Source organism: Cytobacillus gottheilii (genome assembly GCF_900166665.1).
In the GTDB taxonomy this organism is placed as follows: domain Bacteria; phylum Bacillota; class Bacilli; order Bacillales; family Cytobacillaceae; genus Cytobacillus; species Cytobacillus gottheilii_A.
Genome location: NZ_LT800494.1, coordinates 3,740,545 through 3,798,215 on the forward strand (window position 1 = coordinate 3,740,545; position 57,671 = coordinate 3,798,215).

56 protein-coding genes are annotated in these 57,671 nt (G+C 39.9%); 21 read left to right on the forward strand and 35 right to left on the reverse strand.

The genetic code is table 11. The features are described from left to right. Positions 1 to 245: 245 nt before the first annotated feature. From B7E07_RS18460 to B7E07_RS18470, 3 genes are all read left to right on the forward strand, one after another. Positions 246 to 1,469, forward strand: a complete 1,224-nt coding sequence (locus B7E07_RS18460) for an IS110 family RNA-guided transposase (RefSeq protein ID WP_080848294.1) — start codon at positions 246 to 248, stop codon at positions 1,467 to 1,469. An 897-nt stretch (positions 1,470 to 2,366) separates the two neighbouring features. After that, positions 2,367 to 3,458: an FUSC family protein gene (locus B7E07_RS18465; RefSeq protein WP_080848295.1), complete on the forward strand. Its 1,092-nt coding sequence runs from the start codon at positions 2,367 to 2,369 to the stop codon at positions 3,456 to 3,458. Between the two features lie 403 nt (positions 3,459 to 3,861). Next, entirely contained in the window at positions 3,862 to 4,128 is a 267-nt protein-coding gene (locus tag B7E07_RS18470; protein ID WP_080848296.1) for a hypothetical protein, read from the forward strand. A 38-nt stretch (positions 4,129 to 4,166) separates the two neighbouring features. On the opposite strand, the gene B7E07_RS18475 is transcribed toward B7E07_RS18470, so the two are convergent. Together B7E07_RS18475 and ntdP are read right to left on the reverse strand one after the other, a co-directional pair. After that, positions 4,167 to 5,912 carry an ABC transporter ATP-binding protein gene (locus B7E07_RS18475; protein ID WP_080848297.1) on the reverse strand — a complete coding sequence of 582 codons (1,746 nt, stop codon included), beginning with the start codon at positions 5,910 to 5,912 and terminating at the stop codon, positions 4,167 to 4,169. Positions 5,913 to 6,162: 250 nt separating this feature from the next. Then, entirely contained in the window at positions 6,163 to 6,693 is a 531-nt protein-coding gene (gene ntdP / locus B7E07_RS18480; protein ID WP_066449191.1) for a nucleoside tri-diphosphate phosphatase, read from the reverse strand. On the opposite strand from ntdP, the gene B7E07_RS23830 reads away from it, so the two are divergent. Continuing rightward, on the forward strand, positions 6,680 to 6,817 hold the full coding sequence (locus tag B7E07_RS23830; RefSeq protein ID WP_176215245.1) for a hypothetical protein: 138 nt from the start codon (positions 6,680 to 6,682) through the stop codon (positions 6,815 to 6,817). The genes ntdP and B7E07_RS23830 overlap by 14 nt on opposite strands. Positions 6,818 to 7,031: 214 nt before the next feature. Here the strand turns inward: B7E07_RS23830 and B7E07_RS18485 are convergent, their stop codons facing one another. Further along, complete coding sequence (locus tag B7E07_RS18485) at positions 7,032 to 7,283, reverse strand: YgaB family protein (protein ID WP_139785746.1); 252 nt, start codon at positions 7,281 to 7,283, stop codon at positions 7,032 to 7,034. Positions 7,284 to 7,563: 280 nt separating this feature from the next. Between B7E07_RS18485 and B7E07_RS18490 the strand changes: the two genes are divergently transcribed. After that, positions 7,564 to 7,905, forward strand: coding sequence for a hypothetical protein (locus B7E07_RS18490; protein WP_257391495.1), 342 nt, complete (start codon positions 7,564 to 7,566; stop codon positions 7,903 to 7,905). A gap of 392 nt (positions 7,906 to 8,297) precedes the next feature. On the opposite strand, the gene B7E07_RS18495 is transcribed toward B7E07_RS18490, so the two are convergent. From B7E07_RS18495 to nikC, 4 genes are read right to left on the reverse strand one after another with little or no spacing between them, the layout of a single operon-like run. After that, on the reverse strand, positions 8,298 to 9,296 hold the full coding sequence (locus B7E07_RS18495; protein WP_080848299.1) for an ABC transporter ATP-binding protein: 999 nt from the start codon (positions 9,294 to 9,296) through the stop codon (positions 8,298 to 8,300). Beyond that, positions 9,289 to 10,314 (reverse strand): ABC transporter ATP-binding protein, encoded by a 1,026-nt coding sequence (locus B7E07_RS18500; protein WP_080848300.1) that lies wholly within the window; start codon positions 10,312 to 10,314, stop codon positions 9,289 to 9,291. The genes B7E07_RS18495 and B7E07_RS18500 overlap by 8 nt, the downstream gene beginning before the upstream one ends. 15 nt (positions 10,315 to 10,329) lie before the next feature. After that, positions 10,330 to 11,253, reverse strand: a complete 924-nt coding sequence (locus B7E07_RS18505; protein WP_066449199.1) for an ABC transporter permease — start codon at positions 11,251 to 11,253, stop codon at positions 10,330 to 10,332. Between the two features lie 18 nt (positions 11,254 to 11,271). Beyond that, positions 11,272 to 12,171, reverse strand: a complete 900-nt coding sequence (gene nikC / locus B7E07_RS18510; RefSeq protein WP_080848301.1) for a nickel transporter permease — start codon at positions 12,169 to 12,171, stop codon at positions 11,272 to 11,274. A 289-nt stretch (positions 12,172 to 12,460) separates the two neighbouring features. On the opposite strand from nikC, the gene B7E07_RS18515 reads away from it, so the two are divergent. Next, entirely contained in the window at positions 12,461 to 14,053 is a 1,593-nt protein-coding gene (locus B7E07_RS18515; RefSeq protein WP_080848302.1) for a glutathione ABC transporter substrate-binding protein, read from the forward strand. A 104-nt stretch (positions 14,054 to 14,157) separates the two neighbouring features. On the opposite strand, the gene B7E07_RS18520 is transcribed toward B7E07_RS18515, so the two are convergent. Together B7E07_RS18520 and fabL are read right to left on the reverse strand one after the other, a co-directional pair. After that, positions 14,158 to 14,346 carry a gamma-type small acid-soluble spore protein gene (locus B7E07_RS18520; protein WP_080849269.1) on the reverse strand — a complete coding sequence of 63 codons (189 nt, stop codon included), beginning with the start codon at positions 14,344 to 14,346 and terminating at the stop codon, positions 14,158 to 14,160. A 125-nt stretch (positions 14,347 to 14,471) separates the two neighbouring features. Beyond that, on the reverse strand, positions 14,472 to 15,221 hold the full coding sequence (gene fabL, locus B7E07_RS18525; protein ID WP_080848303.1) for an enoyl-[acyl-carrier-protein] reductase FabL: 750 nt from the start codon (positions 15,219 to 15,221) through the stop codon (positions 14,472 to 14,474). A gap of 122 nt (positions 15,222 to 15,343) precedes the next feature. Here fabL and B7E07_RS18530 point away from each other — a divergent pair, with 122 nt between their 5' ends. Next, the gene (locus tag B7E07_RS18530; protein ID WP_080848304.1) at positions 15,344 to 15,568 is read left to right on the forward strand and encodes a hypothetical protein; all 225 of its coding nucleotides are present in this window, start codon (positions 15,344 to 15,346) and stop codon (positions 15,566 to 15,568) included. A gap of 174 nt (positions 15,569 to 15,742) precedes the next feature. Here B7E07_RS18530 and mutY read toward each other — a convergent pair whose 3' ends face one another. Beyond that, positions 15,743 to 16,846 (reverse strand): A/G-specific adenine glycosylase, encoded by a 1,104-nt coding sequence (mutY, locus tag B7E07_RS18535; protein ID WP_257391496.1) that lies wholly within the window; start codon positions 16,844 to 16,846, stop codon positions 15,743 to 15,745. Between the two features lie 308 nt (positions 16,847 to 17,154). Between mutY and B7E07_RS18540 the strand changes: the two genes are divergently transcribed. Further along, positions 17,155 to 18,135: a metal-dependent hydrolase gene (locus B7E07_RS18540; RefSeq protein WP_080848306.1), complete on the forward strand. Its 981-nt coding sequence runs from the start codon at positions 17,155 to 17,157 to the stop codon at positions 18,133 to 18,135. Positions 18,136 to 18,165: 30 nt separating this feature from the next. On the opposite strand, the gene B7E07_RS18545 is transcribed toward B7E07_RS18540, so the two are convergent. Then, entirely contained in the window at positions 18,166 to 18,435 is a 270-nt protein-coding gene (locus B7E07_RS18545; RefSeq protein WP_080848307.1) for a YfhJ family protein, read from the reverse strand. A gap of 111 nt (positions 18,436 to 18,546) precedes the next feature. On the opposite strand from B7E07_RS18545, the gene B7E07_RS18550 reads away from it, so the two are divergent. Beyond that, positions 18,547 to 18,717: a small, acid-soluble spore protein K gene (locus tag B7E07_RS18550; protein WP_080848308.1), complete on the forward strand. Its 171-nt coding sequence runs from the start codon at positions 18,547 to 18,549 to the stop codon at positions 18,715 to 18,717. 121 nt (positions 18,718 to 18,838) lie between these two features. Here B7E07_RS18550 and B7E07_RS18555 read toward each other — a convergent pair whose 3' ends face one another. Next, complete coding sequence (locus B7E07_RS18555) at positions 18,839 to 19,168, reverse strand: YfhH family protein (RefSeq protein ID WP_080848309.1); 330 nt, start codon at positions 19,166 to 19,168, stop codon at positions 18,839 to 18,841. A 110-nt stretch (positions 19,169 to 19,278) separates the two neighbouring features. Further along, positions 19,279 to 20,082: a recombination regulator RecX gene (gene recX / locus B7E07_RS18560; protein WP_080848310.1), complete on the reverse strand. Its 804-nt coding sequence runs from the start codon at positions 20,080 to 20,082 to the stop codon at positions 19,279 to 19,281. Positions 20,083 to 20,194: 112 nt separating this feature from the next. On the opposite strand from recX, the gene B7E07_RS18565 reads away from it, so the two are divergent. From B7E07_RS18565 to B7E07_RS18575, 3 genes are all read left to right on the forward strand, one after another. Then, complete coding sequence (locus B7E07_RS18565) at positions 20,195 to 21,097, forward strand: TIGR01777 family oxidoreductase (RefSeq protein ID WP_080848311.1); 903 nt, start codon at positions 20,195 to 20,197, stop codon at positions 21,095 to 21,097. Between the two features lie 75 nt (positions 21,098 to 21,172). After that, the gene (locus B7E07_RS18570; protein WP_080848312.1) at positions 21,173 to 21,301 is read left to right on the forward strand and encodes a YfhE family protein; all 129 of its coding nucleotides are present in this window, start codon (positions 21,173 to 21,175) and stop codon (positions 21,299 to 21,301) included. Between the two features lie 333 nt (positions 21,302 to 21,634). Beyond that, a complete protein-coding gene (locus B7E07_RS18575; RefSeq protein ID WP_066449234.1) occupies positions 21,635 to 21,817 on the forward strand; it encodes a YfhD family protein in 183 nt (60 codons plus the stop codon). 69 nt (positions 21,818 to 21,886) lie between these two features. Here the strand turns inward: B7E07_RS18575 and B7E07_RS18580 are convergent, their stop codons facing one another. Together B7E07_RS18580 and B7E07_RS18585 are read right to left on the reverse strand one after the other, a co-directional pair. Continuing rightward, positions 21,887 to 23,764 carry an ABC transporter ATP-binding protein gene (locus B7E07_RS18580; RefSeq protein ID WP_257391497.1) on the reverse strand — a complete coding sequence of 626 codons (1,878 nt, stop codon included), beginning with the start codon at positions 23,762 to 23,764 and terminating at the stop codon, positions 21,887 to 21,889. Next, positions 23,724 to 25,454, reverse strand: a complete 1,731-nt coding sequence (locus B7E07_RS18585) for an ABC transporter ATP-binding protein (protein ID WP_080848314.1) — start codon at positions 25,452 to 25,454, stop codon at positions 23,724 to 23,726. The genes B7E07_RS18580 and B7E07_RS18585 overlap by 41 nt, the downstream gene beginning before the upstream one ends. Positions 25,455 to 26,538: 1,084 nt before the next feature. On the opposite strand from B7E07_RS18585, the gene B7E07_RS18590 reads away from it, so the two are divergent. Further along, positions 26,539 to 27,387: a squalene/phytoene synthase family protein gene (locus tag B7E07_RS18590; RefSeq protein WP_080848315.1), complete on the forward strand. Its 849-nt coding sequence runs from the start codon at positions 26,539 to 26,541 to the stop codon at positions 27,385 to 27,387. A 48-nt stretch (positions 27,388 to 27,435) separates the two neighbouring features. On the opposite strand, the gene B7E07_RS18595 is transcribed toward B7E07_RS18590, so the two are convergent. Next, positions 27,436 to 27,903: a hypothetical protein gene (locus tag B7E07_RS18595; RefSeq protein ID WP_139785662.1), complete on the reverse strand. Its 468-nt coding sequence runs from the start codon at positions 27,901 to 27,903 to the stop codon at positions 27,436 to 27,438. Between the two features lie 208 nt (positions 27,904 to 28,111). On the opposite strand from B7E07_RS18595, the gene putP reads away from it, so the two are divergent. Both putP and B7E07_RS18605 read left to right on the forward strand, forming a co-directional pair. Then, positions 28,112 to 29,575, forward strand: coding sequence for a sodium/proline symporter PutP (gene putP / locus B7E07_RS18600; RefSeq protein ID WP_080848317.1), 1,464 nt, complete (start codon positions 28,112 to 28,114; stop codon positions 29,573 to 29,575). A gap of 380 nt (positions 29,576 to 29,955) precedes the next feature. Continuing rightward, positions 29,956 to 30,540 carry a hypothetical protein gene (locus B7E07_RS18605; protein WP_139785663.1) on the forward strand — a complete coding sequence of 195 codons (585 nt, stop codon included), beginning with the start codon at positions 29,956 to 29,958 and terminating at the stop codon, positions 30,538 to 30,540. 214 nt (positions 30,541 to 30,754) lie between these two features. Here the strand turns inward: B7E07_RS18605 and B7E07_RS18610 are convergent, their stop codons facing one another. Both B7E07_RS18610 and B7E07_RS18615 read right to left on the reverse strand, forming a co-directional pair. Next, a complete protein-coding gene (locus tag B7E07_RS18610) occupies positions 30,755 to 32,416 on the reverse strand; it encodes a glycoside hydrolase family 13 protein (RefSeq protein ID WP_080848319.1) in 1,662 nt (553 codons plus the stop codon). 101 nt (positions 32,417 to 32,517) lie between these two features. Then, positions 32,518 to 33,657, reverse strand: a complete 1,140-nt coding sequence (locus B7E07_RS18615) for a DUF2515 family protein (protein WP_080848320.1) — start codon at positions 33,655 to 33,657, stop codon at positions 32,518 to 32,520. Between the two features lie 83 nt (positions 33,658 to 33,740). On the opposite strand from B7E07_RS18615, the gene B7E07_RS18620 reads away from it, so the two are divergent. Next, positions 33,741 to 35,618: a terpene cyclase/mutase family protein gene (locus tag B7E07_RS18620; RefSeq protein ID WP_080848321.1), complete on the forward strand. Its 1,878-nt coding sequence runs from the start codon at positions 33,741 to 33,743 to the stop codon at positions 35,616 to 35,618. 115 nt (positions 35,619 to 35,733) lie between these two features. Beyond that, a complete protein-coding gene (locus B7E07_RS18625; protein WP_080848322.1) occupies positions 35,734 to 36,249 on the forward strand; it encodes a CBO0543 family protein in 516 nt (171 codons plus the stop codon). A 22-nt stretch (positions 36,250 to 36,271) separates the two neighbouring features. Here B7E07_RS18625 and purU read toward each other — a convergent pair whose 3' ends face one another. Next, entirely contained in the window at positions 36,272 to 37,171 is a 900-nt protein-coding gene (gene purU / locus B7E07_RS18630) for a formyltetrahydrofolate deformylase (RefSeq protein ID WP_080848323.1), read from the reverse strand. Positions 37,172 to 37,728: 557 nt separating this feature from the next. Between purU and B7E07_RS18635 the strand changes: the two genes are divergently transcribed. Both B7E07_RS18635 and B7E07_RS18640 read left to right on the forward strand, forming a co-directional pair. Continuing rightward, complete coding sequence (locus B7E07_RS18635) at positions 37,729 to 38,106, forward strand: hypothetical protein (protein ID WP_080848324.1); 378 nt, start codon at positions 37,729 to 37,731, stop codon at positions 38,104 to 38,106. Next, positions 38,103 to 38,606, forward strand: coding sequence for a hypothetical protein (locus tag B7E07_RS18640; RefSeq protein ID WP_080848325.1), 504 nt, complete (start codon positions 38,103 to 38,105; stop codon positions 38,604 to 38,606). The genes B7E07_RS18635 and B7E07_RS18640 overlap by 4 nt, the downstream gene beginning before the upstream one ends. A 58-nt stretch (positions 38,607 to 38,664) precedes the next feature. On the opposite strand, the gene B7E07_RS18645 is transcribed toward B7E07_RS18640, so the two are convergent. Together B7E07_RS18645 and hemG are read right to left on the reverse strand one after the other, a co-directional pair. Further along, positions 38,665 to 39,114 carry an NUDIX domain-containing protein gene (locus B7E07_RS18645; protein WP_080848326.1) on the reverse strand — a complete coding sequence of 150 codons (450 nt, stop codon included), beginning with the start codon at positions 39,112 to 39,114 and terminating at the stop codon, positions 38,665 to 38,667. A gap of 375 nt (positions 39,115 to 39,489) precedes the next feature. After that, positions 39,490 to 40,878: a protoporphyrinogen oxidase gene (gene hemG, locus B7E07_RS18650; protein WP_080848327.1), complete on the reverse strand. Its 1,389-nt coding sequence runs from the start codon at positions 40,876 to 40,878 to the stop codon at positions 39,490 to 39,492. Between the two features lie 242 nt (positions 40,879 to 41,120). Here hemG and B7E07_RS18655 point away from each other — a divergent pair, with 242 nt between their 5' ends. After that, complete coding sequence (locus B7E07_RS18655) at positions 41,121 to 41,597, forward strand: glutathione peroxidase (RefSeq protein WP_080848328.1); 477 nt, start codon at positions 41,121 to 41,123, stop codon at positions 41,595 to 41,597. 279 nt (positions 41,598 to 41,876) lie between these two features. On the opposite strand, the gene B7E07_RS18660 is transcribed toward B7E07_RS18655, so the two are convergent. The 14 genes from B7E07_RS18660 to kduI all read right to left on the reverse strand — a co-directional run bounded on the left by B7E07_RS18660 (position 41,877) and on the right by kduI (position 56,291). Next, a complete protein-coding gene (locus tag B7E07_RS18660; protein WP_080848329.1) occupies positions 41,877 to 42,869 on the reverse strand; it encodes a bile acid:sodium symporter family protein in 993 nt (330 codons plus the stop codon). A 294-nt stretch (positions 42,870 to 43,163) separates the two neighbouring features. After that, positions 43,164 to 44,141, reverse strand: a complete 978-nt coding sequence (locus B7E07_RS18665) for a proline dehydrogenase family protein (protein WP_080848330.1) — start codon at positions 44,139 to 44,141, stop codon at positions 43,164 to 43,166. Positions 44,142 to 44,931: 790 nt separating this feature from the next. After that, positions 44,932 to 46,554 (reverse strand): BCCT family transporter, encoded by a 1,623-nt coding sequence (locus B7E07_RS18675; RefSeq protein ID WP_080848332.1) that lies wholly within the window; start codon positions 46,552 to 46,554, stop codon positions 44,932 to 44,934. 492 nt (positions 46,555 to 47,046) lie between these two features. Beyond that, positions 47,047 to 47,235, reverse strand: coding sequence for a hypothetical protein (locus tag B7E07_RS18680; RefSeq protein WP_080848333.1), 189 nt, complete (start codon positions 47,233 to 47,235; stop codon positions 47,047 to 47,049). Positions 47,236 to 47,605: 370 nt separating this feature from the next. After that, positions 47,606 to 47,980: a permease gene (locus B7E07_RS18685; protein ID WP_080848334.1), complete on the reverse strand. Its 375-nt coding sequence runs from the start codon at positions 47,978 to 47,980 to the stop codon at positions 47,606 to 47,608. Next, positions 47,980 to 48,198 (reverse strand): helix-turn-helix transcriptional regulator, encoded by a 219-nt coding sequence (locus B7E07_RS18690; protein ID WP_080848335.1) that lies wholly within the window; start codon positions 48,196 to 48,198, stop codon positions 47,980 to 47,982. The genes B7E07_RS18685 and B7E07_RS18690 overlap by 1 nt, the downstream gene beginning before the upstream one ends. A gap of 418 nt (positions 48,199 to 48,616) precedes the next feature. Next, complete coding sequence (gene kduD, locus B7E07_RS18695; RefSeq protein ID WP_080848336.1) at positions 48,617 to 49,381, reverse strand: 2-dehydro-3-deoxy-D-gluconate 5-dehydrogenase KduD; 765 nt, start codon at positions 49,379 to 49,381, stop codon at positions 48,617 to 48,619. 222 nt (positions 49,382 to 49,603) lie between these two features. After that, positions 49,604 to 50,359, reverse strand: a complete 756-nt coding sequence (gene kduD, locus B7E07_RS18700; RefSeq protein WP_080848337.1) for a 2-dehydro-3-deoxy-D-gluconate 5-dehydrogenase KduD — start codon at positions 50,357 to 50,359, stop codon at positions 49,604 to 49,606. Between the two features lie 69 nt (positions 50,360 to 50,428). Next, positions 50,429 to 51,430 carry a zinc-dependent alcohol dehydrogenase gene (locus B7E07_RS18705; RefSeq protein ID WP_080848338.1) on the reverse strand — a complete coding sequence of 334 codons (1,002 nt, stop codon included), beginning with the start codon at positions 51,428 to 51,430 and terminating at the stop codon, positions 50,429 to 50,431. Positions 51,431 to 51,545: 115 nt separating this feature from the next. Next, positions 51,546 to 52,850 carry a TRAP transporter large permease gene (locus tag B7E07_RS18710; protein WP_373886078.1) on the reverse strand — a complete coding sequence of 435 codons (1,305 nt, stop codon included), beginning with the start codon at positions 52,848 to 52,850 and terminating at the stop codon, positions 51,546 to 51,548. Positions 52,851 to 52,881: 31 nt separating this feature from the next. Beyond that, positions 52,882 to 53,364: a TRAP transporter small permease gene (locus B7E07_RS18715; protein WP_080848340.1), complete on the reverse strand. Its 483-nt coding sequence runs from the start codon at positions 53,362 to 53,364 to the stop codon at positions 52,882 to 52,884. 16 nt (positions 53,365 to 53,380) lie between these two features. Continuing rightward, positions 53,381 to 54,418, reverse strand: a complete 1,038-nt coding sequence (locus B7E07_RS18720) for a TRAP transporter substrate-binding protein (protein ID WP_080848341.1) — start codon at positions 54,416 to 54,418, stop codon at positions 53,381 to 53,383. 11 nt (positions 54,419 to 54,429) lie between these two features. Continuing rightward, complete coding sequence (locus B7E07_RS18725; protein ID WP_080848342.1) at positions 54,430 to 55,413, reverse strand: C-terminal binding protein; 984 nt, start codon at positions 55,411 to 55,413, stop codon at positions 54,430 to 54,432. Between the two features lie 47 nt (positions 55,414 to 55,460). Next, positions 55,461 to 56,291, reverse strand: a complete 831-nt coding sequence (kduI, locus tag B7E07_RS18730; protein WP_080848343.1) for a 5-dehydro-4-deoxy-D-glucuronate isomerase — start codon at positions 56,289 to 56,291, stop codon at positions 55,461 to 55,463. A 338-nt stretch (positions 56,292 to 56,629) separates the two neighbouring features. Here kduI and B7E07_RS18735 point away from each other — a divergent pair, with 338 nt between their 5' ends. Beyond that, positions 56,630 to 57,391 carry an IclR family transcriptional regulator gene (locus tag B7E07_RS18735; RefSeq protein ID WP_080848344.1) on the forward strand — a complete coding sequence of 254 codons (762 nt, stop codon included), beginning with the start codon at positions 56,630 to 56,632 and terminating at the stop codon, positions 57,389 to 57,391. Positions 57,392 to 57,671: the final 280 nt, after the last annotated feature.

The window sequence follows — 57,671 nt, forward strand, 5'->3', positions numbered from 1 at the left end:
AAACATACTAAGATTAGTAGCACAGACCAAGGCCATGGTTTGTGCTACTATTTTTATATAGTAGAAGTGAAGGAAGGTCGAACAGCCTCTGGGGCCACATAAGAGTCCGTATTAAAAACAGACCAACTTCACACCCTTATTTGAATCAGTTTAGTATGTTGGGTCCATAGAGATCGTGTATAAGAAAATGGAATCGGTAAGGCAATGTGAAGACTTCTATGATTGGCTAAAAAGGAGAAGGTTTTATGCAACATGTCATCGCTTTAGATATAAGTAAAGGCAAAAGTCATTTTGTCATTTACAACCGTTATAAGCGCTGTGAATTTGAAGGAGAAATACATCATACACGTGCTGATTTTGAACGCCTTCAAAGTCGTATTGAGGAGCTATCTTCTCTCGATGGGGAACAACCTGAAATCGTGTTTGAAGCAACAGGCGTGTATTCAAAACCGATAGAAAAGTTCCTTTGTGATTACGGTTATACCTATTACCGAATGAATCCACTAGAAGCGAACTTACAAATGGCTACAATGCGTCGCCATAAAACAGATATCAATGATGCACACGAACTTGCCAAATCACATTTTAAAATGGAACGCGAGAAAACCTATACGCAAGATGAGTATTATGAACAAATGCGTGCAATAACACGGTATTATGATGAAACAGCTGAAGAGATGACCTACTTACGCAGCCGAATGCATGCAATTTTACAATTATCATTTCCAGAATTGGAACGGCTAATTACACCTAAATCAGCTCTGTTTTTAAATTTTGTCCAGCTGTACCCACATCCGGCATTATTGTTGGCCCATTCAAAAACAGTCATCAAAAATAACTTAAAGAGGAATACACAAAAGAACTTATCTGCAGAACGTGCTGAGAAAAAAGCCATTGTTTTACTTGAAGCTGCACAACGTTCGTATCCGGCAATTGAATCCAGTGACATTCGCTGTGAGCAGGTAAGAGATTACGCACGTCGGATTGCGGATTTAAAGGACAAAAAGGAACAGCTCATTAGACAAATGGCTGAGCTATCTATGAAAAGAAAGGAGTTTAAGATTTTACGTTCTATTCCTGGAATTGGTGACGCAACGGCATGCCGATTAATTGGGGAGCTAGGTGATATTAGACGCTTTAAAAACTCGAAGCAAATAAACGCTTATGTTGGGATCGATATCATGCGGTATCAATCTGGGAATACACATTATCAAGATCGTATCAATAAGCGAGGGAATAAGAAATTAAGAAAGATTCTTTTCTTTATGATGAAAACAATGCTTATGAGAAAAAAAGTGCCTAATCATCTCGTTGACTATTACTACAAACTAAAAAAGCAACCTCAAGGTAAGCCCCATAAGGTTGCGATTGTAGCGTGTATGAATAAGTTTTTGAAAGTCGCATTTCATCTTATTACACACGGCATATTATACGACTATGAGTCCGCACTACCAGCTCAAAAATCGTAAGTAAGGATAATTAAACTATAGCACAATGGCCTTGCGAAAAAAAGTAAACTCGTTAGGTCTTTTTGTCATACACATGATTTATTTACTAGAGGGCTGTCCCCCTGCTAGACAAAAAACATAACCTCGAGCAAATAATTTTTAAAAAAACTATTGACTGGAGGTAAGAAAGAGGCTGGGACATAAGTATTTAATACAACCACTAAACAAAACAAAACCGAATGATTAGGAAGTGAATCTTTCTAATCATTCGGTTTTTTTATTTGTTTAACATTTAATTTTTCTAAACATGAGTGAAATGAAGCGGAGGACCCTCGACTCCTGTGGGCAATAGAGGAAAAGTTGAGACCCCGCAGGAGCTTGCTCCGAGGAGGCTCAGCTTCCTCCCCACGGAAAGCGAGGGGCTGGAGCGCAATGGAACGGGCTTGTGGAAACACGCAAACCTTGAAAATGAACATTCGTGTTTTACAAATAGTATTTTCTTTTTGTCCCACCCTCTTTTTGTTGCCTCTAGTAGTTATGCTGTGATTGTGACTACAATATCGCCCCCTTCCTCCTTCTCATGTTTAAACTTTATCCCACTGCATATAAATCCCTTAAATAACAACATCTACCCCAACCAATCCCCAGTCACCTAATTAAACCGCTTCCATTAAAAAGGAAATAAATCTTTCGAAATTTAGGCTGTTTTTCTTTCAAAAGTTACTTGAACTTCGTGTATAATCCCTGTATAGTACATTATTGTTTAATAACCTGGAAAAACGTTTAAAGTAGATAATATGGACATACTTCCTCATTTTTAGAAGTATATATTGGTTAGAGTGAAACATTTTTTGATGTTATTACGTCAAACAATAGGTATTCATTAAGACTCCTGTATAAGAAAGGAACACATTTTGTATGAAACTTGGCGCCCGCATTTTAAAAACGGGAATCGCAATTATTTTGGCTTTATTTTTATCCGAATTATTACAGCTGCCTAACCCTGTATTTGCCGGGATCGCAGCCATTTTTGCTCTGCAGCCTACCATTTACAGATCGTATTTATCCATCATTGAGCAAATTCAAGGTAACTCGATTGGCGCTTTTATCGCCGTCATTTTTGTTTTATTATTCGGCAATGATATTTTTATTATCGGTTTAGGCGCAATTATTCTCATAACGATTAACTTAAAGCTTCGAATTGAAAATACAATTGCACTATCGCTGGTTACGCTGCTTGCCATTATGGAATCACCAGGTGATGATTTTATTCAATTTGCTCTCATCCGTTTTTCTACCATAATGCTTGGTGTCTTTTCAGCCTTTATCATTAATCTTGTATTTTTACCTCCTAAATATGAAAATAAGCTATATAACCGCATCTCAAACGTTACGGAGGATGTGACTAAGTGGCTTCGACTGACCGTTCGCCGTGCCTCTGAGCATCACACCTTAAAGTCTGATATTGAAAAAATGCAGGATTCTATCAGCAAATTGGACATGCTCTATGGTATGTATAAAGAAGAAAGAAACTATTTTAAAAATAATGCTCTTGCGAAGTCACGAAAGCTGGTTATATACAGACAAATGATATCAACCACAAAACGAGCTTTAGAGACACTTAAGAAGCTCCACCGTTTTGATAATGATATGGCTGATATTACAGAGGAATTTCAGTATACTCTGCAGCAGCAGCTGGATTGTCTCATTCACTATCATGAACATGTGATGCTGAAGTTTATCGGCAAAGTACGTCCACAGGTTTCTTTTGAAGAAGGAGAAGTCACGTTAAACAGACGCGAGCTCTTCCAGGTCTTCATTCAGCAGCAGCGGCAAATGGACACTGATCGCGATATTGAAGAATCCATGCTTCCACATACCATGCAGATCGTTTCTGCGTTCATGGATTATCTTGAGCAAGTCGAACATCTTGATATGCTGATTTCAAGCTTTCAAGCTTATCATAAAGAAGATAACGAAGTATCGATTGAGGAAACAGCAGAAAACTAATTTGAGGCTGGGAGATAAGTATTTAACAGACCCATGGAACCGAATGGTTAGGAAGTCATCTTTCTAATCATTCGGTTTTTTATTTATGATTATAAAATACATTTTATTAACATGAGTGAAATGGAGCGAAGGACACTCGACTCCTCTGGGCACAATAGAGGAAAAGCTGAGACCCCGCAGGAGCTTGCTCCGAGGAGGCTCAGCTTTTGATCCCACGAAAAAACAGGGTCTGCAGCGCAGGTGGAACGGACTTGTTTAAATACCCAAACCAAGATATATTGAATATTCGTGTTTTAGAAGATTAATTTTATTTTGTCCCCTCCTCTTTTTTTGAATCAAAAAAGGACTTTTTCAAATATTTATAGAAATTATGAAATATGCCTTTAAACTAAGGAGTCTACCTATGACAAAACAAATCAATATTTGGTCTTTTATATTTTCACTCTGCTTTGTTATTCTCTTTTTTATGATGCCTGGAACTGAATCTATTCTTGGTTTACATCCGCTCTATCTTCTTTTCTTTATTACGATATTCACTTTTATATTAAGCTTAATCGGATTTTTAGGGATTCAAAATTGGAAAGGTGCCGTACGGAGTATTGTCTCTGTGGTGTTAACACTGGGATTGATAGCTATTCTTATTTTCATATTATTTTTTGGAAGCTTATAGAAAACGCCTGGAAAACATGATTGTTTCCAGGCGTTTTTTTAATTCTCCAGCTGCTGCACTTGAAAGAGCTTATAATAACTTCCTTGTTTTTTCATGAGCTCATCGTGAGAGCCTTCTTCCATGATTTGGCCATGCTCAATTAAAATAATTCGGTCTGCATGGGTAATGGTAGAAAGGCGGTGTGCCACAATGAAGGTGGTTCGATCTTTTGCCAGGTCCTCTAAAGACTCCTGAATGAGGTGCTCACTTTCTAGGTCCAATGCAGATGTGGCTTCGTCTAAAATTAGAATCGGCGGGTTTTTCAGGAAGATTCGCGCGATCGCAATCCGCTGTTTTTGTCCTCCTGACAGCTTCACTCCCCGTTCGCCAACTTTCGTGTCATAGCCTTCTGGAAGACTCATAATAAAATCATGCGCATTGGCTGCTTTAGCGGCCTGAATGACTTCTTCATCTGTTCCCTCTGGTTTCCCTAGCAGGATATTGGTTTTGACCGATTCGCTGAATAAAATATTATCCTGCAAAACCATGCCAATCTTATCTCTTAAACTTCGTACTTTGAAAGAACGTATATCTGCCCCATCAAGAAGGATTGTTCCATCTGAAACATCGTAAAAACGCGGAATCAAGCCCACTAAGGATGACTTTCCGCCTCCGCTCATGCCGACAAGGGCGACTGTTTCTCCCTTTTGAATATCAAGGTTGATATGTTTTAATACATCTTCCTCATTTTCATTATATTTAAAGCTGACATCCTTGAACTGAATATGGCCGTTTACTTCCTTGCATTCCACTGCATTTGGCGCATCATCAATATCATATTTTTCATCAAGGAGCTCAAATACACGGTCCATTGAAGCAATTGACTGTGTCAGTGTAGTCGATGAATTAACAAGTCTTCGCAGTGGTGCGTATAAACGATCAATATAAGCAATGAACGCCATCATAACACCAAGTGAAATATTTCCTTGAATTACCTGGTAGCCTGCATAGCCAATGACGAGCAGCGGCGAAATGTCGGTAATTGTGTTCACAACGGCAAAGGCTTTTGCGTTCCATTTTGTATGGTCGATCGCTTTTTGCAGAAAGTTGCTGTTCTGCCGATCAAAATTCCCTTGCTCATAATCCTCTGTCGCAAAGCTTTTAATGACAGCCATCCCTTGTACCCGCTCATGCAGATAGCCTTGCACCTCGGCGAGTGCCTGGGAACGTACGCGTGTTAATTTTCGCAGATTGCCGAAAAAGTATTTAACCGAAAAAGCGTAAAATGGAAATAAGATCAATGACACGATGGTTAATGTGATATCCATATTAAACATAATAATGACAGCAATAATGATCGTAGACACATCAAGCCAAAGATTCATTAATCCTGTGACAACAAAGGTTTTCGTCTGCTCCACATCATTGATAACCCTAGAGATGACTTCCCCCGCCCGTGTATTTGCATAATACTTAAAGCTTAGCTTTTGAATATGTACAAACAAGCGGTCACGGATATCGTATAGTATTTTACTGGATACCCATTGCGCAAAATATTGGCGATAATATTCAATTGGCGGCCTTGCCACAACAAAGATGACAATCATAGCGCCCATCAGCCAAAAAAGTGTACTTGTTTTTTCCGAATCCGCTGCATCACCGCCAATAATATCATCGACGACATATTTGATTAGAAGCGGAATCATTAAAGGAATGGCAAATTTAATAATTCCAATGATAATCGTTCCGATAATCTGAAGCCGATATGGCTTTACAAATTGCATATATCTTTTAATACTGTTCAAGTAGCCTCCACCCTTTCAAGGCCTAAAAAATGCATTAATGCTGCACTAATTTTAAAATGACCTGTTCCTCTTGCTTTCATACCTAATGTTTCTTCCCTTCAGTGCAAAAAGAAAACTTGCCACATTGGCAAGCAGGGAAGACAAGCATTAGGCTTCACGTATATTTCTATGCTGCTACATCCTTTAAAAAGGCTAAAACCTGTTGACGATCCGTTCAACAGGCAACTCTTAGGCATTTTACTCTAAAATCCTAGCGTCTGTACGTTAAATAGCGCTCATACCAAATGTCGATAAAATCCGGTGCAAATGGACCTTTGCGCTGGCGGATCCATTGAATGAGCTTGTCCACATTGGACCACAGTATTTGATCAATCGGAGCAGGGTAATTCATTTCTTGACGATGACGTTCATATTCGTCTTCATCCAACAAGTTAAAGGTCATATCTGGAAACACCTTAATATCAAGATCATAATCGATATATTTTAATGCTTCCTCGTCATATATAAACGGCGAGCTGATATTGCAATAGTAATATACGCCGTCCTCTCTGATCATTCCGATAATATTAAACCAGTATTGGGAATGAAAATAACAGATTGCCGGTTCTCTCGTTACCCATGTTCTGCCGTCCGATTCTGTTACAATGGTCCGATCATTGCCGCCGATGACAAGATTTTGCGTACCTTTTAATACCGTTGTTTCCTCCCAGACGCGATGGATGTGCCCATTATGTTTATAGCTGTGTATTTGTATTGGAGATCCTTCTATGGGTACGGCCATTTTTTCCCCTTCTTTCATTTCTGGAAGCTTTGAAACCTATAGTCCTCTAGAAGCAAGCAAAACGGCTGCTTTTCTTTTAGACATTGAAGTACCTTATATGAAAATGGAGCAGCACATCTGCTAAACCGCTGTTCAAATAAAGATATCCGATCTGATCCTTTGAAAAGAATTTTTAATCATTTAAAAATTCTTCTTCACTCCAAACGACGAAAGGCTTGCAAAGAACGATTCCTATTTCTTCTTATTATAACGGTTATACGCTCATTTTAAAACAAAAGAACCATTGAAAAGGCTCAATGGTTTAAATAATGCGTCTATTTAGCTGTAGATCCTGTCCTTTATACAGGAACATTCATGTCCTGATAAGACCGGATTACCTCTTCTGTCTGTGTTTCGAATATCCTATGAATGGCCTTCAATTCATTTTTCATAATTTTAATTTCATGCTGGATGCTTTCAAGTTCTGTCTCCTGCTGAATCAGCTGCAGCTGCGCCTCAATCTCCTCACAACGCTCCAGCTCCCCTTGTAGAAACAATAGCTTATCCATCGTTTTCATCTGTTCTGATACTAAAAGGTTAAACTCACGCACCATTTGCCACCATCCCTTTTGTGATCTCTTTATACAAATTCGCGGCAGAACCCCTTTTCCCTTTGACTGATAATGTAGACTTAATGGAAGTTTTGTCGAGGCGTAGCCGAGAGGCTGTGGGGACTCTTCTTAAAAAATTTAATATCCTAAGCAATTCGCATATGATAAACTCAAAATATCAAAATTTCCCACTAAATGAAGTTGGAAACAAGATAAATACAAATGAACTACAAAGCGTTGGATATATTGAAGAAAGTATATTACTTTTAAGGAGGAGAGAATGATCCGAACGAAATTTATAACTATTTTTCTTGTGACTTTTGTTGTAGAAGCGGCTTTAACATTTTTCATTGCCACAACATTCTCTGTAAGATTTATTGAGGTCATGTTCTTCACTGGCATAGCTTTTGCTGCGATAAGCTTTTACTTTTCAAGCAGCGGCGGAATTATTTCAGATTATAGCTCCTCGCAAGCGAGTGCACAAACAGGGTTCATCCAAAAGAGGGAACCTTTCGTTTTTAGAAGGGGACCTATTTTCACTTCTTCAATTATTTTTTTCTTCATAGGATTAATATTGTTCATTCTGCTCACTTCAGGGATTATTCCACCTGTTCAAAATTGATACCAAATATAGAAGAGGCTGAGACAGAAGAAAATTAATTAATATTCATTATCTTGGTTTGGGTATTTAAACAAGCCCGTCCACCCTGTGCTGCGGATCCTCATTTTCCGTAAGGAGGAAGCTGAGCCTCCTCGTCGCGCGCCGCTCCTGCGGGTTCTCACCTTTTCCTCTATTGCCCGCAGAAGTCGATTGTCCTCCGTTCCATTTCACTCATGGTTAGATAAAAATTTTAAAATAACAAATAAAAAACCGGATGATTAGAAAGAGTCGCTTCCTAATCATCCGGTTCAAGATTGTGTTAAATATTTATGTCTCAGCCTCTTGTAGACCAATACTTAATTTATATTTAATCCTCCTAAAAGGAACCCATAAGGGACCGCTCCCCCTGGTTTCTACGAATAGTCATAAGGTCCATCTTCAAGCAGATGGCATGCCGCTTTATGTTCGACCTCATTAAGCGGATGCAGCTTAGGCTCTTCCACCGCACATCGGTCCATGGCATATGGGCAGCGGGTGTGGAAGCGGCAGCCAGCTGGCGGGTCAATCGGTGATGGCACATCTCCTTTTAAGATGATTCTCTCTTTCTTTTTCTCTCCCACATTAATGCTTGGGATCGCAGATAAAAGCGCTCTTGTATAGGGATGCTGAGAGTTTTCGAACAGAGAATCCTTATCCCCAATCTCCACTATTTTACCGAGATACATGACAATGATGCGGTCGGATATATGGCGGACCACACCTAAGTCATGCGAGATAAATAAATATGTTAGCTGGAATTTTTGCTGAAGCTCTTTTAATAGGTTTAAGACCTGGGCTTGGATCGATACATCCAGCGCTGACACGGCCTCATCGCAAATCACCAATTTCGGATCGACTGATAAGGCTCGGGCAATTCCAATCCGCTGCCGCTGCCCGCCGCTAAATTCATGTGGATAACGATCCATTTGATGCGCTCCAATGCCGACGGTTTGCAGGAGATCCTCGACCTTCTGGCGTCTCTCTTTTCTGGGAACCACATTTTGAATCTCAAGCGCCTCCTCCAGGATTTGCCTCACTGTTTGCCTTGGATTTAAAGAGGCATACGGGTCCTGGAAGATAATTTGCAGATCCTTGCGTTTTTTCCTCATCTTCGCCTTGTTTAAATTCAATAAATTTTCTCCATCGAATAAAATATCACCTGAAGTGGGATCATCTAAACGGAGGATCGCTCTTCCCGTTGTCGATTTCCCACAGCCGGATTCTCCAACCACACTGACTGTTTCTCCTTCATACACGACAAAGCTAATATCATCCACAGCCTTAACGTGGTTCACTGTGCCGCCAAACACGCCGCCTTTGATCGGGAAATATTGCTTTAAATGATTGACTTCTAATAGCGCCTTCTTACTCATGAGTTGACACCGCCTCTGCTTGCTTTTCCCATTTATCGGTATGAATCCAGCAGCGAACTTGATTTCCATCTTCTTTCGTTTCCAATGCTGGCAGGTCGCTATGGCAAATCTCTCTTGCATGAGGACATCTCGTCACGAATCTGCAGCCAGCCGGCAATTCAAATGGACTTGGCACAGAACCTTTGATAACAGACAGGTCGCCTTCCACTTTTAGGTCATGCCTTGGAACTGAATTCAGGAGGCCAATGGTATAAGGATGCTTTGGGTCTGTAAAAATGGTTTTGACATCTGCATACTCAACCACTTTTCCACAATACATAACAGCGACACGATCACACATTTCAGCCACTACACCAAGATCATGGGTAATAATCATTAAAGAAGTTCCCAATTCTTCCTGCAGCTTTTTAATTAATTCTAGTATTTGTGCTTGGATGGTTACATCAAGTGCGGTTGTCGGTTCGTCTGCGATTAATAGCTCAGGATTACAGGCAAGGGCAATCGCGATCATAACACGCTGGCGCATTCCGCCAGATAGTTCAAACGGATACTGCTTAACCCTTTTTTCTGGAGATGGAATTCCTACTAATTTCAGCATCTCCACTGCTTTCACCCGTGCTTCTTTGCGGTTAAGCTTTTGATGAATCCGAAGCGACTCTGCAATTTGCTCTCCGCATGTTAAGGTAGGATTTAAGGAAGTCATAGGCTCCTGAAAGATCATAGATATTTTATTTCCCCTGATATCACGCATTTCTTTCTTTGTTTTATCTAAAAGATTTTCTCCTTTAAAGACAATCTCACCATTGACGATTTTTCCAGCAGGCTCTTGAACCAGGCGCATAATGGATAAGGAGGTAATACTTTTTCCTGAACCGGATTCTCCTACGATGCCAATGGTTTTTCCTTTTTCAATTGAAAAATCTACTCCATCAACGGCTTTTACTTCTCCTTCATCTGTGAAGAAGGAGGTGCAGAGGTTTCGAACTTCCAGGATATTCTCTTGATTTGATATAGTCATCCTTCTCACCTTCCTTTAATTCAGCTCAATTCGTTTATTAATTAAACGATATGTGATATCAACGATAAAGTTCACGACGACAAACAAGACGGCACATACGAGAATCGTTCCTTGAACCATTGGAAAGTCACGCATCCGGATTGAATCGACAACTAAGCGGCCCAGCCCATTAATAGCAAAAACCGTTTCCGTGATAACCGCTCCGCCTAGTAATGTGCCAAACTGCAAACCTACGATTGTGACAACTGGAACGAGCGCATTTCTCAAAGCATGTTTGTAAATGACTACTCTGTCATGCACGCCTTTCGCATAGGCTGTGCGGATATAATCATTGTCAAGGACCTCAAGCATACTTGAACGTGTCATCCTTGCAATAATGGCTGCTCCGCCTGTACCGATCGTTAACACAGGAAGCACCATATGTTTCCATGATTCCCAGCCAATCGTTGGGAACCAGCCTAAATTAACAGAGAAGAAATAGATTAGCATAATTCCGAGCCAGAAATTCGGCATCGACATCCCGAAAAGGGCGACGATCATGAGGGATACATCCGAAAATGAATATTTTCTCGTAGCAGAAATAATCCCAGCGATTAATCCTAAAATAACCGCTAAAACCGTTCCATACAACGCTAACTCAAATGTAATCCATATACGATTTGTAAATATCTCTTCAGTTACGGCCCGATCTGTCCGGATAGAGGTACCTAAGTCACCTTGAATAGCGTTTCCGACATAGCGAAAATATTGCTGATAGAGCGGGTCGTTTAAGCCTAAATTCTCCCGCATTTGTTCTAATTGGGCTTCATCAGCTCTCTCCCCTGCCATTATTTGCGCAGGATCTCCCGGAATCAAATGCATCATAAGAAATACAGCTAACGTCACACCGATCATGACAGGAATTGTTTGAAATAGTCTTCTAATAATAAAAACAAACATAGCTCTCACCTTCCTTCTTTATTTTTTTGTTTTAGGATCTAATGCATCTCGCAATCCGTCTCCGAATAAATTAAAGCCAACTACGACTACTAAAATAATTAGACCAGGAAATAAACTAATATGTGGTGCTTGAGCCATAAATGAACGGCCTTGAGCCAGCATCGTTCCCCATTCAGGAGTTGGCGGCTGTGTTCCGAGTCCCAGGAATGATAATGCACTTGCAGTAATGATAGCTGATGCTATGTATAAGGTTGATTGAACTATGATAGGTGAGGTAATATTCGGTAAGATATGTTTGAAAATAATTCTAAAATCACTAGCTCCCATGGCGCGAATGGCATCGACATACTCCAGTTTTTTTACACTGAGAGTAGAACCGCGCACAATCCTCGCAAAAGTTGGTACAGCAAAAAAGGCAACGGCAATAATTACATTTGTAGTGCTTGGACCTAGAATACTCACAATGGCCAGCGCCAAAAGAATTCCAGGAAACGCCAGAAGAACATCACATATTCTCATAATCAATGAATCTACCCATTTTCCGTAATATCCGGAAACGATTCCTAATATGACGCCTACAACTGCTCCTAGCATGGTCGATAGAATTCCCACTGTTAAAGAAATACGAGAACCATATAAAATCCTGCTAAGTATATCCCGCCCTTTGTCATCATTACCAAACCAGTGGTCCGCAGACGGCGGCGCTAATCTTTTACTCATATCCATTGCAGTAGGATCATAAGGAGAGATTAGTGGTGCGAGCACTGCCAATATCGCAAAGATCAGTACAACAATCGCCCCTGCAAGAGCTGCTTTATTCTTTGCTAATTTTTTGTAAAACGATGCCCAAGGAGATGTACTTTTATTGTTTGTTTTAAGAGGAATACTTGTAGATTCTTGTAATTGGGGATGACTCATTCATTTCATTCCTTTCCGTTTATTATTCTTTCAATTCAGTCTTTTTAATAATATATACTATTCCTAATTATTACAATAGTTTTATTATTTTGATTTTATGGTTTTTATATCATATGTTTGCAGTGATTTAAATAGAAAGCCTTTTAGAAAACTTTCTTATATTCAAATAATATTCAAATAATTCTATATTTTTGTTAAATTTATAGTTGTACTTATTGAATTTTTAGACTATTATAAAAATGCACATGCCAAGTGTGTGTAAACTTTAACTATTTTTAGGGGGAGTCAAATGAGAATCAAAAAAAATGCCTTTCTAATCTTATTGCTATCACTTTTTCTCATGTTAGCGGCATGCAGTACAGGAAGTAACACAGAACCTGAAGACAATAATGATAGTGATGATGAAAATGCTACTGAGAACGAAGAGCCTAGTACAGATGGCGGCGAATTAGTATTCGTTACCCCATCTGATGCCCCAACTCTAGATCCTCATGGTGTTAATGACACTGCATCCAATACTGCTACTACACAAATTTTAGAAAGACTAGTTGATTATAGTGAAGATGGCTCAATCGTTCCATTGCTGGCAACAGAATACGAAGCGATTGATGATACGACTTGGGAATTTAAATTGCGCGAAGGCGTAAAATTCCATGACGGAACAGACTTCAATGCTGAAGCTGTAAAAATGAATATTGAGAGAATTACCAACCCTGACTTTGCTTCTCCGAAAGCATTCATTTTGAATGTTATTGAAGAGGTTGTCATTGTAGATGATTACACAGTTCAATTCAAAACAAGTGCGCCTTTTGCTCCACTTCCGGCTCACTTAGCTCATAATGCTGGTTCAATCATTGCTCCATCAGCAATCGAAGAAGAAAACAGCGGCGGTAAAAAAGTGGATGAAAATCCAATCGGTACAGGTCCATTCAAGCTTTCAAATTGGAACCGCGGTGCTGAAATCGTATTTGAAAAGAACGAAGATTATTGGGGCGAGCCTGCAAAAATCGATACCCTTAAATTCGTAGTAGTACCTGAACAAGCAACTCGTGTTGCGATGATTGAGACTGGTGAAGCACATGCCATGCTTTTAGGTGCATCTGACGTTTCCCGTGTAGAAGCAATGGAAAACATTGAAATCGATCGGGTAAAAGGTACACGTATGGACTATGTTGGCTTCAACGTCACAAAAGAACCGTTTAATGATGTTAGAGTTCGTCAGGCAATCAGCATGGCGATTAACAAAGATGATATTGTAAATGGAATTTTAGATGGTCAGGGGATTCCTGCAGTTGGACCTCTTGCTCCAACAGTTGTAGGAAACTACCAGGATTTAGAGCCGCTGGGTTATGATGTGGAAGCAGCAAAAGCATTATTAGCTGAAGCTGGATTTGAAGATGGATTTGAAACAACTCTCTATGTTAACGACGGAAGCCAGGAGCGTGCAGACATTGCTGAAATGGTTCAAGCTCATTTAGCTCCAATTGGCATTGATGTATCAATCGAGGTTGTTGAGTGGGGTGCATTCCTAGAGCAAACAGCTGCTGGTGACCACGAAATGTTTATCCTCGGTTGGACAACAGTAACAGCTGACGCAGACTACGGTTTGTATGCGTTATTCCATTCTTCACAGTTTGGTTCACCAGGTAACCGTTCTTTCTATAAGAACGAACGTGTTGATGAACTGCTTGATCTTGCACGATCTGAATCAGATACAGATGCACGTAATGAAGCTTACAAAGAAATCTCGGAAATTCTTGTAGAAGAAGTGCCAATGGTTTACTTGCAGCATCCTGACTTTGTCCATGCACTTAATGGAATTGAAGGACTGTTTGTAAACTTCAGCGGTACTCCATTCTTCCATAATGTATCATTCAAATAATGCGGGATTCCAAGGGGACAGTTACCTGTCCTCTTGACATCTCGGTCTCAATTCCAGAAAAAAGCACCCTCCGTTGAAAGGGTGCTTTTTTCGTTACGTATCAATTATTTGCTGTAGCCAGAGTTTTTACCTTTTTGAGCTTCAGCACGTGCGTTACGTTCTTTTACTTCTTGTACGTTAGTTTCAGAAGCGAACTCAGTGCCGTATTGACCTTGACCAGCAGATTGAGCGTTTTGTTGTCTTACTTCTTGAACGTTCGTACCAGATTGTGTTTTGTTTGGTTGTTTTGCCATTGTAATCACCTCCACGCTCATTAATTTGTCCCCTAGCGCAGAAAAGTATCCAACTTTTTTTAGAAAAAAATTAAAATATTTTTAAATGATGATTACAGTATATTTACCAGGCTAAACAGTCATTTTTAAACTAACAGCGAGATTCCGCCATCAATAATAATCGTTTGGCCGCGGATCATGCTCGACTCTTCTTTTGTTAAAAACATAATTGCGTTTACCATATCCTCAATTGATACCATGCGGCCAGCTGGTGTTTTCTCAGCTGCTTCGGCCAGTAATTCCGCGCGATTTGGGAAGTGCTTAAGCGCGTCTGTATCCACTGCCCCGCCTGACACCGCGTTGACTACGATGTTTTTTGATGATAATTCTACAGCCAGATATCTCGTCAAAGCCTCTAATGCCGCTTTTGATACGCCGACAACGGTATAGTTTTCTAAATAGCGAATGGATCCAAGTGAACTAACGCTGATAATTTTCCCGCCCCCATTTTTCTCCATCAGCTTTGCTGCTTCCTGTGCACAAAATAAAAGGGCCTTACTGTTGATATTCATTGTCCAATTCCAATGCGATTCCTCAAGCTCCATGGCTGGACGCTGAACGCCTGATGCTGCATTATTGACGAACACATCAAGTCTGCCAAACTCACGGTCAATCTCTGCAAAAAGATGCTTAATTTTATCCACATCTCCTACATTCGCCTTAACGGTAAGAACTTTTCTTCCCAGCTTTTCAATTTCCGCTGCCGTTTCTTGTGCGGCACTTTTGCTGCGTGCATAGTTGATAACGATATCGTAGCCTTCTTTTGCTAATGTTAAGGCCGTTTCCTTCCCAATCCCTCTGCTGCTTCCTGTAATCAATGCTACTTTTTGCGTCATGTTCAAAACCCTCTCTTTACCATGCTTATGTACTAAACACTATTGCTATCATTTTAGCTTTTCCATGTATAGTTGGCAATCTGGATTATAACAATACTCATATAGAGAAGGGAGGAATTTTTATGTACGTAGGCAGAGATATGACCGAGCTTTCCATGATGTCTAAAACTGATTGGAATGACAGTGAGCTTGCTTATTTTCACCATTCACTACAGCAAATCACTCCATATTTAAACGCTGAGGGTCATACGATTCAGACGGAAATTATCAAAGAAATTGAAAGACGCGGAGGCAACGAGCGGAATGAAGCAACATATACGAGCGGCACAAAAATCACTTATGATTAAGCACCTGATCCCGCTCTGTCAATTTTAATCTAACAGCATCCTAAGAGATGAAGTTGCTGCACTTACACATTGTTTTAAAATTTGTTTTCACCTATGCTGAAATTTTTATTAAACCGTAAAAAAAAGGGCTCACATTTTGCAGCCCTTTCTTTATGCCTACACTATTGTGTGTGTTTATTCTTTTTCAAGCTGATACATACGAAATATCTTTTGATATGGAACTGGAAAAGCATATTGCTCTAGTTCTTCTATCGAAACAAATTTTACATTTTGAAGTTCACTGGCAGAGACATCATCAATTGTTCCTGCATATACATTAATATTCCAGATGAGATGGGAAAACACATGCTCTAATTGTCCGATTGAGCGGTTCAGATGAACAGATGCTAGATAGATTCCGGCAAAGCTATCTTCCAAAAGTGCTTTTTCATCCACATAGCTTAATGTGCTTTCAATATTCGGAAATTCCCAAAGATTCGCGAGCAGTCCCTTTGAAGGACGCTTCTGAATTAGAATCTCACCCTTGTCATTGAGAAGGATGGCTGATGCCATTTTCACATGCCGCTGTTTTTTATTTTTTGTTTTGATCGGTAGTTCATGCTGAGTTCCTCCGTGAAAAGCACTGCAATGGTCTCTGACCGGACAAAGCAAACAGGATGGTGACGTCGGTGTACAAATTAAGGCCCCAAGCTCCATTAAGGCCTGATTAAAATCGGAAGGATTATCATGCGAAATCAGTTCTCTTACGGCAGCTTCGAAGATCTTTCTTGTGGCCGGTTTTGCAATATCATCCCAAATGGAAAGAATTCTGGAGAAGACACGCATCACATTGCCATCCACAGCTGGTTCCGGAACACCGTAAGCAATGCTTAGGATTGCCCCTGCAGTATATGGGCCAACTCCTTTTAAGGACGATATTTCCTTTGGTGTATTTGGAACAATTCCGTCATACTTTTCATGTACTTCTTTCACGGCACTTTGAAGGTTTCTGGCTCTTGAATAGTAGCCCAGCCCCTCCCATGCTTTTAGTACTTGATCTTCTTCCGCCTCTGCTAAATCTTTAACTTGCGGAAAAAGTTCTAAGAATCGATGAAAATATGGGATAACAGTATCAACTCTTGTTTGCTGCAGCATGATTTCTGAAACCCATACCTTGTATGGATCCTTATCTTTTCGCCAGGGCAGTTCTCTTTGTTCTTGTTGAAACCAGGAGATTAAGTCTGTTTGAAATTGCTTGATATCAATGGTTTCTAACGTTTGTACTTCTTGCTTGTCCAAGTTTTTCCCCCTCCATGATGTTAAAGTAACGTAAATTTGGGAATATAATAGGTAAGTGTTCATTTTGACTCATACAATCTTATGAAGCTGCTTTTCATTTACACAATATTCTTTTAATAAAAACTAGCCGATTGGCAGGTATTGAAAGGACGCAGAGAATCCCTAGTATGAGCACTATATCGAGAATTCTTCTGCGCTGCTCATTTATACTATCTGAAAGTATAAAATGAAACTTAACTTTTATAAGGAAATAATTACTGCTAAAATGACAGTAGCTGCAATACAACAAGCAAGGAGGTTTTTTCCTCTTGGATACTGGAACACATATAGTCATGGGGCTGTCTCTAGGCGGTTTGGCAACACTTGATCCAGTGGTTGCCGAAAGTTCAGTTACAGCAACAAGCATCATGATTGGTACGATTGTTGGCTCACAGATCCCTGATATTGATACCGTATTAAAGCTGAGAAATAATGCTGTATATATACGAAATCACCGCGGCATTACACACTCCATACCGGCAGTTCTCTTATGGCCATTAGTCATTATTGCTGTCGTATATCCATTTTTTCCAGAGGCCAATTTGCTTCATTTATGGCTTTGGACATTTCTTGCCGTATTCTTGCATGTGTTTGTTGATATTTTTAATTCGTATGGCACACAGGCCTTAAGGCCCTTCTCCCCAAAATGGGTTGCTCTTGGCACAATCAATACATTTGATCCGTTTATTTTCGGGATTCATGTGGTTGGTTTATTTATTTGGGCGTTTGGTGCACATCCAGGATACACGTTTTTAGGTATTTACGGCATACTGGTCCTGTATTATATTTATCGATTCGTTGCGCAGCGTCAAGTGCTGAAGGCAGTTAAAGTTCTTATTCCAGATGCATATGATATCATTATAGCTCCGACGATGAAGATGCACAGCTGGAGAATTGCGGCAATGAACAAGCATCAATTCTTTGTGGGGCGATCCGAAAATAAACAAATTATCATTCAGGACCAATTCAACCGAGTGCCTGTCCCAGAAACAAAGGTAATTGAAGCAGCCAAACGAGATGACAATCTTTCAGCCTTTCTTTCCTTTTCACCTGTCTACCGCTGGGAGGTTGATGAATACGATGATTATTATGAGGTACGTTTCATCGATTTGAGATACCGCAGCAACGATTATTATCCTTTCGTAGCGGTTGTTCAGCTCGATCTGGACTATAATATCAAAACCTCTTACACAGGCTGGATTTTTAGTGAGGAAAAGCTTCGAAAAAAATTGGATATTATTCCAAACTAACGGATAACGAGCCTATTACAGGCTCGTTTTTTAATGCATCTTTTTAGGATCCTCGTTAAGCATATCCTTATATTTTGGATTTTGGGCAACAAATTCATGAAGCTTTTCTCCATAGTTTTCAATCCACTGTGCCACTACCTTAGCCGTCATTTCACTTCCCTTGTATTCACGGCCGGCCTTTGCATACGTTGTTTCAAAATCATCCCAAAGCAATTCGATCCAAGTTTGAGCCTGTGACGCAGAAATTTGCTGGTTTTTTTCTAAAAGCAGTTCATATAATCTTTGCTGATATTCATTCATTAAAAATCCCTCTTTCTAGATCATGATGTTTTTTACGCTGTATCATAAGATGTCTATTTACAAATACTATATCTGATTCACCATATCAGCGATCCGAGGAGGAGAAGCAGGATGCGAAACAAAGCAACTAATTTCCCAAATCAAAATAACAATAAATTTGAAGGTGAACCGCGCGCAAAGGCTGAATATGCATCAAAACGTGCAGACGGCACCATTAACACCCATCCACAGGAGCGAATGAGAGCTTCAACTAATCGCGACAGTGACACACCTGAATATTAAAATTACAACCTGCTCTCGGAGAGATTAGATTTCTCTCTGGGAGCTTTTTTGTTTTTGGGCTGCTGGCAGTATTCTCTCACCCCTTGCCCACTCTAGCTCCCCTACAATCCAAATCCCAAACCTATTCCGTTACCGCTGTTTTCTTCAGCATAGAAATCGGCAGGGCTTCTTCTTCTTTCGTTCCAGCCAGCCTGTAGCCCCAGGCGAAAACGCCGTTTAAATAATCAATTTTAAAGTATTGGCCTGGGTCTCCTTCGATTTCGTAAATGTCGCCTTTGATAAAATCTTTTGGGTCGAGCAGATAGGATTTGGCCATCACCGCTTTACGTTCGAGGACTGCGTATTCATTGACCATACCCATTTGTTCCGCTTTTCGTGCTTTTTCGTTTAAGCTTGCGATTTCCTGCTGTAATTCGTATGAAGTCAGTTCACTATATCTTTTTTCTGACATTGTCTATACGCCCCTTTGTTATATTCAGTATAAGTATAGTAAAAATAGCTCAACAAGCAAACAATTAGATAGGCAGAAGGTTCCCTTAAAACGAGGGAATTACAGGACACTTACTCTTCCTCCCTCAGGACTTTGTCAATTAAATCAAAAGAAAACCCTTTGCGTGCTAATGCCTGCTTCATTTTTTGTTTGTATTCAAATTCGGGAAGCGCCCTGTATTTCCGGCTTGCTTTTTCAGCTTGATGCCGTAATGCAGCCAGCTCTTCGTCTTCTTCCTTTTCAGGTGCTGCCGCTGAAATGGCTTCCTGAATTATGTCCGAATAGAACCCTTTTCTGCTTAACACCTGCTCAAGCTTTTGCTTAGCAATTCTTGTCGATTCCTTCGTATTTTTCCTCATGTTTTTTTCACATAATTTAATCGCTGTTTCTAACTCCTGTTCAAAGCTGAATTGCTCTAGCGCTTTCTCCATTAACTCTTCTCTGATTCCCTTTTCCTTTAATTCCATGCGAATCAGGCCTCTGCCTTTATCTGTTGTATTCATTTGGGTGCGTACAAAGGCAAGGGCGAATTCTTCATCATTCAAAAAACTGTACTGATATAATTTGTGGATGGTTTCTTGGATAATAACTTCGTCTACTTCTTTTCCTTTTAAAAATGTCCTTACCTCATACTCAGACCTCATCCGCCTCGCCAAGTAGCCGATTGCGTCATTATAGGCTTTGCGGATATCATCGTGAAAGCCGATTTCTGAAAGTAAAATATCATCGAGCTCCATTCCTTTTTTAAGTCCATGCTTAATAAGAACGTCTTCATCTACACTGAAGGAATAAGCCTCTCCGCTCCCATCGTCCGTAAAAATATTATAACGATCCTTGTTTTTCTTTTGGATTGAAATTTTTGTTATTACCGGCATTTTTCATCACCTCATTATGTTTGTAGCATATCAGAAAAGGGTTTTAAGAGGAAAGAGAGAACTATTAAAGATACATACACGGGAAATAATGATGAACGGAAGGGGAAATGATATGAAAATTGCGCTAGCTGGAGGAACTGGATTTGTCGGCAGCTATTTAACAGAAGCCTTAAAGAAGAACGGTCATAAAATTCTCATTCTTACACGGAATAGCCAGAATAAAACACCAAAAGATCAAGTGACCTATGTACAATGGCTCAATGATGGCGATACACCGGAAAATCATTTAGAGGGCATTGATGCGTTTATCAACTTAGCGGGAGAATCGGTTAACAGCGGCAGATGGACAGAGGAGAGAAAACGCAGAATTATTGAAAGCCGGACGCAATCCGCAGATGAGGTGAATCGTATTTTACATAACTTAATGGAGCCTCCAAAGGTCGTCATTCAAGCAAGTGCAATCGGCTATTATGGCACCTCTGATTCAAAGTTTTTTACAGAAGAAGTCTCAGCGTCGGGTTCTGATTTTCTAGCGGAAACAGTCTATAAATGGGAACAATCTGCCCGTGAAGGCAAGCTTCCTGATAGCCGCTTGGTGTTTACCCGCTTTGGCATCATTCTCTCCAAGGCTGGTGGCGCACTGCCGAAAATGGCTCTTCCTTATCAGCTTTTTGCCGGCGGGAAATTGGGCAAAGGTGTTCAGTGGATGTCTTGGATTCATATAGAGGATGTGGTCAAAGCCTTTTTATTTTGCCTGGAAAATAAAAATATCGAGGGTCCTGTCAATTTTACCGCTCCAAATCCTGTGCAAATGAGTGAATTTGGCAAAACACTAGGAGCTGTCCTGCATAAACCCCATTGGCTCCCATTGCCTGCTTTTGCGATGAAAATGATGTTAGGTGAAATGAGCATGCTTATGCTTGAAGGCCAGCATGTAACACCGAAAAAACTATTATCATCCGGCTATTCCTTTTCATACCCTCATTTAAAGAACGCATTAGAAGATATTTATTAACCTCCCAATGTATGAACAGCTCCAAAGTAGGGAAAATTGCTAATGCTTCTTAATTTTTGAAAGGGTGTGTATGAAATGGCAGGAGAGAAAAAACGCAAGGATAAAACAAAAAGCACATTGTCCAGCATGCAGGAAGTTACATATAGCCGGGAATTCAAAATGGCAGATCGAGCTGGCGGCTATACCGACAGCCGTAAACATTAATTAAGAAAAGCGGAAGGCACTTGCCCAAATTAAGGAACGCAGACTAATACCGCCACGTCCTGTGGCAACTTCTGCACAACTCACATCCTGTGAGCCCCAAGCTTAAGACAAGATGGCTAGAAGGTTGTTCTTTAACCTTCTGGACAGATTGGCTTAAGACCTCGAGGGGCTAGGCGCTACTCTTAGTTTAAATTTTTCATCCTTTTATATCATATAAAAGCGACTCTTGAGCAAGCTATATGTACGGAACACTGCTTCCGTACTTCAGCCTGCTGATGAGCGCTTTTTTATTTTAAAAAAATCGTCACATTCAGCCATTGAGAGGGGATTTCTATGGGACGCTTAGGCAATCAGCATCATAATTCGAAAGCAAAAGCAAAGCTGCCGCAAACACCTAAAAACTTAAAAAATTCTCCGAATGAAGAGTATGCTGGAGAACTGACAGATCAAGCCGAGCTTGAAGTCATTGCTAGAGCAAACGCTGCTAATCAGCGTATAACAAGAAGATCTGACTGATAAAAATGACCCCTGGAGATCCAGGGGCCCTTTTTTTATACCTTCGTCTATTACTGCAGGCCTAGAAATTTAGGAAGTTACATGCTCCCCAACTGTGGACATGCCTTGATTAAGCTCAAAATAAAAGCCTTTTTCCTTCATTAATTGATCATGTGTTCCTTTTTCCGTAATCCTGCCGTCTTGCAGAACGAAGATTTTGTCTGCCTGGCGGATGGTATTTAAGCGGTGGGCAATCACGAAGCTTGTTCTTCCCACCATCAGCTTCTGCAATGCTTCCTGAATTTTCAGCTCGGTCACGGTGTCTATGCTGCTTGTTGCTTCATCTAATATTAAGATCGATGGATTTGCCAGAAAAGCTCTGGCAATGGAAAGCAGCTGCCTCTGTCCCTGACTAATTCCGCTGCCATCCTGGTTTAAGACGGTTTCATATTTCTTCGGAAGCTTCATGATAAAGGAATGAGCATTGGCCAGTTTAGCCGCTTCCTTCACTTCCTCATCCGTCCCATCCAATCTCCCATAGCGGATATTATCCATGACTGTGCCTTGAAATAAAAAAGGATCCTGAAGCACAAAACCCATATGCTCCCGCATGCTTTCTTTTTTAATTTTGCTGATATCTTTTCCATCTAGATAGATCTTGCCTGCATTCACTTCATAAAAGCGGGAAAGCAAATTAATGATGGTCGTTTTCCCTGCCCCAGTTGGGCCAACAAAGGCTGCCGTTTCGCCAGGCATTACCGAGATTGAAATGTCCTTAAGCGTCTTGCCTCCTTCTTCATATTCAAATGAAACATGTTCAAAAACCACTTCGCCCTCGATTGAACTTAACTCTTCAAGAGTCTCATCGTTTTTGTACTCTTCCTGTTCATCTAAAATATCGAATACCCTCTCCGCTCCAGCAATCGCTGAGAGAAGTGTATTGAATTGGTTGGCGAGATCGTTTAATGGCCTTGTAAACTGGCGGGAGTATTCTGTGAAGATAACAATTGTACCGATTGAAACCCAGCCATTGATTGCAAGTATTCCTCCTACCCCTGCAATGATGGCAAAAGACAGGTTATTCAGTCCATTCATAAGCTTTGGAATAAATCCGGAATACGTCTGTGCCCAAAAGCCAGCAGTGCGGAGCTTTTCACCTTTTTCTAAGAATTCATTGATTACCTTCTCTTCTTGTGAAAAAGCTTTAACAATCCGCTGACCAGAAATTGTTTCTTCAATATACCCATTTAATTCCCCAAGATTTTTCTGCTGCTCCTTAAATAACTTGCCTGTTCGATTCGTAATCCACTTCATCCCAAAAAACATGAGCGGAACAATCGTCAGGGTCAAAAGAGTCAGCAGCGGGCTCATCCAAAGCATGACCCCAAGTGTGCCTGCAAGGGTTAAAACACTGGATATAATTTGGATCACAGAGCTATTTAAGGTCGAGCTAATATTTTCAATATCATTTGTCACTCTGCTCATCAATTCCCCGTGCTGTCTTTTATCAAAGAAAGGAATCGGCAGCTTTTGCAGATGCTCAAACAAATTCGTTCGTAAGCTAAAAACAGTTTTCTGCGCAATGCCAATCATCCAATAGTTCTGATACCAGGTCGACAAAGAAAACAGCAGATATATGATTCCTAACATCACTAATAGGGTCAGGAAGTTTGCACTAGCATCCTCTACAATATAATGATCAATGACATAGCCGATTAAATAAGGTCCCAGCAAGCCCATTGCCGAACTGACAATCACCATAATGACAACCCAAATTAATAGACTTTTATTGACAGCCAAGTACTTCCAGAGCCTCTTTAAGGTTTCTTTATAGTTGCCTGGTTTTGCTTTTTTTTGAGCATCGGTTTGATTGGATTGCTTTGAAAAATTTGATTTATCATATCGGAAAGGCGTTAACAGATCTTTTTTAAGCATAGCTCCGATCCTCTCCTCCTGTCTGCGACTCATAAATATTTCGATAAAGGTCGGACTTGTTCAATAAGTCTTCATGGCTGCCTTCAGCAATTAGATTTCCTTCCATTAATAGAAAAATATGATCGGCTTCCATCGCTGTATTGATTTTTTGTGTGATAATAAACGTGGTGCAATCATAGTGCTTGATTGCCTCTAACAGCTTTGCTTCTGTTTTCATGTCAAGAGCGCTGGTACTGTCATCGAGCAGCAGAATTTTCGGCTTGCGCACTAAAGCTCTCGCAATGGTTAAACGCTGTTTCTGTCCGCCAGATAAGTTGATTCCTTTTTGACCAAGCTTTGTTTCATATTGATACGGAAGCTTTTCAATCGTGTCATGAATTTGGGCATTTTTCGCTGCAAGGGTGATTTCCTCCATGGTGGCATCTTCTTTCCCCCAGGCGATATTGTCTCTGACACTGCCGCTAAACAAAAGAGCGTCCTGAGGCACATACCCAATTTTCTTCCTAAGATCTTCAAGCTTCATTTCCTTTACATTTTGACCGTCAATCAGCACTTCTCCGCTGCTTGCTTCATATAAACGGGGAATAAGCTGAAACAACGAGGTTTTTCCAGAGCCAGTTGCTCCTAATAAAGCTACTGTCTGCCTGCTGTGAATAGTGAAATTAATATTTTCTAGTACATGTTTATCTGTTTCAGGATATTTAAAAGACACTTGTTTGAATTGAATTTTTCCGTTTGTTACGGTTTGATTTTGATCTGCTGCAAGCTTATCGATCAAATCAGCATCTGTTTCAAGCACTTCAGCAATCCGTTTCGAGGATGCTCTTGCACGTGAAAATGCCATAATGATAAACGAAAGCATTGAAAAAGCCGAGGTTACTCTCATGGCGTAATTGACCACAGCAACAACTTCACCGACCTGAACTTCACCTGTATTTACCTGAATGCTGCCAAACCATAAAACAGCGATAATTGCACCATTCATGATCAAGAGCAGAATTGGCATTGTCACTTCCATTAATCGCAATGCTTTTGTCGTTTTTTCCTTCAGTTCATCATTTGCTTTTGTAAACCGTTTGACTTCATAGCTTCTGCGGATCAAAGCTTTAATGACACGAATGCCCGTTAGGTTTTCCCTCATGACACTATTTACTCCGTCCAGTTTCTTTTGAACAGATTGAAACAGTGCCCCTCCTTTTCTCATCACCCATACAAGGAAGAAAAACAGAAATGGAATTACAACCGATAGGATCAGAGCGAGTTGAAAGTTGACCACAAATGCCATGACCAGACTGCCGACTATCAGAAGCGGCGCCCTCATCATGATGCGCAAGCCCATAAAAATCGTGTTCTGCAGCTGGGTAATATCATTGGTCATTCTTGTTATAAGCGATGATGTCGGAAAAAGGTTGAAATTCGCATACGAAAAGGACTGTATTTTCTTAAATAAACTCGTGCGCACATCAAAGCCAAAGCTCTGGCTGACGTGTGCTGCGTAAAAAGAATTTATAATTCCAGATGCAAATGCCAGCATAGAAATCGCAATCAGAATTGTCCCCCACACCGTAATAACATGTAAATCCTGCACTAATATGCCATCATCAATAATTTTGGCCATAATAAGCGGCTGCAGCAGTTCAGCAGCCAATTCGGTCAGCATCAGCACAATAGCAACAGCAGCCGCCAGCCGATACGGTTTTAAAAATCCAGCAATCTTCTTCATTAAATGCCCCCTACTTCTTGTTGCAAATTCTTTCGAAAAACTAAATATTATAGTGTATTTTTTTATCATATAACCTTTTACACAATTTTTAAATAATTTTGACGGATTTTTGTTGTTTTTTTGTGAAATGCAGATTGGGAAAAGTGGGATTAGCTAGTTGGTTCGCTGTAGGTCAGGCTCAGCAACTGTTTTTAGGGTGTTACTTTTAGTTTTAACTACCCAGTTCTCCCTTTTCTTGAGACTTCGGGTGTTTAAATCTGGGTTTAACTACCCTGCTCTCTCTTTTCATGAGACTTCGGGGGTTCAAATTGAATTTTAACTACTCAACTCTCCCTTTTCATGGGACTTCAATCGTTTAAATTGGGTTTTAACTACCCAATTCTCTCTTTTCATGAGACTTCGGGGGTTTAAACCGGGTTTTAACTACCCTACTCTCCCTTTTCATGAGACTTCGGGTGTTCAAATTGAATTTTAACTACTCAACTCTCCCTTTTCATGGGACTTCGATCGTTTAAATTGGGTTTTAACTACCCAATTCTCTCTTTTCATGAGACTTCGATCGTTTAAATTGGATTTTAACTACCCTACTCTCTCTTTTCTTGAGACTTCGGGGGTTTAAATTGGATTTTAACTACTCAGCTCTCCCTTTTCATGAGACTTCGATCGTTTAAATTAGATTTTAAACTACCCAGCTCACCCTTTCCAAAAGACTTCGGGGGTTTAAATTGGTTTTTAACTACTCAGCTCTCTCATTCCCCCGACTTCGGGCTTAACCTTGATAACAATCTCTAAGCCGGTGGATCCTGCTTCTCTTAAAGGCTAATTCTATGATTAAAACCTATGCGCCAGTTTATTATTTTTTACATCTTTCAATAATCTATTTACCACTCTAAAGGTGTCATTATTCCTAGTGAATGATTATCTGCACTAATCATCACCTTTAATGAATATCTAAATGTAAAAAAACACCATCTCAAAGAAACTCCTTTATAAATGACAAAACTTTTGCATACACGCTACAATTACAGTAGTCTTAATGTATGCAAACATCATCTGATCATGAATGGTGTTACAATAAAAACGAATGATAAATAAAAAAGGATGGTATGACACGGTGAAAAGTAGTAATCATCTACATACGGAAGCAACCGAAGTCTTAAAAGAAACAAGCAGAACCTTCTTTATTCCTATTAGCCTGCTGCCGGAAGGGTTAAAGGAAGGTGTTGGTTCAGCCTATTTATGTATGAGGGCAATCGATGAAATTGAAGATGATCCTGAGATGGAGAGCAGTCTAAAAATGCAGCTTCTTTCTTCGATCAGTACCATTCTTAAAGAAGCTGATCCTCGCGAAAAGCTAACTGAACTATTAGAGCCATATCAACACCTTTTACCCGAAGTAACCAACCGGATCGCTGACTGGGTTACGTATTGTCCTGAAGGCATTCGAAGAGAAGTTCTTGACTCTACTTCAATCATGGCAGAGGGGATGGCAAAGTGGGTAGAAAAGGAATGGAAGATTACCAACGAGGAAGAACTCGATGATTATACCTTTACGGTGGCAGGGCTAGTTGGTGTCATGCTGACGGATATTTGGAAATGGTATGATGGCACAAATGCTGATAAAAACCTTGGCATCGCTTTCGGCAGAGGGTTGCAGGCCGTTAACATTCTCCGCAACTATAAGGAAGACGAAACGCGCGGTGTCAGCTTTTTTCCGGAAGGCTGGAATCTTGATGAGATGTTTGCCTATGCACAGCGCAATCTTGATTTAGCAGACCTTTATATTAAAGATATCGACAATACAACCATCCTGCATTTCTGCAAAATTCCATTAACACTTGCACATGGAACACTGCAGGCATTAATGGAAGGGAAAGAAAAAATGAGCAGAAACGACGTGGAAGACGCTGTTAATAAAGTCGTTGGGAAATAAGAAAAACCATCTGAGTCTAGGTCATACCTAGGCTTTTCCCCATTTTGTTTACTGAATAAGAACCATGGTTCTTATTCCGCTCTCAGCGATCATAACTTCCTGCAGAGAAGCAGTAGTTCCCTTATCAACCTCGATGACAAAGGCTCTCGGTGAAGCAACATCATCACACGTGTCTTCATTAGTATCTACAGTAATAGCGAGCGTGTTTTGTTCATCACTAATATTCTCTATATGATAAGGACAGCTGGATTCATGCAGCCCAACAAATATGACATTCTTTGATTCAAAATCCACTTTGGGAATCTTCTTCTCAAAATCAAACAAATTCCAGAACTGCTCAAATTCAACTGAGTTATAAGCAGCTTTAACTAAATACTGAAAAGCAGGAGGTTCCTCCCTTTCAAAAGCGATCTCATGAAAGTTAGCAGGAAGTGTTTTCTCGGTTGTGGCGAGTTTGTAATTGATTTGAGGAGCTTCTAATGTTTCACTTTCATCCTCTGTACTGCATCCGATCAAAAAAAATCCACATAGCGCAAGAAAAAGTATTTTAATCAAATTTTATCAGACTCCCCTCACCCACTCACTATACAGGACGAAATTCAAATTTAAAAAGTTTCTTCCGCCTGAAAATTTTATCACCTAAACGCTTTAAAGTGTTGTATAATATGGCAAATGATTTAAAATTCATAATCTTATATCATTAACGAAGGAAGGGAGAAATCTTATGGATTATAGCTTAATTGTCTCTATTACTGTTTATATGGCAGGGATGGTCGGGATTGGAATCTGGGCTTATAAAAAAACTTCCAATCTATCAGATTACATGCTGGGGGGACGTACACTTGGACCTGCGGTTACCGCGCTAAGTGCTGGGGCTTCAGATATGAGCGGCTGGCTGATGATGGGACTGCCTGGCGCAATGTATGCCGGCGGTCTAAGTGCTTCTTGGATTGCCATTGGCCTTACATTGGGAGCCTGGGCAAACTGGATTTATGTTGCTCCGCGCCTGCGTACTTACACAGAGATTGCTAATGATTCTATTACAATTCCAGGCTATCTTGAAAACCGCTTTAAAGATCGGTCAAGGCTGCTTCGCCTTATTTCTGGTTTCGTTATTTTAATCTTTTTTACTTTTTATGTTTCATCGGGCATGGTCTCAGGCGGAGTCCTATTCCAAAGTATCTTTGGGCTGGAATACCACACAGGATTGTGGATTGTTTCTGCTGTTGTTATTGCCTATACACTTTTTGGCGGATTTTTAGCAGTAAGCTGGACGGACTTTATTCAAGGCATTATCATGGTTCTTGCACTTATTTTAGTTCCGCTCGTTACGATTTTTCATATCGGCGGCATAGGACCTGCGGTGGAGATTCCCCGTGAAATCAACCCTGATCTTCTGAATATCTTCACAGGCACAAGCGTTCTTGGAATTATCTCTCTTTTCGCTTGGGGACTTGGGTATTTTGGTCAGCCGCATATCATCGTACGCTTTATGGCCATTTCGTCAGTAAAAGAAATCAAAAAGGCCAAAAACATTGGAATGGGCTGGATGATTTTCTCGATCATTGGAGCCATGTTTACTGGGTTTCTCGGCATCACCTACTTTTCACAAGCAGGCCAAACGCTCGATGACCCTGAAACAGTATTTATTACATTAGGCGAAATTCTTTTTCATCCGATTATTACAGGTTTCCTGATCGCCGCAATTTTAGCTGCCATCATGAGCACGATTTCTTCACAGCTTTTAGTTACATCCAGTTCATTAACGGAAGATATTTATAAAACCTTTTTCCGCCGCGAGGCAAATGATAAGGAGCTTGTCTTGATTGGGCGCTTATCAGTGCTAGTTGTCGCAATCATTGCTCTTTTCATCTCCTGGGAAAAAAATGAGACGATCCTTGACTTAGTCGGCTATGCATGGGCAGGCTTTGGTTCATCCTTTGGGCCTCTTATTCTCCTAAGCCTCTACTGGAAAAGGATGACGTCAGCTGGCGCGCTTGCCGGAATGATTGTCGGTGCCGCTACCGTTATTATTTGGTCAATAGCAGATCTATCTGATTTCTTATATGAAATGATTCCAGGATTCGCTGCTAGCTTGCTGGCAGTTGTGATTGTAAGTATGCTTACAGCTAAACCATCAATAGAAGTTGAAAAAGAGTTTGATGAATTTGAGGAAGCGTTGAAATAATACAGGGAGAGGCTGGGACATTAGTATTTAACACTCTCATATAACCGAATGGTTAGGAAGTCATCTTTCTAATCATTCGGTTTTTTTATGATTATTAAATATATTTTATTAACATGAGTGAAATGGAGCGGAGGACACTCGACTCCTGTGGGCAATAGAGGAAAAGATGAGACCCCGCAGGAGCTTGCTCTGAGGAGGCTCAGCTTCCTCCCCACGGAAAGCAAGGGTCCGCAGCGCAGGTGGAAAGGGCCCATTTACCAGCATAATCCATGCTAAGATTATTCGTATATTCGTATTTTGAAAAGAAAATTTAGTTTTGATCCAGTCTCTTTCTATTGAGGGAAATATTTCGACAACTCCATTACCTTTTATTGTATTTAATGTTAAAATTAATAAAAAGAGAGAATAGATTAGGGGGAGTTTTTCTGAAAAAAATAGTATCTATCAGTCTGCTGAGTCTTTTTTTCCTGACAGGCTGTCAATTCCTAAATATTAGTATTGGCGCACTAGACACAACTAACTTAAAAGACATTACTGAAGAGCAGCAGGGCAATTCACCGATCACTTACGAAGCAGCTACTGTAGAAGAAGGCCTCGATGCTCTTCCATTCGACATGACCTTACCGGAAGAACTGCCATTTGAAGCAGAACCCTATATGCCTCCTGTGATCAATGATCTGAACGGTGATGGCAAAATGATCATCGCTGATTTCGGAGCACGCTCTGCAAATGAAAATGAAGAAATCCTCTTAAGAGTAAAAGTGGATTATCCTGTTTCAGACAGCAGTTATCCCAATTATGAAGAAGTGGAACTGAAAAAAGGTGTAACAGGCTATTACCTAAAAAGCGCACTATCTTTCCAAATCGACGATGTCGCCTTTACTGTGGTATATATGAATGATGATATTCCTGTGGAACAGCATGGAGAGGAAATCATCGCAATCGCTAATCAGATGATTGAATAGATTGGGAGATCACAAGGGAGTTTGGAGTTATACTTCAAACTTCTCATCTCGTAAGTATTTATTACCCAAAAATATAAAAAGGTCAAAGAGAAACACCCTCTGACCTTCAAATTTAATTCTTTTATCATAAAATAATAGACTAACAACCAGGATATCCGCCGTTATTTTGATTTATCCGCCGTCAAAAAATTTTATCCGCCATTCTATAAAATCACTACAAAGAATAAACAATTCCTTCATAAGGAGACAGCTTTCCATTTTCCCTGGCATCCTCATTTGCAATCAAAACAGATGCATCTCCAATGAACCGCAGTATCTCCTCATCCTCAATCACTAGCTCATGATCCGAGAAGTTACAGAGAACCAACAACTGCTGATTTCCTTCTATACGCTTATAGGCAAAAATATGAGGATGCTCCCTCAGCAGCAATTCAAATTTTCCTGTTGTTATAATGTCATGTTTTTTCCTCAGTTGAATCAGGTTTTGATAATAGTAGAAGATTGAATTTTCATCATTTAAAGCCTGCTCTGCATTGATGTCGGTGTAGACCGGATTAGCCTTGATCCATGGTGTGCCTGTTGTAAAGCCGCCGTTTTCCTCGGTGTTCCATTGCATCGGCGTTCTGGCATTATCTCTGCCTTTTTTATAGATAGCCGCCATTAATTGCTCATGATCCCAGCCTTGCTGTTTGCGGTCATCATACATATTAAGCAATTCAATATCACGGTAATCCTCTAATTTATCAAAACGGACATTGGTCATCCCTATTTCTTCACCTTGATAAATGTACGGAGTTCCCTGCAGCATATGCAGACAGGTGGCAAGCATTTTGGCTGACTTGACACGATATTCCCCATCATTCCCAAAGCGTGATACAATGCGCGGCTGGTCATGGTTATTCCAATACAAGCTGTTCCAGCCGACACCATGCAGAGATGTCTGCCATTTTTCTAAGTTTTCTTTTAAATCCTGAAGATGTAAATCGGTAAAACTCCACTTGTCCCCATTTTTACTGTCTAAGTCCATATGTTCAAACGTAAACACCATATTCAGCTCGTGATTTTCTGGATTTGTGTAAATTTTTGCGTCTTCTGGAGCCGCACCCGGCATTTCGCCGACTGTTAACACATCATATTTGGAGAGGACCTTCTTATTCATTTCGCGTAGGTATTCATGAATTCTCGGCCCGTTAATATAATGCTGCCCGCCGTTTCCATAAGCATCACCTGGATTTTTTTCACCTTCTGGGAAATCTGGATCCTTTGATATAAAATTAATGACATCCATTCTAAATCCATCAATGCCTTTATCCAGCCAAAATTTCATCATGCTATAAACATCTTCTCGTAAGCTAGTATTTTCCCAATTTAGATCCGGCTGTTTTTTAGCAAAAATGTGAAGATAATATTGCCCGGTTTCCTCATCCAATGTCCATGCCGATCCGCCAAAGGTTGAACCCCAATTTGTCGGGGGCTCTCCATTATCCTTTCCATCTCTCCATATGTAATAATCGCGATAATCACTGTCCTTACTTTGCTTTGATTGCACAAACCACTGATGCTCATCCGACGTATGGTTCACAACCAAGTCCATCACTAGCTTTAACTCTCTCTTATGCATTTCTTCCAGCAGCTGTTCAAAATCTGCCATCGTTCCATACTGATGAAAAATCTCCTGATAATCTCGAATATCATAGCCATTATCTTCTTGCGGAGAATCATAGATCGGTGAAAGCCAGATGACATCTACGCCAAGCTTCTTTAAATAATCAAGTTTGCTGATGATGCCTTGAATATCCCCGACTCCATCTCCATTGCTGTCCATAAAGCTTTTCGGGTAAATTTGATAAACTACACTTTTTTTCCACCATTCCATTACGAATCACCTTATTCTATATAATTTAATGTAAACGCTCTCCTCATTATCCACAAAAACAATGAAAAGAGCAAACGTTTGCACAAAATTATTTTCAAATCTCAAGTAAAGATGGATATTACTTTTTTTGCAAGAGCTGCAAGCTCTAATCCCTCTAACGACTGACAATAATCAGCTTCAATTCTTCCGTTTCCTGCAACCTCTTCTTCTTTCATTAAATATAAAATTCGCCAATCTTTACACCACTCTTCTGCCTGTGCTGGTTCATGGTCAAGCGTATCCCATACTGCTAAAAGCTGCGGACTATATAAACGACTGCTGGCGACTTTCAAATGACATCCTTGAAGCTTGGCTGTATAAGCAGAACCTGGCACTTTGTCTTGTATATCACTAAAGAGATGTGACCAATAATCCTTTCGTGAGCCTGTATGCTGGTTTGCAGCTGCCCATTGCTCCGCTTGATTTCTTTCAGCGCTAAAAAGAATCTGGTACAGTTTTTTCCCAAATCGTATCCGTGCCTCCACATGCTGGAATTGATGAACAGTATCCCCTTTTAACGAAACATTTCCATCCTGCATGTATGGAAAAAGAATGTGATTAAATGCCAAATAATCCTGCAGTTTAAACTCCAATGTATCTACAACATTCTTTTGAAAGACCGCATTATTCATCACTCTGTTTTGGATATAATTCTGTTCATTGATGATTAACCCATGTGTTAAGACCACGACATCTTTACTTTGCAGATAATGATTCCAAATCACCTCCATAAAAGCTGAAACATGAAAATCAGCTAATAAATGGAACCTATTTTTACGTGTTCTTTTCCATTCTCTATAAAGCAGAAGCTGCGGATATGCATCCTGGAAAATCAGCCAGTTTCCTCTTTCTAAGAAGTTAAAAAAGGCTTTTTGTTCTTCTCCGTTTAAAATTCTGGATAGAAACTCACCGCGTAAATCGGTCATGTTCCAGCCTGCATTTCTTGAAACCATATGTGCCAAGAAGGACCAATGAATCTCCGGACATTCCTGGTAGTAATCGTAGTAGGCCTGCGTTCTTGTCACATTATTTTTATTTAATCTGATTGTCTCAGCTTTAATTTTAGCTATAAGTTCTTCGTCCTCGGCTGAATACACTTTCACACTCTGCTTCTCTTTCAGCACTTTTTTCAATTCTTTTTTGAGCGGCTGCAGTTTAGGGGGCAATCTCAGTTGTTTTAGCACTTTTGAAAGTACGTCCATGCTTCAGCCTCCTTATCTTTGTGAATGGTGTTTCCCTCTTCAGAATATGTATTATGGAAGATTGTTTCGAGGAGGTTTAGAAGATGAACATTACTCAGTCTATTGATCACTTGATCACACGTCTAAAACAGGATCAAACAGAACAGGGTTCATGGGAATATCCATTCGAGACGGGGATTACGACAGATGCCTATATGATCATTTTATTAAGGTCATTAGAAATTGATGATGAACAATTGATTGAAGAATTAGCACAACGGATTATGAGCAGACAGGAACAAAACGGAGCTTGGAAGCTTTTTCACGATGAGCTTGACGGAAATATCTCGGCAACGATTGACTCCTATTACGCCCTTCTTTACTCACGCTATTATCAGAAAAATGATGCGCGCCTTCGTGCAGCCAGAAGATTTATCTTAAACAACGGAGGAATGGAAAAAGCGAATATGTTCACGAAAATGATGCTTACCTTGACAGGGCAGCAGCGCTGGCCAGCTTTTTTTCCGCTTCCCATTGAATTTATTCTTTTGCCGTCATCCTTTCCGATCAACTTTTACAGTCTCTCCGTTTATGGCCGCTCTAACATTGCACCCATCATGATCTTAGCTGATAAAAGATTCCGGCTAAAAACCAAAAATCGCCCCGACCTCCGTGAACTGTATGGAAACCGCGATGATGCTTTTTTCAGCTGGTCCCGCTCAAATGAATGGCAGCAGGTTTTTTCTGCTATCAAAAACAGCCTCACCTATCTTGCCGGCCTGCCCGCCCAATTGCACAGTATGGCAGTTAACCAGACAAAGCAGTATATCCTTGGCCGAATGGAAGAGGACGGAACATTTTACAGCTATTTCAGTTCCACTTTCTTTATGATCTATGCGATGATCGCGCTTGGACATTCTAAGCACGATCCTATTGTCCAAAATGCCATCAATGGTTTGAAATCCATGAAAACAGCCATTAAAGGAACCACCCATATGCAATATACGACCGCTTCCATTTGGAATACAAGCTTAATCAGCCATGCCCTACAAGAAGCAGGCGTTTCTTCCGGCGACCCCATGATCGCGAAAGCAAATAATTTTTTACTCCAAAAACAGCATCGCAAATATGGCGATTGGGCGGTGCATAATCCTCAAAGTCTGCCTGGCGGCTGGGGCTTTTCAAACATTAACACCATTAACCCTGATGTGGATGACAGCACGGCCACTCTTCGTGCCATTACAGTGGACGCATCAAATCATAGCTCTGTCTTATATGCATGGGACAAAGGCACAAATTGGGTTACCTCGATGCAAAATGATGATGGCGGCTGGCCGGCTTTCGAAAAAAATACGGACAGCAGATTTTTCTCCTTTTTGCCGATTGAAAAAGGTGAATTTATTCTTACCGATCCTTCCAGTGCTGATTTGACCGGAAGAACGCTTGAATACTTGGGACAATATACAAATATGGGGAAAACCTTAGCACCAATGAAGGATGGTATCCGCTGGCTTGTCTCAAATCAGGAAAGCAATGGTTCGTGGTATGGCAGATGGGGAATTTGTTATATATACGGCACCTGGTCAGCTTTAACAGGATTAGCAGCAGCAGCCGTTCCTCCAAAGCATAAAGCAATTGAAAAAGGCAAAAGCTGGCTCAAAAAAATTCAAAATGCTGATGGAGGCTGGGGAGAGTCATGTAAAAGCGATTCTAACATGATCTACACTCCGCTAGGAACAAGCACATTAACACATACAGCCTGGGCAGCCGACGCACTGATTTCCATCTCAGACCACCCAACCCTTGAAATTAAAAAGGCAATTTCCTTTCTAATTCAAAACATAGATCAAGATGATTGGACAACAGATTATCCGCACGGCCAAGGAATGGCTGGAGAATTATATATTCATTATCATAGCTATCGTTATATATTTCCGCTGCTCGCACTTGCTCATTATAAAAATAAATGGGGTGAATCATAACAATTCGATCCAGCAGCTGCTGGATCTTTTTTTAAAAAAGCGTATTCATATCTGCTGAGAAAATGGACAATCTAGTAGGTAAATGCTGTTTCATTTGTACTATGAGGTGATGTTTATGAATGATAAAAAGGTTCTGCATATCATTACTGCTATAAGCATGGCAGGCTGGTCCCTGCTATTTCGCAAGAAAGGAGATACGAAGGATTGGTTTTTAATTTACTTTATCAAGTCTCTAATTTCAACGCTCATTGACATTCCTGTTGTCAAAAGAAAATACGTGCGCTATCCTATTCGATATTTTCCGAAAGTATTTCAGTCCAATATTGTTTTCTTATATATTATCTTTCCGTTATTATGTGTGAGTTACAACCAGTTCACATACAAAATGAAGCCTTTAAAAACACTCTTCAGCGTGTTACTGTTCAGCATTCCCATGACACTGATTGAAGGAGTACTTGAAAAGAAAACACGGCTGGTAAAGTATAATAAGGGTTGGAATGCTCTCTTTACATTTCTCACGCTCACTGGTACGTTCTGGATTGTGCGACTGTGTATTGGTGTCATCCGATTGCTTGATCAAAAGCTTAACAGTAATTCAGCAACCCCGGGCGAAAAAGAGCAGGGCGCATGATAGATCGCCCTGCCGCACGTGATCAATTAAAAATGATCGTTTTATTTCCATGTACAATCACCCGGTCCTCCAGGTGCCATTTAACGGCACGAGCTAGAACATTGCGTTCAATACTTCTTCCTGTCCTTTTCAAATCATCCGCATGGTCGCGATGATCCACCCGTATAATATCCTGCTCAATAATTGGTCCTTCATCTAATTCATTTGTTACATAATGCGAAGTCGCTCCAATAATTTTCACGCCGCGCTGATACGCCCGGTCATATGGGCGTGCGCCAACAAACGCCGGCAGGAAGGAATGATGAATATTAATAATATTAAAGGGGTGAGCTTCCACAAAATCGGGAGACAAAATTTGCATATACCGCGCTAATATAATGGTCTCCACTTTATAGTCCAGCAAGAGCTGTAGCTGTTTCTCTTCCGCTTGCCGTTTGTTGTCTTTGCTCATCGGGATATGAACAAAAGGAATGCTAAACGATTCTACCAATTCTTTTGCTGCAGTATGGTTGCTTACGACAAGCGAAATGTCTGTGATTAATTCACCGCTTTCCCATTCCCATAAAAGCTCGCGCAAACAATGCAGTTCCTTTGAAACGAATATTGCTGTATTTTTGAGCTCGGAAACAAATGTCATCTTCCACTCCATCGAAAAGTTTTTTGCAATCTTAGTAAAATCCTCTTGTAATAAGCTCTTTTTCTCCTGCAAATCTTGACACTCAAATTCAATGCGGATAAAAAACGATCCGCCCTCTGGATTCGTGGAGAATTGATTCGATTCCATAATATTTGCTCCATTTTCAAATAAAAACTGCGAGACAGCAGCCACAATTCCCGGCTGATCCGGACATTGAATTAGCAGCCTGCCCCGGTTTTTCATCTTCGTTTTGAACGATTGGAACTGATTTGAACTTGTATGCATCTGAAACCACCACCTGCCTAAAAGGATATGGTGTATTATAGCAAATTTGACAGAGATAAAATGTGAATTTTTTAACTTTTCTTTGTATTCGTGCGGGAGGCTGCACTAGAATATAAGACTGGATGGCGGTTTTAAACTTGATTTAGGGAGATAGTCGTTGATTTTATACCCTTGTTGCGGACTTTCTCTTTCAATTTCGGGATTCCTATCATGTTTTAGGGACTTTCCTATCAATTTCCTATCATAATTCCGGGATTTCCTATCAAACCGCCATTCTAGAAGGTAATGTGACCTTTCGAGCATGAGTCTATCGTCCGAAGGCAAGATCCATAGCCATACAGAAAAAAGTAGCAGTTTCTCCTTATATTCTCATAAAGATATGACTATTGTGGTATTTTGACGAATCTCATCGAAATTCGGCAGTATCCAGTGTATAATAAAATAGGTTTAGTGACATGCTTTAGTAATTACTGCAAGGTACATACTATGCCCGCTATGTTCAGTTACACATAATGACAGATTGATAGATGCATTTTTCATTTTTAGGAGGAATTAATATGGGTTGGGTAATCGCACTTTTATTTGGTGCAGCCGCTGTGCTGCTCGTACTATCTTTTATCAAGGCGAGAAAAACAGCTGCAAGTACGGATCAGCAGATCGATCAGCTATCATTTTCACTAATGGATGAAATCCATCAATTAAAACAGCAAATTCGTAATCTTGAACTTGACAGCGAAATTGTGGATACGGAAGCTGGCATTACTGCAGAAGAAAAAGAACGTAAGGTTACACTAAGAGAAATGCTGGAGATGCATCGCCGCGGCTATTCATTTGAAAGCATTGCAATGAAAATGAAGCTTTCGCCTACTGAGGTACAAGAAGTTCTTGCTCCTTATATGAAACAACAGGATGAAAGGAGTAAGGTTGCTCAATGACAGCTGGTACAATGCGCAGTTTTGCAGCAGGCCTTTTGGCAGCTGCCACTTTAGTCGCCATCGTTTATTTCCTTAGTCCTAGTGAAGCTAAAACGACAGAAGCAAAAGAAATGCAAGAAGAAGCAAAGGCTTTAACAGAAGATGAAATGAAAGCAGCGTTAACTGATCAAGATTATGTGATCCTTACTGAGGATGAATGGAGCAAGCAGCTTGCTGATGCAAAAGCATCTGCTGAACCTGAAAAAACAGAAGAGCCTGCGAAAGAAGATGAAACGGAAACGGCTGAAAAAGTTGTATACCGCACGATGCTGACTGTTACTTCGGGAATGACCAGCATTGATGTCGGTGATGCACTGGAGAGAGCGAACGTCATCGAAAACGCTAACGACTTCTTTAAAGAAGTTGAAAACCGCGGCTTATCCAACGAATTACGCCCCGGCACCTTTGAAGTTGAGAGCGGCATGACCATGGATGAATTGGTTTCGGTTATCTTTAACTAATAGGAAAAATACAGCGAGTAATCGCTGTATTTTTTTGTGTGTATTTCTATAGTAAAATTTACTCTATAAATGCAACTAGTTTTAGATCCACCTCATCTATGCACTTAATTTTCTGCTGACCGTCCCATAGTGTAATTGCATCTGTCTCTACATTTTCTCGAAATGGCTGAAGATTTTCTAGTACAGTAAAATAGACAGGATTATATTTGATTTCATTACTTGTATTGTTCTTTACTTTTAACAAACCTCTAAATTCTAAATCGTCCACTATCTGGCCAGTTTCTTCATATAGTTCACGTATTGCACACTCTTTTGGTGTTTCACCATTTTCCCGCTTTCCTGCTGGGAATTCCCATTGTTTTCTGAAAGTGTTATAACATAGCAAATACTTATTGTTGCTTTTGACAACAGCATAGGACCCAGCCAATCGAGGGTATTCCGAAACTTCTGCTTCATTTATATCTAGGAATTCAAGAAATTCAAATCCATTATTTTTGGTGTAACTCATTTGCTCACCACCAATACCTAATTTCAAAGTGAAAGAAATACAATAGTCATCTTATCAACATTTATATTCTATTTCTATAAACTTAAAAACACTTCCATTCGTTTTCTGCATAAATGTCTTATTTCCCTCCAGATCTTCTTTATCAGCTTCCAAATCATAAAATGAATATAAACTATCATAACGCTAAGTCAATGTAATATCTTCAGCTTGTTCTTGTGTAAATACAATAATTTTTTAATCTATATTCCCACACCACCATACTGAGATAGTTCTATATATTGCTTTATATTCCTGCACCGCTTTTTTGTTTTAGTTTTGTTTTACAAGAAATTAGATCAAATCAAAAAGGCAGCCTATCCAGCTGCCTCCCTCGCTTCACGCCAACTCTGTTATAACCTTCTTCGCAGTCTTCTCCCCATTTTCAATACAATCCGGCAAGCTTACCCCATAATAGGAGCAGCCGGCAAGTTCGATGCCTGGATAGATGTCGGCAAGTTTTTGTTCTAGGCTGGTTACTGTTTCTTTATGGTCAATTAAATAATTTGGCATGCTGTTCTCCCAGCGGGTAATTTCGCTGATGGCTGGTGCAGCATCAATTCCTAATGCTTTTTCCACATCGGTTAAAGCTGTTTGCAGCAGCTCTTCTTCTGTCATCTTTTCAATAGAAGCATAATTGGTCAAGCTGCTTTTATAAAAAAGGCGCAGTAAAAGGTTTCCGCTCTTAGACGTATGAGACCATTTTCGACTGGACCATGTGCATGCATTGCATGTTAATTCGTCTGGATCTGCTGATATGAAGCCCGTTCCATCAGCAGGCAAGACGCTGTCACGCACTTCAAAGCCAAGGTAGACACTTATTAAAGAGCTGGACTTTAATTGCTGAAAGCTATCCTGCAGCTCCTGGTCAGCAAGCATGTTTTCAGCAGCTTTGTGTGGAATGCTTAAAATGATATGATCCGCAATAATCTCTTCTCCATTTGTAAAGGTAACCTTGTACTGGCCATCCTGCTTTTCGATTCGCTCTGCCTTGCTATTCATAAGGAGCTGTACATCCTCCATACGGTCTGTATAGGCAACGATAAGTGTATCCAGTCCATTTTTAAATGATAAGAAACGTTTTTGTCCGCTGCTTTGATACATTTCAAGATTTGCTTCAAAGCCTTTAATAATACTGCCAAATTCATTTTTATATTTGAGCACACTCGGCAAGGTAGCTGAAATCGTCAATTGATTCAGATCACCAGAATACACACCAGATAGTACCGGAGCAATTTGCTTTTCCACAAGCTCTTTTCCGAAAAAGTGCTCTAGAAATTCTCCAATTGAATCTTCTTCTGTAAAGTGTTCATTTTTTGTATAAAAATCCTTTAAAGCGGCAATCTTTCCCTCCGCTGAAACAAGTGTGCTCTCAGCCAATGCCTCAATCGTTCCAGGAATTCCAAAGACCGAGTTGGAAGGGATTGGATGAAGCTGGCCATCTGAGTAAATATAAGACTTGCCTGATGCGTTGTATACTACTTCTTCTTCAAGCTCCAAGTCTTTCATAAAAGACATGGAATGAGTTTTACGTGTAACGATTGAATCTGCACCAGACTCCATAAGAAATCCATCTTGTTTAACAGAACGGATTTTCCCGCCCAGGTGATCTGCTCCTTCTGCAAGGATTAGTTTCACATTTGATTTATTTTCTTTTTTCCACTTTTGCAGTTCATACATGGCAGCCATTCCCGTAATGCCGCCGCCGATGACTAATACTGTTTTCACAATGTACACCTCAGTTATCTATCATTTAGATCTATATAGAGTGTAACATATATTGATTAGATCTCTTTTATGCATGATTGCGAAAGTTTGAGGATTATGTGACAGATTATGTTTCAAAAGAGACTTTTTGCAGGTGATTTTATGTGGGAATAGTTAAGAAAAAACTCTCAATTGCTTTTCCCTATAAAACACCTTAAAATTAGATCGTACACGATTTAATTTTACGTTAGGGAGGAAATAAAATGAGCACCATACATGATTTTCAAGTAAAAATGACAAATGGCAATGAAAAATCATTAGATGAGTATAAAGGTAAGGTTCTGCTGATCGTGAATACAGCAAGCAAATGCGGGCTAACTCCTCAATTCGAAGGTCTGCAAGGTTTGTATGATAAATACAAGGATCAAGGCTTAGAAATATTAGGCTTTCCTTGTGATCAGTTCAATAATCAGGAGTTTGATAATATTGAAGAAACGACACAATTTTGCCAGCTCAATTATGGTGTGACCTTCCCGATGTTTGGAAAAATTGACGTGAATGGAGCAAATGCAGATCCGTTATTTTCCTACTTAAAAGAACAGAAAAAAGGCGTTTTATCGAAAAATATTAAATGGAACTTTACGAAATTCCTTGTAGATCGCAATGGCCAGGTCATTGAACGGTATGCACCTACTACGGAGCCGGGTAAAATTGAAGATGATATAACCAAACTATTATAATTAATATTCATAGACCTTCATATGAGCGATCGATATGAAAGGTCTTTTTTATCGGCTGATTTCGCAAATATTGTTGCTTTTACATTAATGTACAAAGATTTCCACTTCAGAATACTCGCTTCAGGCGGGGCGGGAGCTGAGCCTCGCACTCTTACGTTTCAATCAAACAGACATATAACTAAATGCCCCTTTGAAAAGTGATTATTAAAACAACAACCGCTAAGAAAAGAACCTTATAAAAAAGAAGTACCGCTTTTATCAAGCAGCACTTCTTCCACTCTATCCTATTGGCGTATGTTTCACAGCCTGTTCTGTGTGATCAACTCCAGCCTTTTCCTTCTGTTCCACAACCGGTTTTTTCGCCCAGTATGTAGCCAAAATTGGACCTGAAATATTATGCCAAACCGCTCCTAAAGCACTCGGAATAGCAGCGACCGGACCAAAATGTGCAGTAGCAAGTGTAACCCCAAGCCCTGAGTTTTGCATACCTACTTCAAGTGCAATGGCCCGGCGTTTGCTTTCATCAAGACCGCACAATCGAGCTGCAAAGTATCCCAGCAGTAAACCTGCACCGTTGTGAAGCATAACTGCGACAAAAACAAGCACTCCTGTTTGTGCAAGTCTTTCAGCATTACCTGATACAACGGCTGAAACGATAATCATAATAGCAGCAACAGAAATCAATGGCAGGACACCGATACTCTTCTCTACTGTTTTTGGGAAAAGTTTTCGAATCAATAATCCTAACGCTATCGGTACAATAATAACTTGAACAATCGATAAAAACATAGCAGCTGCGTCAACCGGCATCCATTGACCAGCCAATAATAATAAAATAATCGGCGTAACCAAAGGTGCGAGCAATGTTGACAATGACGTCATTGCAATTGATAATGGCACATTACCTTTTGCTAAAAAGACCATTACGTTTGAAGCCGTTCCTCCTGGTACAGAGCCAAGAAGTACAAGTCCTGCCGCAAGTTCAGCTGGTAAGTTCAATGCTGTTGCGATTAGAAAAGCAATAAGCGGCATGATGGTAAATTGTCCAATAAACCCAATTAAAACGGGAAAAGGATTGGTAGCAATCATTTTAAAGTCTACAGGCTTTAACGTTAAGCCCATTCCAAACATTACTACACCTAGAAGAATTGTCACATAGCCTCCCAGCTGCTGGAATGGTTCTGGCACTAGAAAAGCAATAACCGCAATAACTATCACCCATACGGCAAAAAATTTACCTGCGATTGAGCTGATGGTTTCTAATAGTTTCATTATAATAACCCCTGTTCTTTTACTTTTAGTATTTTCTTAATTAAATACAGTAATCTCCTCACCCATTAAATAGGGTTCTTACTTCTGAATAATCTCATCACATTTAAAAATATCACTCATATGGATACCGCCCCTTAAATATTTTAATATTCATTCTACTAAAGAATCTGAATAATTAAAACAATAAATTTTATTTTTTGTCAGAAAATCTTCCACTTTGCTTGCAATCTATTCCTTATATCCTTTGAGAAGATATAAAAAAGCCTGCTCGTTTTCAACGAACAGGCGATCGATTTATTTATTTCTTCTCTTCGTAAGTCTGCCAAGCAAAAAGGCTCCTGCAGCCACACCAATAAATGTATTCGTTTTCTTTGTAAATACTTGTTTAGCCACAAGATTTAAGTTTTGCGGTCGTTCAGCTAATCTACGCATAAAATATCCATACCAGTCATGGCCGAAAGGAACATATGTGCAGAAGTTATAACCCTCGCTGGCAAGCTCCAGCTGCATATCTTTTCTAAAGCCATACAGCATCTGGAATTCGAATTTATCATTCGGAATCTGATGCTCTTTAACAAACTGCTTCACATGATTAATCACCCGATGGTCATGTGTTGCGATGGAAGTGAATTTGCCATTTAGCAGATGCCACTCAATCAGCTGAATATAATGTTTATCTATTTCTTCCTTTGTTTGGTATGCAACATCTGCGGGCTCTTTATACGCTCCCTTTACAATGCGCAAACGGTAATTTTTATATTTTTCAATATCATCATCAGCTCTAAAGAAATACGCTTGAATCACTGTTCCAAGATTGTCGTATTCTTTTGAAAGCTCATCGAGCATATCGAATGAAGGCTGCAATCTTTTGTAGTCTTCCATATCGATATTGATGAAGATGCCATATTGATAAGCCCGAGCTGCAATTTCTCTCAGGTTCTCTAAGCAAAAAGAGTAATCAATATCAAGGCCCAGCTGGGACGGCTTTAAAGAGATATGCGCATCTGCTTGATGTTCATGAATGGCTTCAATCACTTCAAGAATTTGATTTTTTGCTTCTGCAGCTTCACTTTTTTCAAATACAAATTCGCCAAGATTATCTACAGTACAAGAAATCCCCTTCGCATTAAGCTCTTTAATACTCTTAATCGCTTCGGTTAAGTTAGTGCCTGCAACAACACTTTGAGCACCCAATTTTAACCCATATTTTTTCGCCGTATTATTTAAGAATTGATTTTGGGAAAGGCCAATAAACACATCTTTTAACACCATAGCGATTACTCCTATTCATATAAAATTTACAAAATAAATTATAGCATATTTTTTTAATTTAGCCTGTTTTTCGAATATTTCAACCATCAAATTTATACAAAAGGTGACAAAAACCAACAAAGTATAAGAATCTTATTTATGTATACCCTCCCTTTTGCTTCGTAACAACATCCTTACACATTCATATTCACTTTTTCAGCGTTCAAAGCTATAATTTTTCTTAAATAATTTTAACTCCAAAGGGGAGTAGCTAACAGTTTCGTCGTCAATACGTGATGATTTTCATCACCGGCTAAACTGGCAACAAAATGTTTTTTGCGAGACCTTTGCCATAGCTGGTAAAGGATAACTTATAACAATAAAACCTTTACCAGTCTTGGTAAAGGTTTTTTTTATTAGCATTCTACTATATTTTCGGCTTTAACTATTTAAGAGGGGAACTGCGATCTAACATATATGTCTGCCTCATTCATGATTAAAAAATATGGAGCAGCAGGTATTCGTTAAACATAACACGTATTCAGCTTTTCATCTTGTCACTTTCATTGTGACCGTTAAACTTTACACGATTTCATCTCTTACATTGGAAAAACATAACCCTCCAAGAACGTTAACCTTTTATAATGCCGCTTTTGAAGATAAAACGGAAATTAAGGATGCTTCATTAACAACAAGCATGATAGATAAGAACAAATATAAAGCAAGGACAGAGTTGACACACTTTAGATCTTCGACTTTTTTAAACCACAGAAAAGGGTCCAAGGCATTTGCCTCAGACCCTTTTCTTTCTTTATGACACGGTAGCACTATCTTCACTCAATTTATTTGATTTCTGCTTTTTCTCTTTTACACCCTTGGCCTCTTTTGCTTCTTTAGCCTCTTTTTTGGCTGTGCTTGCATTTTTCACTACTGCTTCTTGTTTATAATCAGCTCTCATTACTTTGAATATTGAGAAATTCATCAGCAAGAGTATGATAACAAATGGCAATGCAGCAATGATGGAAGCTGTCTGCAATCCAGACAGTCCGCTTGCAAGAAGCAAAATTAATGAAATTCCACTCATAAGAACACCCCAAACAATTCTGATGCGAAGTGGAGGATTGAGTGAGCCCCCAGTCGACATACTGCTCAAAATAAAGACGGCTGAATCAGCAGATGTGATCAAGAATGTAAAGATTAATAGAAGCACCAATACGGAAACAATTTCTGTAAATGGCAAGCCTGCTAATGTGGCGAACAAGGCACTAGTAATGTCATTGTTCACGGCAGCTGCGATTGTACCGCCTTCAAATAAATCCATATGAAGAGCCGTTCCGCCGAACACAGCGATCCACAGTAAAGCAATGGCTGGCGGTGCGACCATTACACCTAGAATAAATTCGCGAATGGTACGGCCTCTTGAAACCCTAGCTACAAAGGCTCCAACAAATGGTGCCCATGCAATTGCCCATGCCCAGTAAAACACAGTCCAGTCATAAACCCAGTTTCCGCCGCTATAAGGATTTAGTCTGAGACTATAAGAAATGAAGTTAGTAATATAATCCCCAATTCCCACAACTAGAGTGTCTAAAATGAACACTGTGGGACCTGTAATAAATACAAACATCATAAACACAAGAGCTGCACCTAAGTTGAAGTTACTTAACCAGCGGATTCCTTTATCTAATCCTGTTGTAGCAGATAATAGATATAAGCCTGTTAGAATAAGCATGATGATAATCAGCGTCCATGGCGACTCTGCAAGTCCGAAAGTGGATGTAACTCCTCCATCAATTTGCATAACCCCTAAGCCGATGGAAGTTGCCACACCTAACACCGTTGCAACAATGGCAAGAATATCAACAAGTCTCTTGGTTGGCTTTTCATGTTTCCCTTTTCCAATAATAGGGGAAAGTGTTGTAGATACCATTCCGTCTTTGCCCTTTTTAAATTGGAAATACGCCATTGCAAGACCTACAATTCCAAAGACGGTCCATTGACTAATTCCATAGTGGAAAAAAGAGTAGCCCATCGCAATTCTTCCAGCCTCAGTAGACTGCGGCTCTACATCTGCAAATGGAGGTGCGAAGAAATGCGACATAGGTTCCCCGATTCCATAGAATACGAGAGCTACACCGAAACCGGCAGAAAACAGCATACCAATCCAAGTAAACAGCGGATATTGTGGTTTTTCATCTTTACCGCCCAGGCGAACTGATCCGTATTTACTAAATATTAAGTAAATTAAAAAGATCGCAAAAATGAAGATCGCCCCTAAATAAAGCCAGCCAAAGTTATGCGTGGTAAATTGTAGGGCTGTGTTTGCTACATTTGCAAACGCCGTTGGCATGAACGCACCTGCCAATACTAAACTTGCTATAATAACCGCCGATGCGTAAAAAACAATATTTAATTTTTTCTTTTGAGAATTCATTGATTCTTCCTTTCAACTCGTTTTAGTACGAAGGGAAAGAACTTTGGTAATTTTATAAAATAGAAGTAAATTGCGAAGTGAATCGAAGCGAATGAAACTAGAGTTTAGTGTAAGATAGAAATTTCGCCGTAAAGAATTAATTTTCATATCTTCATAATCTCTTTGTGTACTGCATTCTTTATCTGCAAGAGACAGATCCCCTTCTTCAGTACACTATTACGAATATATGAAAAACAATTCCATTTCCAATTTGTTCTGCTATCCTCCTTCCTTGTATATCAACTTATCATACCTAAAAAACAATATCAACCGCTCAGGCTGCTGAAGAAAATAGACAGCCCATGGTTCCCCCTTACAACTAAAGGGATTAGCCATACCCTTCTTTTCCCTAAATAAAATAATATTAAACCTTTGTTTCTAAATTTATAAAATGATTTTTATAGTTTGCTCTTACAGATGACAAATGGCTGGCAAAAGCCAGCCACACCATGATCAATAATAGTAATATGGCGGATAAAAAGGTCGATAACCAGGATAACCGCCAAAACCAGGTGTAAGAAGTGCACCTGCTGCCAGTCCTCCAACAAATCCACCTAGAAATGGCCCGCCAAAGCCATATCCGAATGGTCTTCTGCCAAATCCTCCATATCCAAATCCATAAGGTCTTCTCATTCCATACATGTTAAAAGGCCCCCCTATAATAGTTAATTGGCTTTGCGCAATGCTAGCCCTTCTCTTTTTTTATGCACTGGACAATAATTTATAGATTTTCGCGTGTAGATGCAGAAGAGAACTGAAACAAAACTGCTTTTATGCATAGCCAATTTATAAGATAAAATATGCGGGACATTCGTTTATGCTTAAGACAGTTGCCTATATCTGTTAAAAAAAGAAGGAAAATGCTGATCTTTGAATTAAGTTTTCCTCACCACGAAAGCTGCCAAGAACGTTTCTTATGCGTACTGTTTGTTTCATTGGTCAGTAACTGAAGTAGGAATAACCTTATCAATCGACATTATTCCCTAGGAAATAAAGGGATTGAACAATGTTTTCATATTTTTTTAGAATATATGACAAACGATGAAAAGACAGTACAAATCATTAATGTAGCCAAAATATGAAGCATTTGCAATGCACTAACTTCAAGCCAGCCAAGCTGTAAGCTGAACTGGAAGAGAATCAAATAGAGCATAATGGCCAAAAATGATGCAAACATTCCCTTCTGCTTAATCAGTTTTACTCTTTCATCATTTTCTTTAAATTGCGGAAATAAGTAGCTTAAACAAAAGGACATATAAGCCATGGCAAGAAGGATATAGGTTATGGATATGGGTGCAGAGTCAGCCATAATTCCGGCAAATCCTACAAATCCCCCTATAATTGTGAAGAATATTCCCATGACAAAGTAAGTTTTCCGTGATTCCATTATTCATCCTCCTTTTTTAGGTTGCTTCCTTCATAAATAAATACATGCTCAATGGTTGTTTCAAAAGCAGACGCAATTTCAAAAGCCAGCGGCAAAGAAGGAAAATATTTTCCTTTTTCAATTGATATAATGGTCTGCCGCGACACCCCAAGCTTGGCTGCAAGTCGCTCTTGCGAATAACCAAACGTTTTCCGTAACTCAGGCAATCGATTTTTCACTTCATCACCTCTCATTATTTCTAATTTATAGTAAAGGGAGCTTCACGTCAAGTTTCCTTTACTATCGATGTATACAAAAGACAGAGGCTGGGAAAAAACAGAAATACTATTTCTATAACACGAATGTTCATTGGCGTGGTTTGCGTGTTTATACAAGGCGGTTCCATTGCGATGCAGATACTGTTTTTCCGTGGGATCAAAAAGATGAGCCTCCTCGAAGCAAGGCCCTGCGGGGTTTACCCTTTCATCTATTGCCCACAGGAGTCAAGTGTCCTCCGCTCCACTTCACTCATGTTTAGAAATATTAAAAAAATAAAAAACCGAATAATTAGAAAGAGTCACTTCCTAATCATTCGGTTCTATGATTGTGTTAAATACTTATGTCCCAGCTGCCGTTTTATTTTTTACTACGAGACGTTTATCTTCCCATCCAGCCGCCGTCTACAACTAATACATGACCATTTACATACTCAGATGCTTTGGATGATAAAAAGACAGCCGCTCCAGCAAGGTCATCTGCTTCTCCCCAGCGACCTGCCGGAATCCGATCTAATATGGATTTATTGCGCTGCTCATCGTTTCGGATGGCTTCTGTGTTGTTTGTTTCAATATACCCTGGTGCAATCGCATTGACTTGAACGCCTTTACCAGCCCACTCATTTGCTAGAGCCTTCGTTAATCCAACAACAGCATGCTTACTTGCTGTATAGGCTGGTACGAAAATACCGCCCTGGAAGGATAATAGAGACGCAATATTGATGATTTTTCCTGATCCTCTTTCCACCATTCCTTTTCCAATTTCCTGAGAAAGCACAAAAATGGAATTCACGTTTACGTCGATGACACGCATCCATTCTTGCTCATTGAAATCAACCGCTGGTTCACGGTAAATAACACCCGCATTGTTGACTAAAATATCAATCTCATACTTTTCCATGATCGGTTTAAGTTTTTCCCGAATGGTTTCAACTTGGCTTAAATCGATTAAGATCGTATCATACGTTCCGCCAATTTCCTCGATCTTTTCCTGTGTTTCCTGTAAATTATCACGATGACCCAATAGCAGAACATGCGCTCCTGCCGCTGCCAATCCAACTGAAATTGCTTGCCCAATTCCTGTTCTTGCTCCTGTTACTAATGCCGTCTTACCTTTTAATGAAAAGTAATCCAAATGAAATGCCATCCTGCATCCTCCGTTCGTTTTATAAGGGTTTTTTCATTTTCTCAACTTATTAATAGTGAAAAATGTTCATACTTTGTTTCTAAGTATCCAAGATTACTAACTTATCTGTCTTACTCTGATAAGATTGGTGAAAACCTCTTCAGGGTGTTCCAGCTCAGCTGCTGAAGTCTTTATCTGAAGAGGCTTTTTCCCACCATACCAAAGAAACTCTATAGTAGCGTTTTAACGTCCTAGCCAGCCGCCATCTACCGCTAATGTATAGCCGTGAATATAATCAGAGGCATCAGATGCTAAAAAGATTGCAGCTCCTCGCATATCCTGTCCATTTCCCCATCTTTGCGCTGGTATTCTTTCAAGAATTTGTCTGCTTCTTGTTGGGTCTTCAATTAAGGCTGTATTCATTTCTGTCGCCATATAGCCTGGAGCGATGCAATTGACATTCACTCCTTGCCCAGCCCACTCATTTGCCAGTGATTTCGTGAATTGCATGACAGCTCCTTTGCTTGCTGCATATGCGGGAACCGTTAAGCCCCCTTGAAAGGATAATAATGAAGCAATATTAATGATTTTCCCTTTTCCTCTTTCAAGCATATGCTTTCCGACTGTCTGGCACAAATAAAATACAGCATTTGCATTGATATCCATGACAAAGTCCCAATCTTCTTTTGGAAAATCGACAGCACGATGGCGTTTTTGTACGCCTGCATTATTGACTAATATATCAATTTTGCCCATTTGATCGATAATCTGATCAATCAACGAAGCATAACCATCTACATTGCGAATATCATAGTTGATGCCTAATGCTTTAACACCTTGAAGACGGATTTCTTCTAACACTTCTTCGGTTACATTTCTGGCTACCACTACTACATCTGCACCGGCACTGGCAAGACCTAACGCCATCTCTTTCCCAAGACCGCGATTACCGCCTGTTATTACTGCTACTTTTCCTGTTAAATCAAATAAGTTACTCATCTTTTATTCCTTTCTAAAAGGCAAATGTTGATTCACTTTAAGCTTGTCTTCCTTTATTTCTAGAAAACGTTAAAAAGTATACATTACTTTTACTGCGTTTGTCCCTGTTGTCAGCAGTTCAAAGCCTTTTTCGGCTTCTTCTGGCGGAAGTACATGTGTAATCATTTTTTCGAAGCTGCTTTGTGAATGTAATAGGTCAATCGCAATCTCAAAATCTCTCGGAGTATATACACGAACAAATTGAATGGAAAGCTCTTTAAACATTCCCTGCAGAAGGTTGACTGCAGCTGGTTTCTTATAAGCTGCAACAATGATAATATTACCTCTCACCTTTACAAGCTCTGTCAGCTGAGTCAATACAGATGGATGACCTGCGCAATCAAAAACAAAATCAGCACCTAATCCGTTTGTCTTCTCTAAAACAACACTGTTAACATCCTCATTCAGCGGATTGACACTAACAAATCCAAGCTCTTTCGCCATGGCAAGACGGTGTTCATTCGTTTCAGCAACGATAATATCCGTTGCGCCCAAGCTTCGTAACACAAGTGCCACACATAATCCAATTGTTCCGGCACCAAATACAACTACTCGATCGCCAGGCACGTAACCGCCTTGCCGAACCGCATGAACCGCAACAGCAACTGGTTCTGCCAGAGCACCTGCTTCTAAGCTCATATCATCCGGCAAAGGAATGATGCTGTCTATTGGGGCAGCTACATATTCGGCCATTCCGCCGTCACAATCAATGCCAATCAGCTTTAGAGACTCACACACATGAGGCTGGCCTGTTAAACAAGGACCACATTTGCCGCAGCTTAACAGAGGATTGACTGTCACTTTTGTTCCGGCTTCTAATGCAGGGTGTCCTTCAAGGACAGTTCCAGAGAATTCATGACCCATAATTAACGGAGCTGCTGCCCTCGGATGTGTTCCTGCAAAGATGTTTAAATCTGTTCCACAAATGCCTACATGGGACGTTTTAATGAGCGCCCAGCCATCTGGAAGCTTCGGCATTTCTGCTTCTTTGAAGGCTACGTGTTCCGCTCCTTCGTAAAAAATAGCTTTCATGATAAATCCCTCCGGTGCAATAAATAAATACTTTTTTCGAATTACCGCTTTTACTGACCTTATAAAAACAGGTACAGTCCCGTTTCCACGCTACATGTACCTGTCTACTTTTTTATTAATTTCCTGTTAGGTTAAATAATTCTGGTACAAATAGAGATAGTTCCGGAATGTACGTAACAAGCAGAAGCACTAAAATCGTTACTAAGAAAAACGGCATTAATGGCCTTACTACATTCTCAATTCGCAGTCCAGCTACCTTTGTCCCCACGAATAATACTGGTCCAACAGGCGGTGTAATGGTACCAATCGATAAGTTGAATACGATCATAATGCCAAAGTGCACAGGATCGATTCCAAAGCTTGTTGCGATTGGCAGGAAGATCGGTGTAAAGATTAGAACTGCTGGTGTTGGATCCATGAACGTTCCAACGATTAGAAGCACCAGGTTCATGATGAGCAAAATAACAAACATGTTATCTGAAATGCTCAGCAATGTATCTGCAATTATGCCGGGAATATTGGTGAAAGCCATCACCCATGACATAATGGAAGAAACACCAATTAAGAAAATAACGATAGACGTTGTTTTTGCAGAATCTAATAGAATTCCAGGCAGATCCTTAATTTTAATCGTTCTGTAAATGAAGGAAAGCAGCAGAGAGTATACAACAGCGATTGCAGAGCCTTCTGTTGCTGTAAACACGCCTCCAATTATTCCTCCAATGACAATCACAATTAACAAAAGACTCGGAATCGCATCTAAAAAGACTTTTAATGCGACCGCAAAACTAACTTTGTCATCGCCTTTATACCCATACTTTTTAGCCAAAATGAACGCAACAACCATACAAGCCAGACCCCATAGAAGTCCCGGCACATAGCCTGCCATGAACAGAGCAGCAATCGATGTTCCACCGCTTACAAGGGAGTATACGATCAATGTATTACTTGGCGGGATTAGCATCCCTGTTGGCGCGGAAGCAATATTTACTGCCGCACTAAACTCTTGATTATATCCTTCTTTTTTCTGTAGCGGACCCATCGTCCCTCCAACTGCTGCAGCAGAAGCAACCGCTGAACCGCTGATTGAGCCGAACATCATATTCGCTACAATATTGGTATGTGCTAAAGAACCAGGCAAACGGCCGCTCAGTACTTTAGCACAATTAACCAGTCTCGTTGCAATTCCGCCGTTATTCATAATTACACCGGCAAGAATAAAAAACGGAATCGCAAGCAATGTAAATGAGTTCATTCCAGTAAACATTCTTTGCGCTGAGGTCAAAAGACCATTATTAAAGTCAATGATAGAGAACATCGCCAAGGCAGATGCTACTCCTACACTAATACTAATTGGTGCACCAATAATTAATAAGAATGCCACGCCAGCAAATAGTATCAGTGCCGCTTGAACAGCAATATCCATATTATCTACTTCCTTTCAGCCTTCCCTATTGCTCTAGTGGTTTCTTATTTTTAATAATCAGGTACATGTTATAGATGCAGTAAAAAATAATAAATAATCCGCTAAGCGGAATGGCCGCATATAAATAACCTACTGGAATTTGCAGCGCACCGGATAATTGTGTCCAAGCTAAACTTGTTGCTGCATATCCGCCTTGTACAAGAATCAGGGCTGCGAAAAGGATTACTACTAACTCGATAAACAGCTCAACACCCATTTTGATTCCGGTTGGAAATTTATCTTTTACAAATTCAATAGCCATATGTCCTCTTTCACCAAATACATAGGCAGCTCCAAACAAAACAAGCCAAACGAAGCAATATTTCGCTAATTCTTCTGAAATGACACTCGGATCGTCAAAGACGAACCGAGTGATAACTTGCCAAGTTACTAGCAATACAAGGAAAGCGAAAAGAATGATGCAGACACTTCCAAGGATTTTGTCTAAAATTGTTTTTATGAGTTTCATAAAATCACTCCAGCTCTTATTCAGCTACTTCTCTAACTTTTTCATATAAAGCTTTTGCGCTGTCTGAGCTTAACTTTTCATCAATAACCGGTTGAACGGCATCTTGGAAAACTTTTATATCTAATTCGTTAAATTCAGCACCTGCTTCTTCAGCAGCTTTTTTCGCAGCTTCTACATCTGCATCCCAAAGCTCAACTTCACGATCTACTGCTTTTGCCAATTCTTCTTTAAAGATGTTTTGATGCTCTTCAGACATGCCGTTTAATAAATCAGTGTTAATGATCAAATAGTCAGGAATCATTAAATGCTGTGTATAAGAGTAGTATGGCGCGATTTCAACATGCTTTAAATTAGAGTAAATTAACTCGTTATTTTCTCCGCCATCAATAACGCCTGATTGAATCGCTGTGTACACTTCACCTTGACCCATTGGTGTACCTGTTCCACCCATATTTTCCATCATCTTAATGTTTGTATCACTTTCGATTATACGGATCTTCAGTCCAGCTAAATCTTCTGGTGTGTTAATTGGCTTTTCACTGTTATAAACGTTACGGACACCGCCATGGAAACCTGCTACTACAGTCATGCCTTGGTCTTCAACTGACGTATATAAGTCACCTACAATATCCTGGTTATTTAACACAGACATTTGGTGATCTTTTGAATCAAAAACATATGGCAAGTTGAATACAACAAACTCTTCATTGAAGTTTTCCATTAAGCTTCCTGCAACAATGGACATGCCGATTGTCCCGGATTGAACAAGCTCCATTGTTTCACGCTGTGCACCTAAAAGTTCGTTTGGATACATTTTAATTTCATATGCACCGTCTGTTAATTCTTTGAATTTCTCACCGAACTCTTCCATTGCTTTGTACTGTGGATGGTTTTCAGGCTGGTTAAAAGCTACTTTAATTTCTTGCGCTGATCCGCTTCCGCCTGATCCTCCATCTGAAGTTTCTCCTGAAGAACTAGAACCGCCGCAAGCTGCTAACATTGTTGCAAAGAAAACGGTTACAATGATAGCGAAAGTTTTAAAAGTCTTTTTCATATCGTCCACTCCTACTCGTTTATAAGGTTATGAATCTCATTTATTGGGTAGTGCACATGTTCACCTTTCAAAAAACGTACTGCTTCTTCTGCTACTTTTCGTTTTAATTCCATCGCAGCTTGTTCAGAGTACCAAGCCATATGCGGAGTACATAAAAAATTCTCGTGTTTGAATAACGGCGAGTCCTCGGACAGAGGCTCTTTTTCAGCAACGTCGACAGCCGCACCAGCAATCCAACCTTCTGTAAGGGCAGTATCAAGGGCCTCTTCATTCACAATTCCACCGCGTGATACATTTACCAGATAACCAGTTTTTTTCATTTTTCTCAGCTGTTCTTCATCTATTAAGTTATAAGCTGATTCGAGCGGACAGTGAATGGAAACAACATCCGATTGCTCCAGCAATTCATCTAATTCCACAAGCTTCATTCCGTCTGGCAGTTTTCTAGATTGATTGTTTTTATATTTGGAATCGCATACAATCACTGAGCAGCCAAGGGCCTGCACTTTTCGTGCAAAGGAAGTACCGATTCTGCCTAATCCAATCACTCCAACCGTTTGTTCGCTATGACGGTATATGGGAATGCTTTTCTGATAATCCCAAATGCCGTCCCTTACCAGCTGATTCATATGCGTGATTTTTCGGGTAAGAGCGAGCATGAGTGCTAATGCATGATCGGCTACCTCATTGGTGCCGTAATCAGGAACATTGCATACTTGAACTCCATATTTATCTGCTGCATCCAGGTCAACATTATTCACTCCAACACCATAGCGGATAACCAGCTTCAAATCTGGCAAATTCGCCATTACTTTTTCGGTAATAGGTGCATATTGATTGAGAAAAACAGAAGCTCCCTGGCAATGAGCAATGACATCATCTTCTGTTTTACAGTCCAAGTGTTCAAAAGTGAATGATTCATTTTGAAAAATATTTGTTTCTATATCAATATTTTCATGGTCGCAATCTGTAATGATAATTCTGGGCTTTGTCATGTCAGCCTCCTTCAAGCATTAAAAGTAGATTGGAAGGATTTGTGCTATTAACGCAAATCCTTCATTGCTACATGATCCATATCGTCGAAATCCTGGTTTTCTCCGCACATTCCCCAGATAAAGGTATAATTGCGCGTGCCAATTCCAGAGTGAATGGACCAGCTTGGTGATAATACGGCTTGCTCGTTGCTCATGACAATATGTCTAGTTTCATGCGGCTGCCCCATTAAGTGAAATACGCGTGTGTCTTCTTCCATATTAAAATAGAAATATACTTCCATTCTGCGTTCATGTGTATGAGAAGGCATTGTGTTCCAGCCGCTTCCTTCCTCAAGAACGGTCATACCCATACTTAATTGGCAGGATTCCAGCACATCTGGATGAATGAACTGATGAATGGTTCTCTTATTCATAGAAGAATCTTCACCAAGCGGACGTGCGATCGCTTTCTCTAAATCTACTTTTACAGTTGGATATGTCTTATGTGCTGGACATGAATTGATATAGAACTTTGCAGGCTGATTTGCATCATTTGATTGAAATACAACCTCTTTTGTTCCTCTTCCAATATAGATTCCTTCTCTGTTGTTGATCGGATATTCTTGGCCGTCTAAGACAATTTTTCCGTCTCCGCCAATATTGATAACGCCCATTTCACGTCGCTCAAGGAAATACTCAGCCGCCAGTTCTTTTCCAGCGTCTAATGTCAGCGCTTTCTCTACTGGCATTGCTCCTCCATAAATAATGCGATCCACATGGCTGTATGCTAACTCAATTTCATTTTCTTTAAATACAGTTTCCATAAGAAATTCATTACGAAGTTTTTCAGTTGTATAGTGTTTGACATCATCTGGATGGTGAGCATAATGAATTTTCATTTTTAAAAATTCCCCCTCTGAAATACTAAATCGATTTCGTAAGCGATATCATTTTCTTTAAAACTACCTGTACAAATCTTCTTACGTTTTAAGGTGTTCCACAATATAGAATCATGTTCTATAATTTCATTATAAATGATATTTGATGAATTTCAATAAAAAAGTTTTCTTTTAAGTCAAAAAAATGAAAGGGGATACAAGATTATTTTTCCATAGTTTACAAACCTATTTGATTTTACTATGATTAATGTGTCAACCTGCCGTGAATATCAAAACTAAAAAAGTTATCTAGATATGATCTTTGATCTGTCTTCGTTCGTTAACGATGGAGGGAAATTATGGCGAATGTACAATCACTGGAACGCGCTCTTACCTTGCTGAATGTTTTATCCGAATATCCAAACGGAATTCAAATCACACGTTTATCTGAACAAGTCGGTCTTTCAAAAAGCACGGTTCACCGACTTCTATCAACTCTAATCGACATGAATTATGTGATTAAAGATGTCGAGACAGATAAATATAAAATTGGATACCAAGTTATTTATATATCAAGAAATGTTTTAAATAATATTGACCTGATTCCTATATCAAAGCCTTTTCTCAAAAAACTCTCTTCTGATGTAAATGAAACGATCCATTTATGCATGGAGGATAAAGGTGAAGTCGTCTATATTGATAAAATTGAAAGCAATCAGACGATTCGCATGTACTCTCGAATTGGGAGCAGAGCACCGATGTATTGCACGGGTGTTGGAAAGGTTTTGCTCTCTGGTAAAAATGAGTTGCAGTTTGAGGAAGTTGCAGCAAAGACGGATTTTATTACCAGGACAGAAAATACGATCCGCTCCCGCGAGGAGTTAAAACGCGAAGTGGAAACAATCAGAGGTCAGGGCTATGCATTAGATAATATTGAAAACGAAGAAGGCATTCGCTGTATTGCCGCTCCGATTTATGATTATACGGGTAAAATTATAGCAAGCTTCAGCATTTCGGGACCAAGCAGCCGGATTACAATGGAACGAATTAACGAGGAACTTAAGCACAAAATACAAGAAACATCGATGAATATTTCAAAACAGCTTGGTTACCGGATCTAACTTATTTTTAAGATTTCGTAAAATAAACATCTCCTTTCACTTTGTGATTGGAGATGTTTTGTTATTTTGAAATAGAATCTACGCCGTCAAGCTTCACCGTAGCTAAGCATAACAGCTGATCTCACACTTCACCATCAGAGATCCTTGGGCTGGAAGGTTATGTCTTGTTCTTATATTTGCATTAATAGGTGAGTTCTAGATCATTGTTTCCTATGATGGAAGCTATGGACTATTGTGTTTGTTTCTCCTGTTTTCACGACTCCTTTTTCCAGATACTAGG

Bases quoted from the DNA above. Each gene is read 5' to 3' on its own strand.
- B7E07_RS18640 (WP_080848325.1), top strand. From the start codon at position 38,103: ATGACAGCTGGTACAATGCGCAGTTTTGCAGCAGGCCTTTTGGCAGCT.
- B7E07_RS18715 (WP_080848340.1), bottom strand. From the start codon at position 53,364: ATGAAACTCATAAAAACAATTTTAGACAAAATCCTTGGAAGTGTCTGC.
- B7E07_RS18585 (WP_080848314.1), bottom strand. From the start codon at position 25,454: ATGAAGAAGATTGCTGGATTTTTAAAACCGTATCGGCTGGCGGCTGCT.
- B7E07_RS18705 (WP_080848338.1), bottom strand. From the start codon at position 51,430: ATGAAAGCTATTTTTTACGAAGGAGCGGAACACGTAGCCTTCAAAGAA.
- B7E07_RS18580 (WP_257391497.1), bottom strand. From the start codon at position 23,764: ATGAGTCGCAGACAGGAGGAGAGGATCGGAGCTATGCTTAAAAAAGAT.
- B7E07_RS18605 (WP_139785663.1), top strand. From the start codon at position 29,956: ATGTTAAAATTAATAAAAAGAGAGAATAGATTAGGGGGAGTTTTTCTG.
- putP (WP_080848317.1), top strand. From the start codon at position 28,112: ATGGATTATAGCTTAATTGTCTCTATTACTGTTTATATGGCAGGGATG.
- B7E07_RS18565 (WP_080848311.1), top strand. From the start codon at position 20,195: ATGAAAATTGCGCTAGCTGGAGGAACTGGATTTGTCGGCAGCTATTTA.
- B7E07_RS18655 (WP_080848328.1), top strand. From the start codon at position 41,121: ATGAGCACCATACATGATTTTCAAGTAAAAATGACAAATGGCAATGAA.
- B7E07_RS18505 (WP_066449199.1), bottom strand. From the start codon at position 11,253: ATGTTTGTTTTTATTATTAGAAGACTATTTCAAACAATTCCTGTCATG.
- B7E07_RS18520 (WP_080849269.1), bottom strand. From the start codon at position 14,346: ATGGCAAAACAACCAAACAAAACACAATCTGGTACGAACGTTCAAGAA.
- B7E07_RS18720 (WP_080848341.1), bottom strand. From the start codon at position 54,418: ATGAAAAAGACTTTTAAAACTTTCGCTATCATTGTAACCGTTTTCTTT.
- B7E07_RS18495 (WP_080848299.1), bottom strand. From the start codon at position 9,296: ATGAGTAAGAAGGCGCTATTAGAAGTCAATCATTTAAAGCAATATTTC.
- B7E07_RS18570 (WP_080848312.1), top strand. From the start codon at position 21,173: ATGGCAGGAGAGAAAAAACGCAAGGATAAAACAAAAAGCACATTGTCC.
- fabL (WP_080848303.1), bottom strand. From the start codon at position 15,221: ATGACGCAAAAAGTAGCATTGATTACAGGAAGCAGCAGAGGGATTGGG.
- B7E07_RS18645 (WP_080848326.1), bottom strand. From the start codon at position 39,114: ATGAGTTACACCAAAAATAATGGATTTGAATTTCTTGAATTCCTAGAT.
- recX (WP_080848310.1), bottom strand. From the start codon at position 20,082: ATGCCGGTAATAACAAAAATTTCAATCCAAAAGAAAAACAAGGATCGT.
- B7E07_RS18460 (WP_080848294.1), top strand. From the start codon at position 246: ATGCAACATGTCATCGCTTTAGATATAAGTAAAGGCAAAAGTCATTTT.
- B7E07_RS18685 (WP_080848334.1), bottom strand. From the start codon at position 47,980: ATGGAATCACGGAAAACTTACTTTGTCATGGGAATATTCTTCACAATT.
- B7E07_RS18555 (WP_080848309.1), bottom strand. From the start codon at position 19,168: ATGTCAGAAAAAAGATATAGTGAACTGACTTCATACGAATTACAGCAG.
- B7E07_RS18725 (WP_080848342.1), bottom strand. From the start codon at position 55,413: ATGACAAAGCCCAGAATTATCATTACAGATTGCGACCATGAAAATATT.
- B7E07_RS18490 (WP_257391495.1), top strand. From the start codon at position 7,564: ATGATCCGAACGAAATTTATAACTATTTTTCTTGTGACTTTTGTTGTA.
- kduD (WP_080848337.1), bottom strand. From the start codon at position 50,359: ATGAGTAACTTATTTGATTTAACAGGAAAAGTAGCAGTAATAACAGGC.
- B7E07_RS18675 (WP_080848332.1), bottom strand. From the start codon at position 46,554: ATGAATTCTCAAAAGAAAAAATTAAATATTGTTTTTTACGCATCGGCG.
- kduD (WP_080848336.1), bottom strand. From the start codon at position 49,381: ATGGCATTTCATTTGGATTACTTTTCATTAAAAGGTAAGACGGCATTA.
- B7E07_RS18665 (WP_080848330.1), bottom strand. From the start codon at position 44,141: ATGGTGTTAAAAGATGTGTTTATTGGCCTTTCCCAAAATCAATTCTTA.
- B7E07_RS18660 (WP_080848329.1), bottom strand. From the start codon at position 42,869: ATGAAACTATTAGAAACCATCAGCTCAATCGCAGGTAAATTTTTTGCC.
- B7E07_RS18530 (WP_080848304.1), top strand. From the start codon at position 15,344: ATGTACGTAGGCAGAGATATGACCGAGCTTTCCATGATGTCTAAAACT.
- B7E07_RS18500 (WP_080848300.1), bottom strand. From the start codon at position 10,314: ATGACTATATCAAATCAAGAGAATATCCTGGAAGTTCGAAACCTCTGC.
- B7E07_RS18615 (WP_080848320.1), bottom strand. From the start codon at position 33,657: ATGGACGTACTTTCAAAAGTGCTAAAACAACTGAGATTGCCCCCTAAA.
- B7E07_RS18550 (WP_080848308.1), top strand. From the start codon at position 18,547: ATGCGAAACAAAGCAACTAATTTCCCAAATCAAAATAACAATAAATTT.
- B7E07_RS18735 (WP_080848344.1), top strand. From the start codon at position 56,630: ATGGCGAATGTACAATCACTGGAACGCGCTCTTACCTTGCTGAATGTT.
- B7E07_RS18625 (WP_080848322.1), top strand. From the start codon at position 35,734: ATGAATGATAAAAAGGTTCTGCATATCATTACTGCTATAAGCATGGCA.
- B7E07_RS18610 (WP_080848319.1), bottom strand. From the start codon at position 32,416: ATGGAATGGTGGAAAAAAAGTGTAGTTTATCAAATTTACCCGAAAAGC.
- B7E07_RS18590 (WP_080848315.1), top strand. From the start codon at position 26,539: ATGATAAATAAAAAAGGATGGTATGACACGGTGAAAAGTAGTAATCAT.
- nikC (WP_080848301.1), bottom strand. From the start codon at position 12,171: ATGAGTCATCCCCAATTACAAGAATCTACAAGTATTCCTCTTAAAACA.
- ntdP (WP_066449191.1), bottom strand. From the start codon at position 6,693: ATGGCCGTACCCATAGAAGGATCTCCAATACAAATACACAGCTATAAA.
- B7E07_RS23830 (WP_176215245.1), top strand. From the start codon at position 6,680: ATGGGTACGGCCATTTTTTCCCCTTCTTTCATTTCTGGAAGCTTTGAA.
- purU (WP_080848323.1), bottom strand. From the start codon at position 37,171: ATGCATACAAGTTCAAATCAGTTCCAATCGTTCAAAACGAAGATGAAA.
- B7E07_RS18545 (WP_080848307.1), bottom strand. From the start codon at position 18,435: ATGAATGAATATCAGCAAAGATTATATGAACTGCTTTTAGAAAAAAAC.
- B7E07_RS18620 (WP_080848321.1), top strand. From the start codon at position 33,741: ATGAACATTACTCAGTCTATTGATCACTTGATCACACGTCTAAAACAG.
- B7E07_RS18465 (WP_080848295.1), top strand. From the start codon at position 2,367: ATGAAACTTGGCGCCCGCATTTTAAAAACGGGAATCGCAATTATTTTG.
- B7E07_RS18470 (WP_080848296.1), top strand. From the start codon at position 3,862: ATGACAAAACAAATCAATATTTGGTCTTTTATATTTTCACTCTGCTTT.
- B7E07_RS18515 (WP_080848302.1), top strand. From the start codon at position 12,461: ATGAGAATCAAAAAAAATGCCTTTCTAATCTTATTGCTATCACTTTTT.
- B7E07_RS18575 (WP_066449234.1), top strand. From the start codon at position 21,635: ATGGGACGCTTAGGCAATCAGCATCATAATTCGAAAGCAAAAGCAAAG.
- kduI (WP_080848343.1), bottom strand. From the start codon at position 56,291: ATGAAAATTCATTATGCTCACCATCCAGATGATGTCAAACACTATACA.
- B7E07_RS18680 (WP_080848333.1), bottom strand. From the start codon at position 47,235: ATGTATGGAATGAGAAGACCTTATGGATTTGGATATGGAGGATTTGGC.
- B7E07_RS18635 (WP_080848324.1), top strand. From the start codon at position 37,729: ATGGGTTGGGTAATCGCACTTTTATTTGGTGCAGCCGCTGTGCTGCTC.